This window comes from Veillonella sp. R32, assembly GCF_010093125.1.
GTDB lineage: Bacteria > Bacillota > Negativicutes > Veillonellales > Veillonellaceae > Veillonella_A.
In genome coordinates this window covers 57,672-115,342 of the sequence record NZ_NMZQ01000003.1, presented here as the reverse complement: position 1 = coordinate 115,342, position 57,671 = coordinate 57,672, and the positions used below count along the sequence as shown (strand labels likewise).

Annotated in this window: 61 protein-coding genes and 1 tRNA gene (1 of these 62 only partly in view); 46 read left to right on the top strand and 16 right to left on the bottom strand. The window is 40.9% G+C overall.

The window, feature by feature from the left end; translation table 11 throughout:
• Window positions 1-811 carry the 3' portion of a VWA-like domain-containing protein gene (locus VER_RS01240; RefSeq protein WP_162099074.1) on the top strand. 803 nt of this gene lie to the left of the window's left edge, so the window shows 811 of its 1,614 coding nt (coding positions 804-1,614); its start codon lies off the left edge, out of view; the stop codon is at window positions 809-811.
• Between the two features lie 64 nt (window positions 812-875).
• On the opposite strand, the gene VER_RS01235 is transcribed toward VER_RS01240, so the two are convergent.
• On the bottom strand, window positions 876-1,772 hold the full coding sequence (locus VER_RS01235) for a prenyltransferase (RefSeq protein ID WP_162099073.1): 897 nt from the start codon (window positions 1,770-1,772) through the stop codon (window positions 876-878).
• Window positions 1,773-1,778: 6 nt separating this feature from the next.
• Window positions 1,779-2,672 (bottom strand): DMT family transporter, encoded by an 894-nt coding sequence (locus tag VER_RS01230; protein ID WP_162099072.1) that lies wholly within the window; start codon window positions 2,670-2,672, stop codon window positions 1,779-1,781.
• A gap of 131 nt (window positions 2,673-2,803) precedes the next feature.
• On the opposite strand from VER_RS01230, the gene VER_RS01225 reads away from it, so the two are divergent.
• The 4 genes from VER_RS01225 (at window position 2,804) to VER_RS01210 (ending at window position 7,425) form a co-directional block, all read left to right on the top strand.
• Window positions 2,804-4,270, top strand: coding sequence for a nicotinate phosphoribosyltransferase (locus VER_RS01225; RefSeq protein ID WP_162099071.1), 1,467 nt, complete (start codon window positions 2,804-2,806; stop codon window positions 4,268-4,270).
• 129 nt (window positions 4,271-4,399) lie between these two features.
• Window positions 4,400-5,737 carry a hypothetical protein gene (locus VER_RS01220; protein WP_162099070.1) on the top strand — a complete coding sequence of 446 codons (1,338 nt, stop codon included), beginning with the start codon at window positions 4,400-4,402 and terminating at the stop codon, window positions 5,735-5,737.
• A gap of 13 nt (window positions 5,738-5,750) precedes the next feature.
• Window positions 5,751-6,632, top strand: a complete 882-nt coding sequence (locus tag VER_RS01215) for a hypothetical protein (RefSeq protein ID WP_162099069.1) — start codon at window positions 5,751-5,753, stop codon at window positions 6,630-6,632.
• Between the two features lie 13 nt (window positions 6,633-6,645).
• A complete protein-coding gene (locus tag VER_RS01210; RefSeq protein ID WP_162099068.1) occupies window positions 6,646-7,425 on the top strand; it encodes a hypothetical protein in 780 nt (259 codons plus the stop codon).
• 151 nt (window positions 7,426-7,576) lie between these two features.
• Here VER_RS01210 and VER_RS01205 read toward each other — a convergent pair.
• Both VER_RS01205 and tadA read right to left on the bottom strand, forming a co-directional pair.
• Window positions 7,577-7,668: transfer RNA gene (locus tag VER_RS01205), tRNA-Ser, on the bottom strand.
• Window positions 7,622-8,119 carry a tRNA adenosine(34) deaminase TadA gene (tadA, locus tag VER_RS01200; protein WP_162099098.1) on the bottom strand — a complete coding sequence of 166 codons (498 nt, stop codon included), beginning with the start codon at window positions 8,117-8,119 and terminating at the stop codon, window positions 7,622-7,624. Before tadA ends, VER_RS01205 begins: the two co-directional genes overlap by 47 nt.
• 406 nt (window positions 8,120-8,525) lie before the next feature.
• On the opposite strand from tadA, the gene VER_RS01195 reads away from it, so the two are divergent.
• Window positions 8,526-9,320, top strand: a complete 795-nt coding sequence (locus VER_RS01195) for a hypothetical protein (RefSeq protein ID WP_162099067.1) — start codon at window positions 8,526-8,528, stop codon at window positions 9,318-9,320.
• A 278-nt stretch (window positions 9,321-9,598) separates the two neighbouring features.
• Entirely contained in the window at window positions 9,599-10,774 is a 1,176-nt protein-coding gene (locus VER_RS01190; protein WP_162099066.1) for a protein tyrosine phosphatase, read from the top strand.
• A gap of 88 nt (window positions 10,775-10,862) precedes the next feature.
• On the opposite strand, the gene VER_RS01185 is transcribed toward VER_RS01190, so the two are convergent.
• Complete coding sequence (locus VER_RS01185; RefSeq protein WP_162099065.1) at window positions 10,863-11,237, bottom strand: RidA family protein; 375 nt, start codon at window positions 11,235-11,237, stop codon at window positions 10,863-10,865.
• Between the two features lie 145 nt (window positions 11,238-11,382).
• Between VER_RS01185 and VER_RS01180 the strand changes: the two genes are divergently transcribed.
• The 6 genes from VER_RS01180 (at window position 11,383) to VER_RS01155 (ending at window position 17,022) form a co-directional block, all read left to right on the top strand.
• Window positions 11,383-11,934, top strand: coding sequence for a methylated-DNA--[protein]-cysteine S-methyltransferase (locus VER_RS01180; protein ID WP_162099064.1), 552 nt, complete (start codon window positions 11,383-11,385; stop codon window positions 11,932-11,934).
• Between the two features lie 148 nt (window positions 11,935-12,082).
• Window positions 12,083-12,544: an NfeD family protein gene (locus VER_RS01175; RefSeq protein WP_162099063.1), complete on the top strand. Its 462-nt coding sequence runs from the start codon at window positions 12,083-12,085 to the stop codon at window positions 12,542-12,544.
• Window positions 12,545-12,556: 12 nt separating this feature from the next.
• Window positions 12,557-13,564 carry a flotillin-like protein FloA gene (gene floA, locus VER_RS01170; RefSeq protein ID WP_162099062.1) on the top strand — a complete coding sequence of 336 codons (1,008 nt, stop codon included), beginning with the start codon at window positions 12,557-12,559 and terminating at the stop codon, window positions 13,562-13,564.
• 17 nt (window positions 13,565-13,581) lie between these two features.
• Window positions 13,582-14,340 carry a hypothetical protein gene (locus VER_RS01165; RefSeq protein WP_162099061.1) on the top strand — a complete coding sequence of 253 codons (759 nt, stop codon included), beginning with the start codon at window positions 13,582-13,584 and terminating at the stop codon, window positions 14,338-14,340.
• A gap of 32 nt (window positions 14,341-14,372) precedes the next feature.
• Window positions 14,373-15,161 (top strand): hypothetical protein, encoded by a 789-nt coding sequence (locus VER_RS01160; protein ID WP_162099060.1) that lies wholly within the window; start codon window positions 14,373-14,375, stop codon window positions 15,159-15,161.
• A gap of 292 nt (window positions 15,162-15,453) precedes the next feature.
• A complete protein-coding gene (locus tag VER_RS01155) occupies window positions 15,454-17,022 on the top strand; it encodes a nitrite/sulfite reductase (RefSeq protein ID WP_162099059.1) in 1,569 nt (522 codons plus the stop codon).
• A 137-nt stretch (window positions 17,023-17,159) separates the two neighbouring features.
• On the opposite strand, the gene VER_RS01150 is transcribed toward VER_RS01155, so the two are convergent.
• The 7 genes from VER_RS01150 to rbsK form a co-directional block, all read right to left on the bottom strand.
• Window positions 17,160-18,338, bottom strand: a complete 1,179-nt coding sequence (locus VER_RS01150) for an aminotransferase class I/II-fold pyridoxal phosphate-dependent enzyme (protein ID WP_162099058.1) — start codon at window positions 18,336-18,338, stop codon at window positions 17,160-17,162.
• Complete coding sequence (locus VER_RS01145; RefSeq protein WP_162099057.1) at window positions 18,331-18,843, bottom strand: Lrp/AsnC family transcriptional regulator; 513 nt, start codon at window positions 18,841-18,843, stop codon at window positions 18,331-18,333. Before VER_RS01145 ends, VER_RS01150 begins: the two co-directional genes overlap by 8 nt.
• 341 nt (window positions 18,844-19,184) lie before the next feature.
• A complete protein-coding gene (rbsB, locus tag VER_RS01140; protein WP_162099056.1) occupies window positions 19,185-20,096 on the bottom strand; it encodes a ribose ABC transporter substrate-binding protein RbsB in 912 nt (303 codons plus the stop codon).
• Between the two features lie 9 nt (window positions 20,097-20,105).
• Window positions 20,106-21,041, bottom strand: coding sequence for a ribose ABC transporter permease (rbsC, locus tag VER_RS01135; RefSeq protein WP_162099055.1), 936 nt, complete (start codon window positions 21,039-21,041; stop codon window positions 20,106-20,108).
• A gap of 3 nt (window positions 21,042-21,044) precedes the next feature.
• Entirely contained in the window at window positions 21,045-22,526 is a 1,482-nt protein-coding gene (locus VER_RS01130; protein ID WP_162099054.1) for a sugar ABC transporter ATP-binding protein, read from the bottom strand.
• 74 nt (window positions 22,527-22,600) lie between these two features.
• Window positions 22,601-23,014 carry a D-ribose pyranase gene (gene rbsD, locus VER_RS01125; protein ID WP_162099053.1) on the bottom strand — a complete coding sequence of 138 codons (414 nt, stop codon included), beginning with the start codon at window positions 23,012-23,014 and terminating at the stop codon, window positions 22,601-22,603.
• 1 nt (window position 23,015) lies between these two features.
• Window positions 23,016-23,906 (bottom strand): ribokinase, encoded by an 891-nt coding sequence (gene rbsK, locus VER_RS01120; RefSeq protein WP_162099052.1) that lies wholly within the window; start codon window positions 23,904-23,906, stop codon window positions 23,016-23,018.
• Between the two features lie 243 nt (window positions 23,907-24,149).
• Here rbsK and VER_RS01115 point away from each other — a divergent pair, with 243 nt between their 5' ends.
• Window positions 24,150-24,485 (top strand): zinc ribbon domain-containing protein YjdM, encoded by a 336-nt coding sequence (locus tag VER_RS01115; protein ID WP_162099051.1) that lies wholly within the window; start codon window positions 24,150-24,152, stop codon window positions 24,483-24,485.
• Window positions 24,486-24,627: 142 nt separating this feature from the next.
• Here VER_RS01115 and VER_RS01110 read toward each other — a convergent pair whose 3' ends face one another.
• Window positions 24,628-25,866 (bottom strand): FprA family A-type flavoprotein, encoded by a 1,239-nt coding sequence (locus VER_RS01110; RefSeq protein WP_162099050.1) that lies wholly within the window; start codon window positions 25,864-25,866, stop codon window positions 24,628-24,630.
• 231 nt (window positions 25,867-26,097) lie between these two features.
• On the bottom strand, window positions 26,098-29,838 hold the full coding sequence (locus VER_RS01105; protein WP_162099049.1) for a phosphoribosylformylglycinamidine synthase: 3,741 nt from the start codon (window positions 29,836-29,838) through the stop codon (window positions 26,098-26,100).
• A 265-nt stretch (window positions 29,839-30,103) separates the two neighbouring features.
• Between VER_RS01105 and VER_RS01100 the strand changes: the two genes are divergently transcribed.
• The 12 genes from VER_RS01100 (at window position 30,104) to VER_RS01045 (ending at window position 40,693) form a co-directional block, all read left to right on the top strand.
• Window positions 30,104-30,985 (top strand): LysR family transcriptional regulator, encoded by an 882-nt coding sequence (locus tag VER_RS01100; RefSeq protein ID WP_162099048.1) that lies wholly within the window; start codon window positions 30,104-30,106, stop codon window positions 30,983-30,985.
• A gap of 82 nt (window positions 30,986-31,067) precedes the next feature.
• A complete protein-coding gene (locus VER_RS01095) occupies window positions 31,068-31,643 on the top strand; it encodes a xanthine phosphoribosyltransferase (protein ID WP_162099047.1) in 576 nt (191 codons plus the stop codon).
• Window positions 31,644-31,686: 43 nt separating this feature from the next.
• Window positions 31,687-32,181, top strand: coding sequence for a YbjN domain-containing protein (locus tag VER_RS01090; RefSeq protein ID WP_162099046.1), 495 nt, complete (start codon window positions 31,687-31,689; stop codon window positions 32,179-32,181).
• A 70-nt stretch (window positions 32,182-32,251) separates the two neighbouring features.
• Window positions 32,252-32,743 (top strand): hypothetical protein, encoded by a 492-nt coding sequence (locus VER_RS01085; RefSeq protein WP_162099045.1) that lies wholly within the window; start codon window positions 32,252-32,254, stop codon window positions 32,741-32,743.
• A gap of 193 nt (window positions 32,744-32,936) precedes the next feature.
• Window positions 32,937-33,428: a 5-(carboxyamino)imidazole ribonucleotide mutase gene (purE, locus tag VER_RS01080; RefSeq protein WP_162099044.1), complete on the top strand. Its 492-nt coding sequence runs from the start codon at window positions 32,937-32,939 to the stop codon at window positions 33,426-33,428.
• A gap of 102 nt (window positions 33,429-33,530) precedes the next feature.
• The gene (purC, locus tag VER_RS01075; RefSeq protein WP_162099043.1) at window positions 33,531-34,235 is read left to right on the top strand and encodes a phosphoribosylaminoimidazolesuccinocarboxamide synthase; all 705 of its coding nucleotides are present in this window, start codon (window positions 33,531-33,533) and stop codon (window positions 34,233-34,235) included.
• A 12-nt stretch (window positions 34,236-34,247) separates the two neighbouring features.
• The gene (purF, locus tag VER_RS01070) at window positions 34,248-35,672 is read left to right on the top strand and encodes an amidophosphoribosyltransferase (RefSeq protein ID WP_162099042.1); all 1,425 of its coding nucleotides are present in this window, start codon (window positions 34,248-34,250) and stop codon (window positions 35,670-35,672) included.
• Window positions 35,659-36,723 carry a phosphoribosylformylglycinamidine cyclo-ligase gene (gene purM, locus VER_RS01065; protein WP_162099041.1) on the top strand — a complete coding sequence of 355 codons (1,065 nt, stop codon included), beginning with the start codon at window positions 35,659-35,661 and terminating at the stop codon, window positions 36,721-36,723. Before purF ends, purM begins: the two co-directional genes overlap by 14 nt.
• Window positions 36,707-37,324, top strand: a complete 618-nt coding sequence (gene purN / locus VER_RS01060; RefSeq protein ID WP_162099040.1) for a phosphoribosylglycinamide formyltransferase — start codon at window positions 36,707-36,709, stop codon at window positions 37,322-37,324. Before purM ends, purN begins: the two co-directional genes overlap by 17 nt.
• 60 nt (window positions 37,325-37,384) lie before the next feature.
• Window positions 37,385-38,914 carry a bifunctional phosphoribosylaminoimidazolecarboxamide formyltransferase/IMP cyclohydrolase gene (gene purH / locus VER_RS01055; RefSeq protein ID WP_162099039.1) on the top strand — a complete coding sequence of 510 codons (1,530 nt, stop codon included), beginning with the start codon at window positions 37,385-37,387 and terminating at the stop codon, window positions 38,912-38,914.
• Between the two features lie 18 nt (window positions 38,915-38,932).
• On the top strand, window positions 38,933-40,204 hold the full coding sequence (gene purD, locus VER_RS01050) for a phosphoribosylamine--glycine ligase (protein ID WP_162099038.1): 1,272 nt from the start codon (window positions 38,933-38,935) through the stop codon (window positions 40,202-40,204).
• Window positions 40,205-40,330: 126 nt separating this feature from the next.
• A complete protein-coding gene (locus tag VER_RS01045) occupies window positions 40,331-40,693 on the top strand; it encodes a helix-turn-helix domain-containing protein (RefSeq protein WP_162099037.1) in 363 nt (120 codons plus the stop codon).
• 204 nt (window positions 40,694-40,897) lie between these two features.
• On the opposite strand, the gene VER_RS01040 is transcribed toward VER_RS01045, so the two are convergent.
• Window positions 40,898-41,569: a metal-dependent hydrolase gene (locus VER_RS01040; protein WP_162099036.1), complete on the bottom strand. Its 672-nt coding sequence runs from the start codon at window positions 41,567-41,569 to the stop codon at window positions 40,898-40,900.
• 99 nt (window positions 41,570-41,668) lie between these two features.
• On the opposite strand from VER_RS01040, the gene moaC reads away from it, so the two are divergent.
• From moaC to VER_RS00995, 9 genes are all read left to right on the top strand, one after another.
• Window positions 41,669-42,157: a cyclic pyranopterin monophosphate synthase MoaC gene (gene moaC / locus VER_RS01035; RefSeq protein WP_162099035.1), complete on the top strand. Its 489-nt coding sequence runs from the start codon at window positions 41,669-41,671 to the stop codon at window positions 42,155-42,157.
• Between the two features lie 184 nt (window positions 42,158-42,341).
• The gene (gene trmL, locus VER_RS01030) at window positions 42,342-42,833 is read left to right on the top strand and encodes a tRNA (uridine(34)/cytosine(34)/5-carboxymethylaminomethyluridine(34)-2'-O)-methyltransferase TrmL (protein WP_162099034.1); all 492 of its coding nucleotides are present in this window, start codon (window positions 42,342-42,344) and stop codon (window positions 42,831-42,833) included.
• A gap of 4 nt (window positions 42,834-42,837) precedes the next feature.
• A complete protein-coding gene (locus VER_RS01025; protein WP_162099033.1) occupies window positions 42,838-43,191 on the top strand; it encodes a YlbF family regulator in 354 nt (117 codons plus the stop codon).
• On the top strand, window positions 43,172-44,101 hold the full coding sequence (gene murB / locus VER_RS01020) for a UDP-N-acetylmuramate dehydrogenase (protein ID WP_162099032.1): 930 nt from the start codon (window positions 43,172-43,174) through the stop codon (window positions 44,099-44,101). Before VER_RS01025 ends, murB begins: the two co-directional genes overlap by 20 nt.
• Window positions 44,102-44,252: 151 nt before the next feature.
• Window positions 44,253-44,693, top strand: coding sequence for a 50S ribosomal protein L13 (rplM, locus tag VER_RS01015; protein ID WP_162099031.1), 441 nt, complete (start codon window positions 44,253-44,255; stop codon window positions 44,691-44,693).
• A gap of 23 nt (window positions 44,694-44,716) precedes the next feature.
• A complete protein-coding gene (gene rpsI / locus VER_RS01010; RefSeq protein ID WP_162099030.1) occupies window positions 44,717-45,109 on the top strand; it encodes a 30S ribosomal protein S9 in 393 nt (130 codons plus the stop codon).
• Window positions 45,110-45,314: 205 nt separating this feature from the next.
• The gene (locus VER_RS01005; protein ID WP_162099029.1) at window positions 45,315-45,623 is read left to right on the top strand and encodes a TM2 domain-containing protein; all 309 of its coding nucleotides are present in this window, start codon (window positions 45,315-45,317) and stop codon (window positions 45,621-45,623) included.
• Window positions 45,624-45,737: 114 nt separating this feature from the next.
• A complete protein-coding gene (locus VER_RS01000) occupies window positions 45,738-46,859 on the top strand; it encodes an outer membrane beta-barrel protein (RefSeq protein ID WP_202922097.1) in 1,122 nt (373 codons plus the stop codon).
• 220 nt (window positions 46,860-47,079) lie between these two features.
• The gene (locus VER_RS00995; RefSeq protein ID WP_162099028.1) at window positions 47,080-48,252 is read left to right on the top strand and encodes a multidrug effflux MFS transporter; all 1,173 of its coding nucleotides are present in this window, start codon (window positions 47,080-47,082) and stop codon (window positions 48,250-48,252) included.
• A gap of 791 nt (window positions 48,253-49,043) precedes the next feature.
• On the opposite strand, the gene VER_RS10495 is transcribed toward VER_RS00995, so the two are convergent.
• Entirely contained in the window at window positions 49,044-49,109 is a 66-nt protein-coding gene (locus VER_RS10495) for a hypothetical protein (protein WP_370456460.1), read from the bottom strand.
• Between the two features lie 85 nt (window positions 49,110-49,194).
• Here VER_RS10495 and VER_RS10490 point away from each other — a divergent pair, with 85 nt between their 5' ends.
• The 11 genes from VER_RS10490 (at window position 49,195) to VER_RS00945 (ending at window position 57,270) form a co-directional block, all read left to right on the top strand.
• Window positions 49,195-49,599: a glutathione S-transferase C-terminal domain-containing protein gene (locus VER_RS10490; protein WP_370456459.1), complete on the top strand. Its 405-nt coding sequence runs from the start codon at window positions 49,195-49,197 to the stop codon at window positions 49,597-49,599.
• 9 nt (window positions 49,600-49,608) lie between these two features.
• Window positions 49,609-50,076 carry an MmgE/PrpD family protein gene (locus VER_RS10285; protein ID WP_202922096.1) on the top strand — a complete coding sequence of 156 codons (468 nt, stop codon included), beginning with the start codon at window positions 49,609-49,611 and terminating at the stop codon, window positions 50,074-50,076.
• Entirely contained in the window at window positions 50,064-50,948 is an 885-nt protein-coding gene (locus VER_RS00985; RefSeq protein WP_202922095.1) for an MmgE/PrpD family protein, read from the top strand. The genes VER_RS10285 and VER_RS00985 overlap by 13 nt, the downstream gene beginning before the upstream one ends.
• A 44-nt stretch (window positions 50,949-50,992) precedes the next feature.
• A complete protein-coding gene (locus tag VER_RS00980) occupies window positions 50,993-51,838 on the top strand; it encodes a transporter substrate-binding domain-containing protein (RefSeq protein WP_162099027.1) in 846 nt (281 codons plus the stop codon).
• A gap of 20 nt (window positions 51,839-51,858) precedes the next feature.
• Window positions 51,859-52,587: an amino acid ABC transporter permease gene (locus VER_RS00975; protein WP_162099026.1), complete on the top strand. Its 729-nt coding sequence runs from the start codon at window positions 51,859-51,861 to the stop codon at window positions 52,585-52,587.
• 5 nt (window positions 52,588-52,592) lie between these two features.
• Window positions 52,593-53,315, top strand: a complete 723-nt coding sequence (locus VER_RS00970; RefSeq protein WP_162099025.1) for an amino acid ABC transporter permease — start codon at window positions 52,593-52,595, stop codon at window positions 53,313-53,315.
• Window positions 53,316-53,337: 22 nt separating this feature from the next.
• A complete protein-coding gene (locus VER_RS00965; RefSeq protein WP_162099024.1) occupies window positions 53,338-54,096 on the top strand; it encodes an amino acid ABC transporter ATP-binding protein in 759 nt (252 codons plus the stop codon).
• Window positions 54,093-54,689: a GNAT family N-acetyltransferase gene (locus VER_RS00960; RefSeq protein ID WP_162099023.1), complete on the top strand. Its 597-nt coding sequence runs from the start codon at window positions 54,093-54,095 to the stop codon at window positions 54,687-54,689. The genes VER_RS00965 and VER_RS00960 overlap by 4 nt, the downstream gene beginning before the upstream one ends.
• Before the next feature lie 265 nt (window positions 54,690-54,954).
• Window positions 54,955-55,347, top strand: a complete 393-nt coding sequence (panD, locus tag VER_RS00955) for an aspartate 1-decarboxylase (protein ID WP_162099022.1) — start codon at window positions 54,955-54,957, stop codon at window positions 55,345-55,347.
• 58 nt (window positions 55,348-55,405) lie between these two features.
• On the top strand, window positions 55,406-56,260 hold the full coding sequence (panC, locus tag VER_RS00950; protein WP_162099021.1) for a pantoate--beta-alanine ligase: 855 nt from the start codon (window positions 55,406-55,408) through the stop codon (window positions 56,258-56,260).
• A gap of 20 nt (window positions 56,261-56,280) precedes the next feature.
• Window positions 56,281-57,270: a bile acid:sodium symporter family protein gene (locus tag VER_RS00945; protein WP_162099020.1), complete on the top strand. Its 990-nt coding sequence runs from the start codon at window positions 56,281-56,283 to the stop codon at window positions 57,268-57,270.
• The last annotated feature ends 401 nt before the right edge of the window (window positions 57,271-57,671 follow it).

Here is a 57,671-nt window from a genome sequence, read left to right as displayed (position 1 = left end):
TACGGATGTGGCGGATTCCTTTGATGCGACGAAGAGTCATGATATTTGGGCGGAGTCGGATCAAGTGGATGGAGATTCACAACAGCAATTGACGGATAAGGTGGTGGATACGTCCTCAAAAGGAGAATTGCCAGGCTATTTGTCGGGGTTACTGAGTGAGATGAAGTCGCATCGTGCTAGTTTACCTTGGTCTGTGTATTTGAAACGGCTCATTGGATCCGTGGCGTATGGTCATCGTAAGACAACGACACGTCGTAGTCGTCGTCAACCAGAACGTTTGGAGTTACGTGGGACCTTGCGGAAACGGCGGGCTAAGATTGTAGTGGCGTTAGACTGTAGTGGCAGTATTACGGATGGAGCTTTCCGTCAAGCTATGTTAGAAGTGCTTGAAATTACAAAGAGTTATGATTTTGAAATTACCGTAGTAGAATGCGATAGTGTCATTCGGCGTACGTATACAGTGAAGAAAATTCAGGATGTAGAGCCTCGTGTTACGGCTCGAGGAAGTACCTTGTTTAGCCCTGTTGTGTCCTATGCCAATGATTTACAGGCCGATTTATTGATTTACTTCACTGATGGTAAAGGGGAAAAACATTTAAAAATAAATCCTAAACATTATAAAATCTTGTGGGTCCTCGTGGGGGAAGAGGCGAAATTGTCTGTTGAAACACCGTGGGGCTTAGTGAAACGGTTAGCTCAAACGGTTAAAGAATATGATATGACCGTTGATTATGAGCGCACTGACGGATACTCCATGAATAACCAAGAAGGTTTCTCTATGGCTAATCAAGAGAAGGATTGGGATGAATAAAATCTAAAAAGGCTGTAACAAAATGTGGAATTTATCCATCATTTTGTTACAGCCTTTTAAAATTTTAACCAATTAATAGTCCCACGCTGACTAGCACATGATACACGGTAACGCTTATGGAAGTGAATTTCATAGCTTCGTTCATTTTTACCACATCGGCGTAGCGTGCTAAAATGACAGAACTTTTAAACGCAGGAATTAAGGATAGAGCACCTAGCAAGGTCGCATAAGGAAGTTTGCCTAGCAAGGCCCACAGTAAGAGCCAAAGTACACAGCCTATAAAGAGGGCTCGTAATAGGCGAATGCCTTGGTCTTTGCCTAGTAGAATCACTAAGGTACGACGACCATGGGCTTTATCATTACTGAAGTCGCGTAAATTATTGGTCATCATAATGTTGCCAATTAAAATAGTAGACGGAATAGCAGGAATTAAAAAGTCCCAAAATAGGGTGCCTGTCCAGGTATAGGCGGTGATATATACAATGGCAAAGCCCATAGCTACGCCAGAGGCTAATTCGCCATAGGGAGTCCGTGAAATAGGTCTAGGCCCTCCGGAATAAAATAGACTGATTAAGATGCACACCGTACCGGCTGGAATGAGCCACCAAGACACTTGGGCAGCCAGTAAAATACCTAGTACAAGTGGTGTAATAGTAAATATATACCCAAGTCGTTTTACTTGAGTCGGTGAAATTCCTTCACGCACGATGGTACCACTATTGCCAGCGGCTTGATTAAGATCAAGGCCTGATTTGAAATCAAAATATTCATTCCAAATATTAGCGGCAATTTGTGCACTCATTACACAGATTAAAATCAATAAGGTATAAAACAAGCTTAAAGCGGTGCTTTGAGCTTGGGGATGTATCGTACTAGCAAAGGTAGCGCCTAAGATAACGGGGCTGAAGGCAGCCGTTAAGGTGCGAGGTCTAGCTAATCGATACAATTGTGAAAATGTCATCAATATTTACTCCTTTCGACGACAAAGGGGACCAATATATAATTGCGGAGGACAAGGTAGTTGGGCTAATAATACGCCAAGGCACATGGCAATGAGTCCATAAATTTCTTGCGAGTTAAGCCGTTCATCTAAAATTAAATAGCCCATAATGCCAGCGAATACAATTTCAAGGCTCATAATAAGGGACGCTTGGGTAGCTGGTAATTTTCGTTGCCCTAAGAGTTGCCCCGTGAAACCAAGTCCAGCAGATAGCACACCGCCCCAAGCGATAAATAGCCAAGAGTCTTTAATCATTTGCCAAGAGAAGGGTTCTGACCAAAGGGCGGCCAGTCCAGAGAAGAAGGCACAGCCTAAAAATTGCCCCAGAGCTAACTTAAAGGGATTATATTGTTTGGTTACGGTACTTAAGAGGACGATGTGAAGGGCCCAAAATAAAGTGGAAATTAAGATAATGCCATCGCCATAGGAGGGCACAAAACTTTCTTTTAAGCTTAATAAGGCAGCGCCAACAACAGAACAAAAGACCCCGGCTAAGGCAGCTAGACTAAGCTGTTGCCCTATGAATAAGCCTAAGATAGGTACAATTACGATATACAGGGCCGTAAGAAAGGCTGCTTTAGAAGCGGTAGTATAAGCAATGGCGTATTGTTGTAGACTAGCGCCTAAGAATAATAAAAAGCCTAATAATAAGGATATCCATAAAAGGGAGACGCGCGCTTTTTGTGGCGGTGCACTTTGTTTCATAAATAATAGCAAGGGACTTACGGTAAGAACACCTAATAAAAATCGAGTGGCATTGTACGTATGTGGTCCTACTAAATCAGAAGCTAAGCGTTGGGCTACAAAGGTAGAACCCCAAACAAAAGCAGTGAGTAATAAACATAAGCGAGCCTGTAACATAAAAAGAGGATTCCTTTCTATGAATATAGAATTATATAAAGATAGGCACTAACAATTGTAGCTTAAATAGTAGTGCTTGTAAATTGTTACTCGATGTATACATTAATTTATGGAGATATGAGGAATTTATTGTGATTAGTAAAGCCTTATTAACAGATTTGTATCAGTTTACTATGATGCAAGGCTTATTTAAAGAAAATTTACACCGTACGCCTTGCGTATTTGACCGTTTTTATCGTAAAAATCCATTTAATGGAGCTTATACGGTGGTAGCAGGATTAGAGCATGTGATTGACTATTTAAAAAATCTATCCTTCAACGAAGAAGATATTGCGTATTTACGCCATACTGGTTTGTTTGAGGATGATTTTTTAGAGTATTTAAAAGATTTTCGTTTTACCGGAACTGTGTATGCAGCACCTGAAGGGTCCATTGTATTTCCTGGTGAAGTATTAGTGCGCATTGAAGCTCCTAAGGACGAAGCGATGCTCATTGAAACACCTTTATCTATGTATTTAAATCATGAGTCTTTAATAGCCACTAAAGCGCGCCGTATTCGCAGTGTAGCTGGTACCGATAGTCTGGCCGAATTTGGCATGCGCCGTGCGCAGGGGACGAATGCAGCTGTATATGGTGCTAGGGCTTCTATTATTGGTGGCTTTAATGGCACCAGTAATGTGTATTCCGCGGCTCAATATGGTATTAAACCAGTGGGGACGATGGCTCATAGCTGGATTATGAGTTTCCCTGATGAATTGACGGCGTTTCGTTCTTATGCCGCGCAATATGAAAATATGCTAGTTCTCTTAGTCGATACGTATGATACCTTGCAACAAGGGGTGCCCAATGCGATTCAAGTATTTAAAGAAGTGAAAGAACGTCGTGGTGGTACAATGCCTAAAGGGTATGGTATCCGCTTAGATAGTGGTGATTTATCCTATCTATCTCAAGAAGCGTTTCAAATGTTAAAAGAAGCCGGCTTTGAAGATGCTACGATTTTTGCATCCAATGATTTAGATGAGCATCGAATTGCTGATTTAAAAAGTCAGCATAGTGCAATTACTTCGTGGGGGGTAGGGACTAAACTTATTACAGCGGATGGCACTTCGGCTTTAGGTGGCGTCTATAAATTGGCTGGTCAATGGAATGATCAGGGGCAGTTTATGCCAACAATGAAGTTTTCAGATAATGTTGAAAAAGTGACAAATCCAGGCTGTAAAAAGGTATTGCGACTCATTAATCGTCGTAATCGTAAGTTGATAGGCGATTTGATTTGTTTGGTAGATGAAACTATTGATACAACGAAGCCATATACCTTTGAAAATCCTATGTATCCTTGGAAATGTACGCATTTAGAAGCGGATAGCTTTGACGTAATTGATTTGTTAGTGCCTATTTTTGAGAAGGGCGAATTGGTATATGATTTACCAAGTTTACCTGACATTGTAAGCTATGCCAATGAACAAATTAAATTGCTATGGCCAGAATATTTGCGCTTGAATCGTCCGCCAGTAGTTAAGGTTAATATTAGTCAGAAACTACATGAATTAAAACAAGAATTATTGTTACAAAAAGTAAAACGTAATCACCATGAATAAATTACGTTTTGTGTGGGTATATACAATTAAAGTATACTGCGTACATTCTGAAAATTCATGAAAATTATACGTTTTAGTTATATATTAATTATATATTAAATTTTGATTATGGGCAAAGGAGTGAGTTAGATGCAACGAAAACAAATATATGGGTTAGTAATGGCAGCACTTTTAGGGAGCAGTTTGGGAAGTGCTGTGCAAGGCGCTGAAGTAAATAGTGCAGCCTTAGGTATGGTATATGCCGTAAGCGAAGCTTCGCAGTCTGCAGCTAAAGATAACAAAGCGGTAGGCGTGGTAGGGGAAGGCGTGAAAGAAGAGGCGGCCACTTCCACAGTAGCGATGACAACGGCAAAAGGAGTTCAACCAGTATTAGTTAGTTCCGTGCTTACAACAGTGGACAATAAAAAGTTGAATGTACCTCAGGGCGTAACGGTATTCGATCTAAAACGAATGATAACGCCACAAGGTATGATTGATGGTACGGCGTTTCTTTCCGCTAAACAATTTAATGAGGAATATGTAAATAATATTCGTCAGTTAGCAAAGGTTAAAGAAGTGAATGTACCTGAGTTGCAGCAGTTTCAAGGTGAAATTTTCAGAGATTGGAATGCCTATCAACTACGTGGGGAAGATGCAAAAGGTGTTCACACCGCCTATGTAGTGGATGTGGCGCTGGGCAAAGATTATATTCAAGGTGAGCGGGCTGAATTAAAGCTAACGAAAGCTTTATGGCAAGCGTTGGCTAAAGAAGTGGATGGTACAACGGCACCAAGCACTAATATACGCGGGGGTAGCTTGAACTTATTAGATTCGTTAGAAACAGCTCAGCAGGCTACGGGTATTGTGCGCAATGTACCAGATGCGACGGCGTTTGCTACCTCAGCTGATTCTGAAAAGATGTTTCATACCTGGCAGTTTATGAAAGACTTTAATACCACCGTGTTAGCAGAAAACGAAGCTTGGCTAGCACCATACCCAACTTCCTATAGCCCTGAAGCGTTCCGTCAAGCCACGATTGATGGTTATAAAGCGGTTAAAACTTCACAAGATGCGACTACATTTAATACCTTTGTGAACCTATATAAGGATAAATTCGTGAAAGCTATCGTGGCTGATTTAGTAAATCATGAAAAGCAATTGGCTAAGGATGCTACTACCAATGAGCGGGCTAAAGAGAAATTAGCGATGTCTGTGAAAGTTCGTGAAGGGTTACAGAAATTTTTTGATACCTCGAATTTAGAAGCGGATACGTTAGGCCAAATTAAACCGGTAAATTCTAAATTAGGCCCTGCTTTATATATGGACAGTCGCATGGCACTTACCTTTGATAGTTACGAAATCCCTGTAGGGAGTATTAATATAATCCGTTTTGAAAAAGAAGGCCCTGTATTTACCTTCTTAGCTACGAATGATGGGGATTTTAATTATTGGGAAAAACAATTAAAAGCAACCTATGGAATTCAATAAGGAGGAGAACGCTATGAAATTTTGGAAACGCAGTGCCTTAGTGGCGGCTTTAGTTGTGGCTAGTTTACCTTTTTATGGTCAAGGGGCCACGCCGATGGCTACTGATGGGACAGCTCAAGCTGTTACACCTTCAGTCGTTACAAGCCAAGCTGTAACTAATGAAACTATAGAAGTATTAGGTCATACAGGCCCTATTACAGTGCCTCGTGATGTGACAATTCGTCGTTTATCTAATACTGTGATTGTCCCTGCTTTTGCAGAATTAATCGAAAAAAATTTACAAGAAGATGTGGCAAAGGGGCCTCGTTTGCGGAGTTGGGAAGATAATAAATTGTTAACTGGTGACGAACGGCAAGCTAGCTTAAAAGCGTATGAACGGCAACAGAAACAATTGAAATATATGAATGACTATCGTCTTGGTGAAAAAATAGATGTGTATCAGTGGCAGTTAAAGGATGCAGACGGCCGTAAGACGGCTACCGTTTTTGGTCTAGTGTTAACACCAGAAACAACGAATGGTTTTTCTAATCTAGCTCATAAAGAGTTTATCGATAGTCAATTGCCAAGTATAAATGAGCAATGGCTCCAAAGTGATGGTAAATTATATAAAAAAGTACAAGCCCTAGCTATGAACAGCGGTGCGGCTGCATTTGCGTATACTGAAGCCGAATTGAAAGACCAAACACCTTGGGCTCGTTTACCTCATAGTACACATCCTGCTTACATGGCAAGCACACGCTTTTTTGCAGGAGCTAATGGTTTAGAATTACCATATTATTTACAAGGTGCCGTGGTATTAACTGAACCAAATCCAGTAGCTTATGTATTAGTTACTTCAGATGTAGAAAAAGACGTGTTTGCGCCTCGTTTTGTACAGTTTATTCAGGAGCTGTAAGAAGGATATATGTATGAAATTTAAAATAGGGGGCTTATTAATGAAACAATGGAAGAAATGGGCGTTGACAGCGACTTGCTTAGTCGGTCTAGTCACTACTGTGCCGGCTGTTAATGCGGCTAGTTTGTCAGCGAATACTAATGGCAAAGCAGTGGCCCAAAAAGTAATTGGTGGTACTGCTAATTTGCCAAGTAATGTAACGGTAAGTCGCCTATCAAATAGTATGTTGATTCCAGGCTATCTTGATTTAGTAGAAAAAACTGCCATTGAAGAAACGGGCAAAGCAATTCAAAATAAGGATTTTAAATTAGGTGAAGCCGTTGATGCTTATCAGTGGCAGCTAAAAGATAAAAAATCTTTGAAAACAGCTAATGTATTTACTATGGAGCTCACTCAAGAAAATACAAAGGGATTTTCCGCTCTATTAAATCCAACATTTGTAAAAGCACAGTTGCCTATGATTAATGCAATGTGGCTTCAGAGTGAACAGCAGATTAATACATTTTTACAAGGTGCGTTAACAAAGGGGACTACCAATTCACCAAGCCTGAATATGATAGTTGACATGGCAGATCAAACGCCTTGGACTGAATTAAAAGGTACCCAGTATCCTACCTATATAGCAGACACCCGCTTATTTATCAATGCGCAAGGTGTTGAGGTGCCATTCTATGTGCAGGGGGCGATGATTTTAAAACAGCCCAATCCAGTGGCCTATGTGATGATTACCTCTGATGTAGAACGAAAAGCGTTTGCGCCAGTGTTTGAAAATTATATCAAGAGCTTTAAGTAGGCTAGACGGAAATTAGACGGAAACAGTTGAAAACTATGGCTAATTTCTGATGAGTTGACAAAAAGAAAAACCTCTTATGATACTAGATATTACCTAGTATTGTAAGAGGTTTGATTATTATTGGAATTAATTGAAAAACAGGGCATATAGATGGCGGAGAAGGAGGGATTTGAACCCCCGCGCCGGTTTTGCCGACCTACCGCATTTCGAGTGCGGACCCTTCAGCCTCTTGGGTACTTCTCCGTTTTTTACGACGCTCTTTAAAAAAGTCTTTCATTATCTGACTACACTCATCAGCGAGGACACCACTTAAAATTTCTGGTTCGTGATTTAAGCCTGGATGGGTAAGTACGTTAAATAACGACTCTACAGCGCCTCCTTTGTAATCACTGCTACCATATACAACGCGGTCAATTCGACTGTTAATAATAGCACCAGCGCACATCGGACATGGCTCTATAGTAACATAAAGCGTGCAACCGGTCAACCGCCAACGGTCAAGTATTTCACAAGCTTCGCGAATGACTAAAATTTCAGCGTGTGCGGTGGCATCATGGTCTAGTTCGCGACGGTTATGATGACGTGAGATAATAGTGCCATCTTTTACAATAATGGCACCAATAGGAATTTCGCCTAAGGTATAAGCTTTACGTGCTTCAATAAGTGCTTCTTGCATATGTTCCTGATCTGTCATGATTACCTCCTTGCTATTACTATATATACTATATACTAAAAGCCTGTTGTTTGACTATAGGTGGATTACTCGTATGTTTAATATATAGTATGATACTTTTTATGATACTTCTGTTTAAAAAGAACTTATAATAGGAAAATCTAATAATAACTAAATTGTTTATAACACTAGGTATTTTCTAGTGTTAATAGGGATTATCAGTCTGTTCATGAAATCCGTGTGAATATTCATGAGAAAACTTCACTCAACTCTCACAGTTTTCACATGTGGAATTCATTTTGTAGGGGTATTCTATACACATAGCAAGAAACTCTTACAAAGAAATGAGTTTTCACCTCGTATTAAAACTCATTGTAAGAGATTGCTATAGTATCTCCCTTTTATGGTATAGCAAAGGAGTCTTAATATGAAAGAACCGTCTCAAAATTTACTGAGAAAGGTTGCTTTGCTAGGTGTACTCGGTGGCATGCTTTGGGGCACATCACTGGCAGCTGAGACGTCAGCGACACAACAGGCAACCACTTCTCCCAATACAGTAGGAACAAGTGTTTCTATGAAAGGGCCTCAACAAATGGCATTGGAAAGTGAAACGAATACTATGCCGACTGCTTATGATGATATGGTACGAGCCCGTTCAATGGCACATAATCAAGTAGAAGCTAATGCAGCTATTTTCTTGATGCCAAATACTTCATATGGTGCTTCTCGTACAAATGCAGGCCATATGCCAACTGATTATGATCGGAAAGCACATCATAGCCAAGAGCGTCAGTATCAGCCTGATAAAGCCAATGGAGACACACCTGAACGCGCTAATGCAGACACTAAAGTAAAGCACTCCCAGGAACGTCACGAGGGTAAGCATGTTAACTCTGAAAAGAGAATGTCCCCAATGGGACAGCCATCGATGAATGGTGATGAACGTCATCAAGGAATGTCCCCAATGGGACAGCCACCAATGAATGGTGATGAACGTCATCAAGGCATGCCACCAATGGGACAACCACCAATGAATGGTTTTGAAAATCATCAAGGAATGCCTCCTATGATGCAATCGCCTATGGCTGGTCCACAAGGTAGTGATTTCCGACCACCTATGCCACCACCACATCGTGGTGACCGGATGCAACAAGATAGCTCCTCACAAGAAGAACAATCTCAGAAGCATCCACAAGCTTCTATCCCTGAAGCAACCTTTTAAAGGCCTCATTGAGCTTTAAAAGATTCTCTCTAAAACACAACACACAGAACTAAACACACACACAAACACACAAAAACACACAAAAACACACAAAAACACACAAAAACACACACAACACAAACAAGGAAGCCTGTGAATTAAGGATTTACAGGCTTTTTTGTTTTAACAAAACCTATATCTTGATTAAATCGGGTTTTATTGATACAGTTAAAGTACTTTTTATAGTGACTATGAGTTTTATGTACCTAATCGAAAGTTAGTAAAGAAAGGAATTTGCCATGAAATCAAAATCTAGTGCCATATGGCAACGAGCTGCCTTAATGACAATAGTAGGCACTACTTTATATGGCACGGCTTTTGCCAATGAAGCAGTATTACCTAAAGCTGCTATTCCACGTTTACAATTACCAACGCAAGCGAGCCGGCTTGAAAGTGAAGTAGCTCACGAAAGTGTCGTTAATACAGTAGAAAAAGCGGCTCATAGGGCTATAAATCCGAATACCATGTATGCTGATACAAGGCTTGTTAATCCGTATAAACCATATATGTGGCGGGTAGATAGCGAAGCTAGTACTACCTTGCCTACTAATTTTAGAACGACCCAAGACCATTATAAGTTTAAAAAAGCCAATGAAGTTGAAGGGGATGAAACCTATCCCGTTGAAGCGGTGGGCGAGATTGGTTTTAGTAAATTGCCTACTCGCGAAGGCTTAGATAGCCTCCGTATGTCAGGCAGTGCCCAGCCAACCGAAGCACAATTTAAGCAATTGGCTAGTACATTACGGACTAAAACAGATGGGCCTATTTATATTGTTGATTTGCGTCAGGAAACACATATTTTTGTCAATGGCATGCCTATAAGCCAGTATGGTAAACGTAATTGGGGAAATGTAGGAGAAACACAACAAACTATAGTGTCTAAGGAAAAAGCGTTGATTCCGACAGTATTAAACACAGCGATTACAGTGGCGCCTTTAGATAAAGCGAAAGAAGCCGGTAAAGCGGAGACGATAGTGGCCCAGTCTGTGAAAACGGAAGAAATGGTGGCTAAAGAAGCCGGCTTAAAATATATGCGCCTTACGGCAACCGATCATATTTGGCCTAATGAAGCGAGCATTGACCGCTTTATTGCTTTTTATAAAACATTACCGAAAAACGCTTGGCTACACTTCCATTGCGAAGCTGGTAAAGGGCGAACCACTGCTTTTATGGTTATGTATGACATTATGAACAATCCGAATATACCTTTGGCTGATATTTTGAAACGACAACAGCTAATCGGGGGCAATAATGTAGCCTATACTACTTCAGAAGACACTTGGAAAGCACCTTACTATGACGAAAAAGCCATGATGATTCGGAAATTTTATCGATATGTGCAACAGAACTATCCTACTAATTTCCAATTGAGTTGGAGTGATTGGTTGCATCCTACGCCTACGACGGAGTTATAAGTAGTTTGGGTTTGCCTAAAAAAAGAAAAACACTTCTCTTAGTTAAGTAAGTTTATGGGCTTACTATAAGAGAAGTGCCTTTTTATTATTATTCAGCTACAGCAATCACTTCAACTTCCACAGAGAAGTTAGCAGGTAATTCTTTAACAGCTACACAGCTGCGAGCTGGTTTGCTAGTGAAGTATTCTGCATAAATTGCATTGAATTTTGCAAAATCATTAATATCAGCTAAGAAGCAAGTTGTTTTCACAACTTTGGAGAAATCAGTACCAGCTTCTTTTAGAATAGCTTCAATGTTTTTCATGGCTTGTAATGTTTCTGCTTCAACGCCACCATCTACTAATTTGCCGGTTTCAGGATTAATGCCACCTTGGCCAGAAATAAAAACAAAGCCATTTGCTTTGATGGCTTGGGAGTAAGGGCCAAGTGCTTTAGGGGCATTTTCTGTAAATACTGGTTTCATAATAAAACTCCTTTCATAGACAATTACGACTTTAAATTAGTATAATCTACGTATAAGACTATTATAAAATAACTTGTCTCAGATGTACACCTAGAAATGGACAAATTATCACAAAATGTACAATTCCACAGCAAAGGAGGTTTTTATGTCTGAAATTTTATATACCTATACTAAAACATTTTCACCAATAGGTGCCATTACTTTATATAGTGATGGAGAAAATTTGGTGGGGTTAGCAATGCCATCTCAGCAATATACCTTGCCGACCAGTACGGTTACGGTGATTGAAGAGAATTTACCGATTTTTGATGAGACCTTTGCTTGGCTAACAGACTATTTTAAAGGCAAGCCACCTAAAACATTACCGCAAATTCGGTTATTCGGCACTGATTTTCGACAATCAGTGTGGCAAGAATTATGTCGTATTCCTGCCGGTTTGCTAGTAACTTATGGTGAATTAGCTAAAAAGTTATACCCTAAGGATAGTAATACAGGAATTCGGGCCCGAGCCATTGGTGGTGCGGTGGGGCATAATCCAATTCCTATTATTATACCTTGTCACCGCGTGATTGGCGTACATAATAACTTAACTGGTTATACTGGTGGTTTGGCGGTTAAAGTCAAACTTCTTGAATTAGAAGGTATTGATGTAAGTCAATTAAAGTGGCCAAAGCGAACTACGAAGAATACGGTATAAACACGAAAAGTTCCCCTTTATTGTTTCCTGGCAATAAAGGGGATTTTTTTGACTTCATCAAAATTTTAGGTGCTGTAAAAAAGGTATTTTATGGGGGTGTATCGAATTATATAAATAAGGCTGTATGAATGGTGAAAGGAGGAGAGGCATGATTACATATTTAGTCATTGGTGGCGTAGTTTTACTAGGTATTGAATCGTTAGTACCTGGTATTGGCATATTTGGCTTATTAGGTATATTGGCTCTATTGGGGGCTCTTTATTTATACCTAGGTGCAGGCTTACTGGCGGCTCTGGTTGTGGCAGTAGTAGCCATTATTGCCCTAATAGTGGGTATTTGGCTGATTAAAAAGGCGCCCCATAGTCGTCTTGGCAAAGCTTTGACATTGACCTTAGAATCTACGAAAGAACGAGGTTATAGCGGTAGCGAAGAACGCAGGGATTTACTTGGCAAAACTGGTATAGCCCAATCTGTATTGCGTCCGGCTGGTCGGGTTTTGTTTGATAATAAACCAGTTGATGTAGTGACGGACGGTGAATTTTATGAACCTGGTACTGAGGTAATTGTTGTGGAAGTAACAGGTGGTCGTATTGTAGTTAGAAAAGTATAATGAGGAGGATGTATGGAAGAGTTATTGAGCGTTAGCTTTATTTTTGTAATTTTTGCTGCTATTGTGGTTATATCTTTATTTTTCCATTTTGTGCCTTTGGGGCTGTGGATTTCCGCATTAGCTGCAGGTGTAAATGTTGGTATTTTTACATTGATAGGGATGCGTTTACGTCGAGTATCACCTTCGAAGATTGTATTACCGCTAGTGAAGGCTAATAAAGCAGGCTTAACGGTTAATGTTAATCAGTTAGAAGCACATTATTTAGCTGGTGGCGATGTTGACCGCGTAGTGGATGCGTTAATTGCAGCCGAACGGGCCTCGATTCCTTTGACCTTTGAACGGGCGGCGGCTATTGATTTAGCAGGTCGTGATGTATTAGAAGCCGTACAGATGAGCGTAAATCCAAAAGTTATTGAAACGCCTACCATTTCTGCGGTGGCTAAAAATGGTATTGAACTAAAGGTGCGGGCTCGTGTAACGGTGCGTGCTAATATTGATCGTTTAGTAGGTGGTGCTGGTGAGGCTACTATTATAGCCCGTGTTGGTGAAGGGATTGTTACAACGGTAGGTTCTTCAGAAGAACATACGGATGTATTGGAAAATCCAGATCATATTTCACGCACTGTATTGAATAAAGGGCTTGATGCAGGGTCTGCTTTTGAAATCCTATCCATTGATATTGCGGATGTAGATGTGGGACGTAATATTGGGGCTCAGCTTATGACAGATCAAGCTGAAGCAGATAAAAATATTGCCCAAGCAAAAGCGGAAGAACGGCGAGCTATGGCGGTAGCGAAAGAACAAGAAATGAGAGCGTATACGCAAGAAATGCAGGCTAAGGTAGTAGAAGCACAGGCCGAAGTACCACAAGCCTTGTCACAAGCTTTGCGCGATGGTCATATGGGTGTGATGGATTACTATAATATGAATAATATTATGGCTGACACCAAGATGCGTGAAACCATTGCAGATGGTGAAATGACCGAATTAACAACACAGCAAGATGGGCGTAAGAAGTAAGTAGCGGAGGCTAATTTATGGATTTAGGCTTACTCGTGTTTTTATTAGTATTAGGCTCTGTTATTTTTGATAGTCGGAAGAAAAAGCGTTCTCGTAATGAAGAGCAACAAAATCCGTCAGATTCAATGGACAGTACTTCAACGGAGCGAGAACCTTATGATTGGTCGGAGCCAAGCAAACAGTCTCGACCAGGGCCAAAGGCGACAACCTCTCCTAAAAAATCAAAAGAGGCCATGTCTTGGGAAGCTATGGAAGAATACTATGGCATAAAGATGGAACGAAAGGAAAGGCCTAACGAAACATCGCAAGACAGAGCAAGTAATGAGCAAGCCAAGGCTAGTGAGGTCATTGCAGTTTTGACAACTGAGCGTAGTTCTGATGGCCGTCAAGCATCTGGGCACGTTGATGACAGTCAAGCATCTGGACGTTTTGATGAGAGTCAATCATCGGGAAGAGCTGATGGCAGGCAACGACAATCCGGTAGTACCTCAATACTAATAAAAACTCCAAAAGAAGATAGGAAAGTAGTAAATACAGGGCGTGAAACCAGTGTGCGCAACGTAAGCTTAGCTAGTGTTGCCACAGGAAAATCAAGCGTTTCACAAACTAAAACAGTACAATCGATGTCTTCCGGTGGTACGTGGGAGCCGGCACAAGTAGCGGCTAAAGGGAAACGTGCCCCTGCATTACCACCGGGAGGTTTAAAAGCAGGGATTGTGTGGTCTCTTATTTTACAGCCACCTAAGGCTAAGCAACAGGGGGCTTATCGACGATAAACACACTGCAATATAGAAAGGAGTTTTCTCCTATGGCAGTACGAATCGCAGAAATTTTAGAGTGTCGCCGCTTAGGGCGTTCTATGCGCACCTATACGTTAGCTATACCAGAAGGTATGACTTGGGCCGGTGGTGCTAATATGAAACTTGGCCTATTTGAAGGCTTAGACCCTACTATGGGGTCGCGGATTAAAGGCTGTGATTTAGCAACGCGACAAGCAGAGTCAACCCGATTGACAGCAGCATCCTTTGATCCTAAATATACAAGAATTGTATCCATATCGACACGCCCTCAAGACGGGGTAGTCGTATTCTCTACGAGGATTCCTGATAATCCGTCTATTTTTAAAGCTGATTTAGCGACGTATGAGGTGGGGGATAGTTTATTTATTCTTGAAGTTAACAATCACTTAGCAGTGCCTACTGAAGGGCCATTGGTATTGCTGACACAAGGGGTAGGGCTATCTAGTATGCATGCTTTTATACGTGATTTGTTAGAAAAAGGGAATGAAGGACCGATTATTTGCGTCAATGTGGTAGAGCCGGTAGAAGAGTTGCGTGACTTGATGGTGTCAGATGATCGAGTGCAATATATTTTTAAAAGCAATCGGTATGCCTTTGAACAGACTGTACAAACTTTGTTGAATGATAATGAAATAAAAACTCATTCTCGTTTTGTAGTTTTAGGCGGTCATGGCTTTATGAAACAATGGATTCATGAGTTACGTATAGCTGGCATCGAGGATGAACGAATTTTTATTGATCGCTTAGATGCACAGCGGAGTATCTACTTCCCTGAATTAAAGGACTCCAATGAGTAAATGATTTCAAATGAATAAAAGGTCTTAAATGAATAAAAGGACCTGTTCGTAGAGGTTTCTAGTAGTAGTTATAACATAGGGTGGTATTACAGTTTAACAAACTGAAAAACAATTTCAGTTATACAAAATGAAAAATAAAAAGCTCTTTGTGTATTCTCATTGTGGATATATTTAGAACGTCCCCTGCACTGCATTCAGTATTGACGCGGTTCAGGGGACGTGTTACGATTGGAATAGTTGTATATCATCTTGATATAGGTATGTCATTGCAAAAGATTGAGAGGGACAGATTATGACATTTTTGACCAACGAGGTGAAGGATCGCCTCATTAAAGATTTACCCACCTTCGCTAAGACTAGCGAACAATTTTTTAAGAAAGAAATTTCTGTCAACGATTATAAAGGACTATCCGGTCCTTTTGGGACGTATGCAGAACGTGGCGCTAATACGGCTATGTATCGTTTGCGTTTGCCAGGGGGGCGCATTACGCAACAGCAATTAGCCTTCTTAGCAGATATGTTTACTCGTTTTGAATTACCACATTTACATTTTACAACGGGCCAATCGATTCAAATCCATGGATTACAAGGGCCTCAAGTTATTGAAATGTTTAGAGAATGTCATGCGAATGGCATTTATTCCCGTGGTGGTGGCGGTGACCATCCTCGTAATATTGCAGCCAGCCCATTACGGGGCGTAGTGGCTGGTGAACCATTTGATATTACACCATATGTGCAGATTGCTAGTGAATACATCCTTACGTTAATTCCTGATTTTAAAATGCCTCGTAAGCTAAAAATAGCCTTTACTAATGGACTTGAAAATAGCACTCACGTTACGTTTAAAGATTTAGGTTTCTGGGCACAAGCTGATGGTACCTTTACTGTATATGCCGCTGGTGGTTTAGGTGGCAATCCTCGTAAAGGGATTTTATTGGCTGAAAAAGTAGATCCTGCAGATATTTTATATTACATCAAAGCGATAGTTCGTACTTTTATTGAAAATGCAGACTATAAAACACGGAGTAAGAACCGTACTCGTTATATGGTAGCGGATATGGGCGAAGATAAATTCCGCGAAGCTTTCAATAAGTTCTTAACTTTTGTTAAACGTACAGAAAACTTAAGTTTTGAATTGCCAGATACGACAATTACTAAAACAGGTAATGAACATTTAACTGCTGAAGAATTGGCTAATGCACAGGGCCTTATTGGCGAACAAGTACAGGATGGCTTGTATTATGTGTATTATCATCCAGTAGGTGGTCATGCGCAACCAGTAGTAGCTCGTGATGTGTTCCAGTATGTAGGGTCTATTGACGGAGCTGAAGCACGTATGACGGGTGAAGAAGGTACTTATTTCATTAATTTAACGGCTACGGAAGCTCGTAAAGTATATGAATTGATTAAAGATGATAGCTCTACCTCTGATTTCTCGGCGAGCGTATGCTGTGTAGGGGCGGCTAAATGTCAGGTTGGTTTCCAAAACTCTCAATCGGCTTATAAAGATATCTTAGCTCATTTAGCGGCAGAAGGTATTGATGATAGCTTATTGCCTAAGATTCACATTTCCGGTTGTCCATCCTCTTGTGGTACTCATCAAATTGGTACGCTTGGTCTTCATGGCTTTGTGAAACAGGTAGATGGCAAGCCACAGCCAGCGTTTAATCTCTTTAAAGGTGGTAGTGATGAATTAGGTTTTGTTACTTTTGGTGAACCTTTAGGGGCTATTACGACAGCTGATTTGCCTGCTTTCTTTGCAGATTTGGCAACCGTTCTTAACAAAGCGGGGCAACCATATGATACTTGGATTAAAGATCATAGCGATGAGTTTGAAGCACTAGCTAAAAAATATATTTAAAAATAAATCAAAAAATAAATCTAAATGTATACCTAAATATATTTAAAAAATATCTAAATATGTTTAAAGCCAGGTATATAGGAAAAGCCGTAGGCCCTAGCATTGCTAGGAAGCCTACGGCTTTTATAGTTGGTTATTTACGCTTGTTTTATTTCCACTAAAAACTCTTTAATTCGTTTTAATGCTTCTTTAATATTAGCTAAGGAGTTGGCGTAGGCTACGCGCACAAAACCTTCCCCACAATCGCCAAAGGCATTGCCTGGTACGATGGCTACATGTTTAGCGTAGAGTAGTTTTTCACAGAAGGTTTCAGAGTCCAAACCAGTAGACCGAATATCTGGGAACACATAGAAAGCACCTTCTGGCTCAAAACAGGTAAGACCTAGTTCATTGAATGTATTTACTAATAGGCGACGCCGAATATCGTATTGATCGCGCATGTATTCAATGTCTTTGTCACCATTTTTGAGCGCTTCAATAGCGGCATATTGGGCAATAGATGGGGCACTCATAATACCGTATTGATGAAGTTTGGTCATTTGGGCAATCACTTCTTTAGGCCCAACAGCAATTCCTAGACGCCAGCCAGTCATAGCAAAGGCTTTAGAAAAGCCATTAATAACGATAGACCGTTCTTTCATACCTGGAATCGAAGCGATGGTAACATGGGGCTCGGATCCATAGGTAAGCTCGCTATATAATTCGTCAGAAATAACAAATAAATTATGTTTTTGAATGACGGTGGCGATTTCTTCTAAGTGTTCATGACGCATTACCGCACCAGTTGGGTTATTAGGGAACGGTAATACTAAAATTTTAGTCCGTGGTGTAATATGGGCTTCGATGTCGGCCACTGTGAGTCGGAAATTATTTTCTGCTTTCGTTTCAACTTGGACAGCTACACCTTTAGCTACTTCCGTTAGTGGGGTGTAACATACGAAACTAGGTACGGGAATAAGGACTTCGTCGCCTGGATTGAGTAAACTGCGCAGAGCTAAATCAATAGCTTCTGAACCACCTACACTGACTAAAATATCCGTGTCAGGGGCATAGGTTACACCATATTTACGGTTAAACCAACGGCTAATTTCTTCGCGTAAATCAGCAAAGCCACGATTAGGGGAATACCAGGTTTTACCTTTTTCTAATGAATCGATACCAGCTTCGCGAATATGCCACGGAGTAGAGAAGTCAGGCTCACCAATACTGAGTGAGATTACATCATCAATTTCGCTAGCAATGTCAAAAAAACGGCGAATACCGGAGGGTTTTACATTAGCTAATTCTTGATTTAAAAATTGATCATAATTAATCATAGAACACATTGCTCCTTGTTTCTTTTTGTACCTCATCATGGTAGATTACGTTACGGTCTTTGTAACGGCTAAGAATGAAGTGTGTGCCAGTACCGCGCACCCCTTCTAGGGTTGATAAGCGACGGGCTACGAAAAGGGCAATGTCACGCATGCTTTTACCTTGGATAATGACGGTTAAGTCATAGCCGCCAGACATAAGGTAAACCCCTTCCACTTCTTCAAATTGCATAATTCGGTGAGCTAGTTTATCAAAGCCTTGTTCTGGTTCTGGCGTAACTTGTAATTGAATGAGTGCGGTTGCTTTATTAGCGTCAATGGCTTCCCAATCAATGACTGCTTGATAGCCTTTAATAATACCTTGTGCTTCTAAGGCGGCAATACGTTCAGATACCTCGGCTTCGGCTACACCTAGCATGGCGGCTAATTGGCCATGGGTTAAATTAGCATCCGCGGCCAAAAGGTCGAGTAGCTTTTTGTCAGTAGCAGTTACATTAGAATTACTCATAATCAATGTCTCCTTTCATCTATCGGAGGGGTGAAACCATCCGAGGTAGGTCGGTTAATCCGACAATTAATATACTGTCTATTTTACCACTCTTTAAAGCTGAATAAAATAGATTATTTAAAATAAAATGCAAAATAATTATACTTATTATACTCATTATGCATGAATAGTGAAGCATAGGGCGTATATAGCTTATAGAGTCGTATATAGCTTATATAGCGTATTATATATATGGTTTGTTTATATAAAGCAAAGGCCCTTATAACTAGCCGAGGTGGTTAGCTATAGGGGCCTTTGATAGTTTCTATAAGAGTTTCTATCAAACGTGAGGTAAATGGGTATTATTGTTTAGTTACAACTTTTAATTCTACAGGAATTTTGCTGTCTACTTGTTCACCTTTGATAACTTTAGCTGCTGTATCTACTGCAATTTTACCCATTAATTCAGGCTGTTGCGCTACAGTAGCTGCTAAAGTACCATCTTGTACAGCTTTTTGAGCATCTTCGGTGCCATCAAAGCCTACGATGAAAATTTGTTTGCCTGCCGATTTAGCAGCTTGAATAGCGCCAAGGGCCATTTCATCGTTATGAGCGAAGATAGCTTTTACATCAGGGTTAGCTTGAAGAATATTAGTGGATACGTTTAAGCCTTTTGTGCGGTCGAAATCAGCACTTTGTTTAGCTACTACGTCTAAGGATTTATCTGCTACATTGTGGAAACCTTGACCACGTTCACGAGTAGCGGAAGCACCAGGAATACCTTCGATTTCAGCAACTTTAGCACCATTGCCTAATTTATCGACGATAAGTTGGGCTGCCATTTCACCACCTTTTACATTATCGGAAGCGATATGAGCTACAACTTTACCTTTGTCAGTAGAGCGGTCAACGGTAATTACTGGAATATTTTTAGCATTTGCTGCTTCTACGGAAGTAGCAATGGCAGCGGAGTCCACTGGGTTAACGATTAAAATGGAAACGCCACTTTCTAATAAGTCAGCAACATCATTAGCTTGTTTAGCTGGGTCATTTTGAGCGTCCACGATTTTAACTTTAAGACCTAATTCTTTGGCTTGTTTTTCAACACCATCTTTTAAAGAGACGAAGAATGGGTTGTTTAAGGTAGAAACGGAGAAGCCGATAGTACCTTGTTTTTTGTCGCCATCGCCACCGTTAGAAGAGTTGGAGCCACAGCCAGCGATTAAGCCAATCACTAGTACCATAGCAGCGATGATTGTTAATAATTTTTTCATTCTAACCTCCTACGCTTTTTTGCGGTCCCCAAGGACAGCAAGTAAAATTACAATACCTTTTACAATTTGTTGATAGAAACTGGAAACGTCGAGAATATTTAAACCATTATTTAAGGTACCGATAATGAGGGCACCGATTAAAGTACCTACGATATGACCACGGCCACCAGCAAGACTTGTGCCGCCTAATACAACGGCCGCGATAGCATCAAGTTCATAGCCCATACCTGCAGTAGGTTGCGCCGAGTTAAGACGAGAGGTAATAATGGCCCCCGCAATAGCACTGAGCATACCTGTTAAGGCATAAGCAAAGATTTTAACACGGTTGATTTTAATCCCTGCAATATAACTTACTTTTTCACTGCCACCGATGGCATAGGTCTGACGACCTAAAGATGTTTTTTGTAACACAAACCATAGGATGAGGAAGGAAAGAAACATCGTAATAGCTGGGATTGGTAAACCTGCAATATCGCCTTGCCCAAAGGCATGGAATGTAGGATCCGTAGTAAGACCACTGATTGGATTACCATCGGTAAATACGAGGGTGGCCCCGCGATAGATGGTCATAGTGGCTAAGGTCGCGATAAATGGGGCTACTTTGCCATAGGCAATAACGATACCATTGATACCACCTAAGATGATACCTACGCCTGCAGCGGCTACAATCGCTACTTCTGGATTCATGCCACCAACAATAAAGTTAGCCATAATCGCACTGGATAATGCTAGAATAGATCCGACAGATAAGTCGATGCCGGCGGTTAAAATAACAAAGGTCATACCAAAAGCAATGATGGCATTGATAGATACTTGTCGTAATAAGTTGCGTAAGTTAGAAAAATCTAAGAAACTGTCGTTAAGACTTGCAATAATAATAAATAAGGCAATTAGACCAATGAGAGGGCCTAATTTTTTGATAGTGTCTGTTACATTTCGATTCATTATTTATTGTCCTCCTGTAGCTAGGTTCATGATGGCTTCTGGGGTGGCTTTAGAACGGTCTAAAATACCGGCTACGGCTCCTTCGTGAATGACCATGACCCGATCGCTCATTCCTAATACTTCTGGTAGCTCAGAGGAAACCATGATGATGGAAACCCCTTGGCTAGTTAATTCATTCATTAAGTCGTAAATATCTCGTTTGGCTCCAATATCAATGCCTCTTGTTGGTTCATCCATGATGATAATTGAAGGGGATAAGCCAATCCATTTGGCGATTACAACTTTTTGCTGATTCCCACCAGAGAGGGAGGACGCCGGCAAATGAACCGATTGTGTTTTTACACCTAACTTTTTAGATAAGCTGTCAGCAAAGTCAAAGAGTTTATTTTTATTTAAAACGTGGGTAGGGCAGACTTGTTTTAGATTTGGTAAGGTAATATTAGAGCCAATAGAAAAGTCTAATATTAAGCCTTCCCCTTTGCGGTCTTCTGTAATGAAAGCAATGCCCGCTTTAATAGCATCTTCTGGTTTTTTGAAATGAAGCGGTTTACCCTGTAAGGTAATTTCGCCCCCTTCATGGGAGTCTATGCCAAAGATAGCTCTCATAATTTCCGTACGACCAGCCCCCATAAGGCCGGCTACGCCGAGAATTTCACCTTTCCGTAAATCAAAAGAAATCGTATTTTTAAATTCTTTTGGTTTTAAGCCCTTTACTGTTAGAATTACGTCACCAGGCGTTGTGGTGCGATCAGGATAAAACTCATCAATGGAGCGACCTACCATATCACGAACTACTTCGTCAACGGTTGTTTCCTTAACGGGTTTAGTACTGATAGTGTGACCATCACGCATAACGGTAATGACATCACATTCACTAAATACTTCTTCCATGCGATGGGAAATATAGACAATGGCAACGCCGTGCTCTTTTAATTGACGCATCATACGGAACAGGGTGGCCGTTTCACGTTCCGTTAAAGCAGCGGATGGTTCGTCCATGATAACGACTTTGGCATTGAGCATTAGGACTCGTAGAATTTCAGCCATTTGCTGTTGGCCTACAGAGCAAAGTCCAGCTTCTTTAGTTAAAGGAAGGTCAATTTTCATTTCTTCGCATTTAGCCTTAGCTTCTTGTAGCATCGCTTGTCTATTGAGCATACCTAAACTATTAGTCTTTGGTTGCATTAAATAGAGATTTTCTAACAAGCTTAAATTAGGCCAAATGTTGAGTTCTTGATGGATAAAGGCAATGCCATGCTTTTCAGCCTCACGGGGACTACTATAGGTAGTGGTCACACCATCGATTGTGATGGTGCCAGCATCAGCTTTATGAAGGCCCGTAAGAATGTTCATAAGGGTGGATTTACCAGCCCCATTTTCGCCCATAAGGGCATGAACTTCGCCGGCTTTTAAAGTAATATTTACATCCTTAAGCACTTGATTAGTGCCGAAGGCTTTGGCAATGCCGGTCATTTTAATTTCCATTATATTCTCCTGCATAATTGTATTTGTCTGTGTGTATAGTAACCAGACGAGGTATGTCTAGTAGGTAGGATTACCTATTTTTCTTCGTTGAAGATACAATCGGCATGTAAAATTACATTGGCATAAGGGGTCGTTTCACCGGTGCGAATGATACATTTACACTGCTTGGTTGCTTCTTTGAAGGTGTCGTGACTCGTTAGAATCCATTGATAGCGTTCTTCGGGATATAATTCTTGAAGAACAGCATAGTTTTTAGGATTTTCCGTTTTAATTGGTTCGGCCACATGAATAGCTTCGCTTTGCATATGAGCTTTAAGTAGGCGTACGACGTCTTCAAAGCTAGGGGTGCCAAATTGAAGGGCTAAGTCAATTTTTAAAACGCCTGCTGGTACAGGAAGACCGCAATCGCCAATACAAATAGTATCGGTGTGACCGAGATCAGCTAATACTTTAGCTATATGACTATTTAAAATACCACCTTTTTGCATATTAGCTCCTTTCAGCGATAAAGGCTGCTACTTCTTCCGCCGTAGGCATGCCTTCTTGAGCACCTAATTTTAAAATGGAAAGGGCGGCCGCTGCATTACCATAATGAACGGCTTCTTCTATGGATTTATTATTGACAATAGCTGTAGCAAAAGCTCCATTAAAGGTATCGCCAGCGCCTGTTGTGTCTACTGGTGTTACTTTAAAGCTACGCATGCGACGGAGTTCTCCATCTTGAGCATAGGCTACGCCTTCACTACCTAGGGTTACAATGATTTTGCCTTCGTTAGCTAAAATTACATCGTCTGTATTATTAGCTGGATAGAGTGAAGCTAGCTCATGTTCGTTGGGGGTGATATAGGTGGCATCAGTGAGCCATTGTGCTTCTAAATCAGCGGCCGGTGCTGGATTTAAGAGCACTTTAATCCCGTTTTTGGCGCATTTTTCGGTAATATAGCCGATTGTAGGTAAAGGAATTTCATTTTGCACCATCACTAAATCAGCTTTTTTGATAGCGTCCCATGCTTGGTCAACGACCTCTTTTGAAACGCTAGCGTTCGCGCCAGATAGTACAATAATACTATTATCGCCTTCTGCTAAGGTAATATGAGCTGTACCGCTATTTTCATTATCTAAGGTTATTAGATAGTCTGTATTAATCTTATAATGTTGTAAATTGTCCTTAATCATTTGACCGTATGCATCGTTGCCAATGCAGCCAACCATAGTGACTTGAGCACCTAGTTTGGCAGCGGCCACCGCTTGGTTGGCGCCTTTGCCACCAGGTGAAATATTTAAGCCAGTACCTAAAATCGTTTCACCAGCAGCGGGACGCTTTGGAGCCAATACGGTAATATCTATGTTACAACTGCCGATAACCACAATGTTATTCATGGAAACCTCCCTAACGTTTAATGTGCATTTCTTTAGTATACACCAGATTTCTTTAATTTAATAGATACTTTAATTATTAATTTAGTATATACTAATTATTGGTGCTTGCCTACTGTCAAAATACAATTACTAACAATATGTATGAAATCAGGTAAAAGTAGGAATTTTATTTTAAAATATGTTGAAATTTTGGTAAAATATAATATATCTATTAGAAAAAACGTATTTTAAAGGAGGATTTGAATGGCAACGTTACCTAATTGTCCAAAATGTGGTGAAGCATATACATATGAGGATGGTCATATGTATGTATGCCCTATGTGTGCTCATGAATGGACGGCTGCTGAAGCGGAAAGTGAGGCAACTGGTCTAGTTGTGCGGGATGCGAATGGCAATATTCTGCAAGATGGCGATTCCGTGACTATTATTAAAGATTTAAAAGTAAAAGGTGCTTCTGTATTAAAACAGGGGACGCGGGTTAAAAATATTCGCCTCGTTGATGGGGAGCATAATATTGATTGTAAGATTGATGGTTTTGGCGCTATGGCGTTAAAATCAGAATTCGTAAAAAAATTATAATTTAAATAAAAAGCCCTCCATGATGACTCTATTCGTTCGAATTCGGTCACCGTGGAGGGTTTCTTATTGGTAAGATTCTATATTATAAGATTCTATATTTATTTTATAATAACCAGCTTATAGCTTATATTGAGCGTATATATTATAAACTAAAGGTTTGAATTTCAGTGGCTTCGATGGAAGCTACAATATCATCAGCCAATTTTTCAAAAAGTGGCAATTGTTGTGGATGTAAAGCGCCACGAATATCCAGTGGGGTGCCTACAATTTCCATATCCTTAAATTCATTGGTGAAGTATTCGACCATTCGTTTCATAGCAGCAGAAGCCCAAGAGTGGTTACCTACGATGGATACCTTATGGTTATGGAAGTTAAGAGCTTTCAATTCATAGAGCAAGTTTTCCATAGTAAGGTACAACGCTAAGTTGTAAGTTGGCGCCATGCATACGAGATGACTATATTTCCAAGCATCAGCAATGATGTAGGATGGATTGGTTTTGGATACGTCATAGATTTTAATATCTGTAATGCCACGGAGGGATAATAATTTAGCCAACTGCTGTGCCATTTCAGCGGTGTTGCCATACATGGAACCAAAGGCAATAACGACACCTTTCTTTTCTGCTGAATAGGTGCTCCAGTGCATATATTTTTCAATCATATATTTAATGCTTTCAGGGGTACGCCAGATTGGCCCGTGAAGAGGGGCAATCATTTTAATCCCTAAAGGCAACGCTTTCTTAATGGCATTTTGAACTTGTACACCATATTTACCAACGATATTGGTGTAGTAACGACGAGCTTCATCTTCATAAACACGTTCAAAATCAAGCTGGTCAGCGAAGATATTACCATTGATTGTACCAAAAGTACCAAACGCATCAGCGGAGAATAAAATGCCGTTAGTTGATTCAAAGGTGCAAGTCACTTCTGGCCAGTGAACCATTGGCATTGTATAAGAGTGTAGGGTATATTTACCTAATTCAATGGTATCCCCTTCTTTGACTTCATAGTAGTTATCTGGGCAAGGGCGACCATAAAATTGTTCAAATAAGCGGAAAGTGGTGCGGTTACCTACAAGTTTAACATTTGGGTAACGATCGACTAATTCGATTAAGGTAGAGCAATGGTCTGGTTCCATATGATTTACAACTACGAAATCTAATTCACGGCCATTGAGCAAGTGCTCCACATTGTCAAAGAATTCTTGACGAATACTATCATCGACAGAGTCTACGATACAAGTTTTTTCGTCATCAATAAAATAGGAATTGTAGCTAACACCCATAGGAATAGGGAATAGATTTTCAAAACGTTCTGTATCCCAATCATTGCTACCTATCCAATAAATATTATCTGTTAATTTTTGTGCGCAATGCATGTCCTTACATCCTTTCAACTTAAGAATAACAAGAGCTGGTTATGTCTCTAAACTTATTCACCAACTATTATGATACTAGTAATCATATAGATACGCAACCTATAGATATGAAAAAAACGACATTTGTCATGCCGTTTTTTTCTTTAAGTATGCATTTTTTGAAATAATACGCCTAGTTAGTGGTAGTATTTAAGGATACAATGACTGAAATGGACCTGCAACTAGGTAGATTTAGTCTTTAAAATAAGCTACCCCAGAGGCAAAGACTGGCATGCCCTGTTTGCCAGGAATGTTTTTAGCAATGCCATAACTGGTACGTTCAATATGTCCCATTTTACCAAAGACGCGACCATCAGGACTAAATAGGCCTTCGATAGCTGCTACGGATTGGTTTGGATTGAAGCGGGCATCATAGGAGGCAATTCCTTCTAAATCAACATATTGGGTGGCAATTTGGCCGCTGCGATTGAATTCAACCACTTGAGCTGGGGAGGCGATGAAACGACCTTCACCATGGGAAATTGGCACTGTATAAATTTCACCAGCCTTAGTGAGGCTCATCCATGGGGATTTGGTAGAAATAACTTTCGTCCGTACCATGCCAGATAAGTGGCGACCAATTGTGTTGTACGTTAAAGTAGGGCTATCAGCCGTCATAGGGGCAACGTCACCATATGGTAACAGGCCTAGTTTAATGAGGGCTTGGAAGCCATTACAAATACCTAGTGCTAAACCGTCACGGTTATGCAATAAATTATGTAATGATTCGCTAAGGTATGGATTACGGAAGAGGGTGGCCATGAATTTGCCAGAGCCATCTGGTTCATCACCAGCACTGAAACCACCAGGGAAGAAGAGAATTTGTGCTTCGTCTAGCTTTTGTTTCATTACTTGGATGGATTCTTCTAGTTCGGCTACTGTACGATTGCGAATAATAACGATGTCTGCTTTAGCACCGGCTTTTTCAAAAGCACGGGCTGAATCATATTCGCAGTTCGTGCCAGGGAAAACTGGAATGATAACCTTTGGTGTAGCAATGCTTGGGCTTTGGCGAGGTTTAGCCTGTTGGTCATGAATGTAAGCCACGGCTTCACCCTGACCGGATTTAGCGGTTAATGGGAAGATAGGCGCTAAGGTGCTTTCATAGGCTTTTTCTAATTCGCTTAACGCAAGGTCTTCGCCATCAATGGAAATCTCTGGCTCTTCAATGATGGTACCTAGTAAGGTTACATGCTCATGTTTGGCCCATTCGCTAGCCGTAGCCGCATCGGTTTCAATAATCCAGGAACCACTATAGGAAGCGAATAACATCGGTTCAACATCATCAATTAAGTCTACGCCTAAGCGGTTGCCCAGCGCCATTTTAGTGATGGCGGCGGCGATACCACCAGCTTCGACTACGTAAGCGGCTGCTACATGACCTGCTTGCGCTTGTTGTGTAATGCGATCTGCTTGGGCTTTGAAAATAGCCCAGTCTGGTGTAGCATCTGCTTTACGAGGTGTATTTACATGTAAGAGTACATGCCTTACTTCTTTTAGATGTGGGGTAATAATATCGTCTACATTAGCCGTTGTGACAGCGAAAGATACGAGGGTAGGTGGCACCGTTAGGTCCATAAAGGTGCCGGACATAGAGTCCTTACCACCAATGGCACCAATGCCTAATTGTTTCTGCGCTTCATAGGCCCCTAAGAGTGCCGCTACTGGTTTGCCCCAAGCTTTTGTATCTTGATTGAGTCGTTCAAAATATTCTTGTAAAGTTAAATAAACGGAGCTTCGTTTACCGCCTAAGGCTACGATTTTAGCAACAGAAAGTAAAATGGCTTGTTGCGCACCGTGGAAAGGGCTCCATTCAGAAATATAAGGATCAAAGCCATGCGTCATAAGACTGGCCGTAGTAGTTTCTCCATGTAATACTGGTAATTTGGCGGCCATCCCTTGTACGGGCGTTTTTTGATAGAGCCCACTAAATGGCATAAGTACGGTGCCAGCTCCAATAGTACTGTCAAAGCGTTCACCTAAACCTTGTTGAGAGGTTACGGCTAAATCTTTCATAGTGGCTAGCCAATGTTCTTTAATATCATCAACGATAGGGTCTTCATAGTAAGTTCCTATAGGTGCTACCACATGAGCGGCTTGGCTTTGTTTAGCTCCATTAGTATTTAAGAAATCTCTTGAAATATCGACAATATTAACGCCTTGCCAAGTCATGGTTAAGCGATTGGAATCCGTAACATCAGCTACGACAGTAGCTTCTAGATTTTCTTCATCACAGTATTGCCGGAAGGCATCCCAATCCTGAGCGGCAATAACGCAAGCCATTCGTTCTTGCGATTCTGAAATGGCGAGCTCCGTGCCGTCAAGGCCTTCATATTTTTTAGGAACTGTATCTAAGTTGATAAGTAAGCCATCCGTTAATTCCCCAATAGCTACGGATACGCCACCGGCACCAAAGTCGTTACAACGTTTGATGAGGGTAGTTACTTCAGGGTGACGGAATAAGCGTTGAATTTTACGTTCGGTTAAAGGATTCCCTTTTTGTACTTCGGCACCACAAGTCGCTAGGGAGGATAAGTCGTGTTCTTTGGAGGAACCAGTAGCGCCACCACAACCATCACGACCTGTTTTACCACCTAAGAGTACTACGATGTCGCCAGGTACTGGTGGTTCGCGACGTACGTTGGTGCGAGGCGCAGCGCCTACTACAGCCCCGATTTCCATACGCTTAGCTACATAGCCAGGATGGTAATATTCACGTACTTCACCAGTGGCTAGGCCGATTTGGTTGCCATAGGAACTGTAGCCACGAGCGGCCCCTGTAGTGATTTGAGATTGTGGCAATTTACCTTCTAAGGTTTCACTAAGTGGTGTTAACGGATTACCTGAACCAGTAACACGCATAGCTTGATATACATAGGCACGGCCACTCAATGGGTCACGAATACAACCACCTAAGCAGGTAGCGGCGCCACCATACGGCTCGATTTCGGTAGGATGATTGTGAGTTTCATTTTTGAAGAGTAAGAGCCATTCTTCAGTTTGGCCATTGACTTCGACAGGTACCACGATGGTACAAGCATTGATTTCATCAGACTCATCAATTTCTTGTAAGCCCCCTTGTTCCCGTAACTCTTTAACTGCTAAGGTGGCCATATCCATTAATGTACGGGCCTTTTCACGACTTGCATAGAGGTGACGACGACCATCCATATATTCGGCAAGCGCTGCCTGAATAGGCACTGTTTCAGGAGAATTATCGATGGTAATATCGGTTAACTCTGTCATAAACGTTGTATGACGGCAATGGTCAGACCAATAGGTATCTAATACGCGAATTTCCGTAATAGTTGGATTGCGTTTTTCTGTATGGGCAAAATAGTCTTGAATTAATTCGATGTCAGCAGCACTCATAGCGAGCCCTAATTCTTGGCGCCAGTTTTGTAATTCTTCAGGGCTAGCGGTGATGAAGTTTTCTAAGCTAGCAACTGGTTGCGCTGGTTGCACATTGAGTTGTAATGTAGTAGGTAATTCAAGTGATGCTTCTCTTGAGTCTACAGGATTGATATAATAATGTTTTATACGGGCAATGTCTTTAGCACTTAAATCACCTTCCAAGGCAAATACACGGGCTGTGCGCACCGTAGCGCCTGATTTAAGAGTTAACATAGCTAAGCATTGTTCCGCCGAATCAGCTCGTTGATCATATTGGCCAGGTACGTATTCTGTGGCAATAATATGAGTCTGTTCCGTTTGAGGGAGGGTGTCAAATAGTTCATCCACCGGTGGTTCGGAGAAGATGAGTTGCTTAGCTTGGGCTAAGTCGTCTGCAGATACGCCTTCAATGTCATAGCGTTCGTAAATCGTTACGGAGTCAACGGGAATACCTAGTTCCGTACGAATAGTGTGACACATAGATGTAGCTTCGTGCGCAAAGCTTTCACGTTTACGGACGAAAATGCGATGAATTGACATAGTAAGCCTCCTCTTAATGGTCGTCAATGAATGCACTAACTATTGTGCAGATGCTGAAATATAGATATAATATACCTATATTGACAATTCTAGTATATACGGTTTAGACTTATTAGTAAAGAAAAATTTAATTAGAGGAGGTTAATAATTTCTTTTTAGAGATTAGTTTTGCTAATCAATAAATAAGCTATATGCCTTGCTAGGTATTGGCAATATTTATGGGGTATTGAGTGGTAGTTGTTGTAAAGGAGATAAAAGATATAATATGAGCATTTCCACAGATTTGTATCGTACTTTTTTAGGGGTAGGCTTGCACTTATCCTTTTCTAAAGCAGCCAAGGAGATAGGGGTATCTCAGTCTGCTATTAGTCAAAGTATTAAGCAGCTAGAAAAGGAATTGGATATCGTTTTATTTGAACGAACTACCAAGTCTGTTTCATTTACACCTGAAGGAAAAGAACTTTTCGATACAGTGGCGAAAGCGTTCTCTATTTTAGATAATGGGGTAACACAATTACAAGATCGTCTTACACATGAACAAGAAAGTGTAAAACTAGCAGCCACCGACACTTTGTGTCGTCACTTCTTATTGCCTTATTTTAAAAAGTGGCAAGAACAAGAACAGGAAACAGGGCTACAGATTACGAACCGTCCGTCACCACTTTGCGTGCAGATGGTAGAAAACCGAGAAGCCCAAATGGCTATCGTTAATACCTATGAAGGCTTAGAAGCCAATCCACAATTAGAAGTCATCGAATTGCAGACTATGCAGGACATCTTTGTGGGTGGTCCATTTTATAAAGGGATGGGGAGCATTGATTTAAATCGTTTAATGCAAGAACCTTTATTGCTTTTAACGCAAGGGGCGGCTAGCCGTGAATTCTTTGATAATTTAACGGGCAAAGCGTGCAAAAAACCATCTTTTGAATTAGGAAGCCTTGATGTACTCATGGACTTAGTTGAGATTAATATGGGTATTTCCTTAGTACCAGATATTTTAGTGAAACAGAAATTAAAAGAAGGTCGTGTGGTAGAAATTAAAACGGATATTGTAGTACCACCGCGTAAAATCGCCTTAGTACGCTCGCGCTTATTGCCAGTGTCGCAAGGGGCTGCAAAATTTATTGACCTTCTTCTAAAGAAGTGATATTGTAGTATAATCAAGTGTAGTATTAGTACTCATAATGAGTACGTAAGTAATAAAAATAACGCAACAAGGAGACTCTCGTATGGAATTGTTAAAAAAACGCATTATGGAGGAAGGCATTGTTTTAAACAATCGCGTCTTAAAGGTGGACAGCTTTTTGAATCATCAAATTGATCCTAAATTGTTTGTTGCTATTGGTAAGGAAATTGCGGCGCGTTTTAAAGATAAGGGCATTCAACGTATTGTGACCATTGAGGCTTCTGGCATCGCGGTAGCTTTACAAGTAGCCATTGAAATGGATGTACCCCTTGTGTTTGCACGCAAGAAAAAATCCATTCTTATGACTGATGATGTATATCATTCGGTAGTATATTCCTATACTAAGGAAGAAAACTATGATGTAACTATTTCTAAGAAATTCTTACCAAAAGGCGAGAAAGTTCTCATTATTGACGACTTCTTAGCAAGTGGGGAAGCTGCTATGGGGCTTGTAAAATTAGTAGAAAGTGCTGGCGATACAGTAGAAGGGATTGCCATTGTCATTGAAAAATCCTTCCAACCTGGTCGTGAACGTTTAGAACGAGCTGGCTATGATGTGCAGTCATTAGTGCGTATTGCTAAGTTTGAAGATGACCATTGCGTTTTTATTGACGACTAAGTCGTTTCTGTATTAATAGATTATATAAAAGGGAGATGTAACAATGAACACAAAAGCAGAACAATTCGATCAATTTTTAAAAGACCGCGATGTTACCAACTGGTTCACTAAGGAAGAACATCAAGATGATGTGCATTCTGTAGTATATCGTGGTTACTTCGATGTGGCTGCTCAGCAGTTGCCATTGTTTATAGTGTTAGATGACACTGTTTTTAACTTAATTCGTTTAGTAGTGACTACCGGGGCTGTGCCTGCTGAAAAACAAGCTGACGTAGTGGCATATCTTAATGAATTAAATGGTAAATTTAAAATCTTTAAATATTACTTAGGCGAAGATGATAATGTAGTATATATGGATATTAGCTTACCAGCTGCTAAAGAAACGTTTGACCCTAATTTATTGGTAGGCCTTTTACTCGAAGTATTAGAACCACATATTAAAGAATACTATCCAAGCATTCTTGGTAAAGTATTAGATGGTGAAGAAGTGACTACTAAAGAAAAAGGTAAAAAAGATAAGAAGGACAAAGTTAACTAAGCCTTAGTTTCTTATTCATGAGTGCTAGGCCCTTCGCCTAGTAAGAGTCCACAAGTAGAAGAGGTGCAGTATGGCAAAGCCTAAGAATGAAAAAAGCGCTATTTTTGAGAAGTTCTTAGTTGAGGAAGACATAACTTGCTTTGATAAACGTGAGATTCAAGATGATGAAGATACCGTTGTATATCGCTCGTATATGCAGACAGATATTGGCGATATGCCTATTTTCGTGCTGCTTGATGCTACGATTTACAGCGTTGTACGCGTAGTGGTAGGTGGCAATGTAGTAACGGCTCATAACTACCAAGCGATTGTGGACTTTATCAATCGTGAAAACAGTATTTATAAAAACTTCAAATATTATGTAGAGCATGACGATAATAGCTTATATTTGGACTGTGTATATATGTGTTCAAACTCTTCCTTTGAGCCACAATTATTGTATGTGTTGATGAATCAAATCGTACAATATATGCCAAAGGCGGTACCAGCCCTTAAAGAAGCTATGGGGATTTCGCAATTGCCAGATCCCTTTCTTGCGCATGCCCATGAACATGGTGAATAATGTTACAAGACTCCCTAATTAATTTTGGGGAGTCTTTTTATTAATGTTCGGAATGCATCGAACATTAATAAAAATAAATAAATTAATATTCGAATATTATATTGACTAATAAGTTTGGGTTTGTTAGAATTTAGATAGAAATTGTTATCGTTACGGCAAGGTAGTTTTGTCAGTTAATTTAGGAGGGACTCACATGAAAGTTGGCATCGTAATGGGTAGTGACTCTGATTTAGGAGTTATGAAGAAAGCCGCAGACGTATTGAAGGAATTTGGCATTGACTATGAAATGGTTATTGCGTCGGCCCATCGTACGCCAGAAGAAGTGAAAAAATTTGTAACTCGTTTAGAAGCTGAAGGAGCCATTGCATTTATTGCAGGTGCTGGTGCGGCCGCTCATTTACCTGGGGTTATTGCTAGTTTCACCGTATTACCTGTTATTGGTGTACCGCTAAATGCTACGGCGCTAAAAGGGATTGACGCCTTGTTGGCGATTGTACAAATGCCATCAGGTATGCCTGTAGCGACTATGGCCGTTGACGGGGCTAAAAATGCAGCTTTATTTGCTGTACAGATTGGCGCCGCTCAAGATGCTGCTTTGAAAGCTCAATATAAAACATATCGGGAAGATATGGCTAAAGCTGTTATTGCTAAAAATGAAAAATTACAAGCCGAATTGAATAAATAATAAAAAGATATAAAAGAAGCGCTCATTCCGTTAGTTAATTAATAGGAGATAGGATATCTCCTTGTATAAAGGTATTAGAATATGTCAATAGGAGGCAATACCATGAAAATGTTATACGAAGGCAAAGCAAAACAAGTATTTGAAACAGAAAACGCTAATGAATATTTAGTTCACTATAAAGATGATGCCACTGCTTTTAATGGCGAGAAAAAAGGGACGATTCATGATAAAGGGGTTTTAAATAATAAAATTTCCTCTTTCTTCTTTGAATTATTGACTAAAGAAGGTGTACCTAATCATTTCATCAAACGTCTTAATGATCGTGACCAATTAGTTAAAAAATTAGAAATTTTACCATTGGAAGTTATCGTTCGTAACATTATTGCTGGTTCCTTGTCCAAACGTCTTGGTATTGAAGAAGGTACACCTTGCAAACGTCCTATCCTTGAATTTTGCTATAAAAATGATGATTTAGGTGACCCATTCATCAATGAAGATCAGATTTTAGCGTTAGGTTGGGCTACGGAAGAACAAGTAGCACTTGTTCGTAAATATGCTATGCAAGTTAATGAAATCCTTAAAAAATTCTTAGCGGAAAAGAAAGTAACCTTGGTTGACTTTAAATTGGAATTTGGTCTTCACAAAGGTGAAGTTTTGTTAGGTGATGAAATTTCCCCTGATACATGCCGTTTCTGGGATAGTGAAACTAACGAAAAACTTGACAAAGACCGTTTCCGTCGTGACCTTGGCAATGTAGAAGATGCCTATAAAGAAATGTTATTCCGCCTTACTGGCGAACGTGCGTAATAGGAGATAATCATGCATTACGACTCTATATTTGACAAGTGGCATGAAGAGTGTGGCGTATTTGGTATTTATGATTGTCAGTTAAACGTAGGTAATTTTACTTACTGGGGATTATTTGCTCTGCAACATCGCGGTCAAGAAAGTGCCGGTATTGCTATTAGTGATGGTACCAATATTGAAGTAACTAAAGGCATGGGTCTTATTACAGAGGCGATTAAACAATTGCCAGATGTGCCAGGTGGTTTTATTACCTCTGGTCATGTACGCTACTCCACAACGGGTTCTAATAATCCTAAAAATATTCAACCTTTGGTGATTCATTACCAAGGGGGCGATATGGCGGTAGCTCATAATGGTAATTTGACAAATGCTTTAGAATTACGGCGTGAATTAGAAGACAGTGGTTCTATTTTCCAGACTACCATGGATTCTGAAGTGATTGTAAACTTAATTGCCCGTTCTAAAGCAGCTAATACCGAAGAACGCATCATAGAAGCCGTGCGACGCATTGAAGGGGCCTTTTCGTTGGTTATTAGCACTAATGATAAATTGATTGGCGTCCGTGATGCCAATGGATTCCGTCCGCTTTGTTTAGGGAAGACGGAACATGGCTATGTGTTATCTTCAGAAACTTGTGCTCTTGATGCCATTAAGGCTGAATTTGTGCGCCATATTGATCCAGGTGAAATGGTTATCATTGATGATAGTGGTGTCAGAAGCCGTTTATTCGTAGAATCTAAAGCTGATATTAATAAAGCCCTTTGTGTATTTGAATACATTTACTTTGCTCGTTCCGATAGTGAAATTGACGGTCAAAGTGTATATCAAGCTCGTTTAAATATGGGCCGTGAATTAGCACGGGAAACGAAATATGAAGCGGATTTAGTTATGTCCATTCCAGACTCTGGTACAACGGCAGCGCTAGGCTATGCTCGCGAATCGGGGATTCCTTTCGGAGAAGGGCTAATTAAAAACCGCTACATGGGTCGTACCTTTATTAAGCCAGATCAAGCACAGCGTGAATTAGCGGTGCGTATGAAACTTAATGCGGTAGCCGATGTAGTGAAAGGGAAACGAATTGTTTTAATTGATGATTCCATCGTTCGCGGTACTACAAGTGGCATCATTGTGCGCATGCTTAAAGAAGCAGGAGCTAAAGAAGTTTATATGTGCGTTAGCTCTCCAGCCATTGAATATCCTTGCCATTACGGGATTGATACCTCGGTGCGTAAAGAATTAATTGCTGCAACCCATACGATTGAGCAAATTAGAGAATATATCCAAGCGGATAAACTTCACTATTTAAGCCGTGAAGGCTTATGCCGCGCTGTGAGCGGCGTACCAGAAGCAGAGCTTTGCTTTGCTTGTTTTGATGGCGATTATGCCGTAACAGTTCCGGAAGACCAAGACGAGGGAGGAAAATATGTGCTCGAATAAAGGTGGCGTAACATATCGTGATGCTGGTGTTGACATCGATGCCGGTAATAAAGCCGTTGATTTAATGAAAGCGGCGGTAAGACGCACGTATACATCTGGTGTAGTTGGCGATATTGGTGGCTTTGGTGGTTTATTCTCCTTAGCTGGTTTTGATATGAAAGAACCTATGCTAGTATCTGGCACCGACGGCGTAGGGACTAAATTGCGTTTGGCTATTATGATGGACAAACATGATACTATCGGTCAAGACTGCGTAGCAATGAGTGTGAATGATATTTTAGTACAAGGGGCAACACCTTTGTTTTTCCTTGATTATATTGCGGTTGGCAAATTAGTGCCAGAACAAGTGGCAACGATTGTTCGTGGTGTAGCGGAAGCTTGTGAAGAGTCTGGGTGTGCTTTGCTCGGTGGTGAAACAGCTGAAATGGCTGGCTTCTACGGCGATGGTGACTATGATGTGGCTGGTTTTGCGGTAGGGATTGTTGATCGTCCACGCTTATTAACTGGTGAAAATATTAAAGCGGGCGATATTTTACTAGGCTTACCATCGACAGGTGTTCACTCCAATGGCTTCTCCTTAGTGCGTAAAATTGTATTTGACGTGCAGAACATGAAACTTACTGATGAAGTACCTGAGTTTGGCAAAACGTTAGGGGAAGAATTATTAACGCCTACCCGTTTATATCCTAAGGCTGTATTGCCATTGACCCGTAAAGGTTTATTAAAAGGCATGGTTCATGTGACTGGTGGTGGTTTCTATGATAATATTCCACGTATTTTGCCAGAAGGAACGTCGGCCCGTGTCAATGCTGATGCATGGCCTAAATTACCTATTTTTGAAAAATTACAAGAATGGGGTAATGTAGCAACCAAAGAAATGTACCGTACCTTCAATATGGGGATTGGTATGATTTTAGTGGTTGCACCAGAAGATTTAGCGGCCGTGAAAGCCCAGTTGGCTAAAGTAAATGAAACGGTTTATGAAATTGGTCGTATTGAAGCGGCTAGTGACGAACGAGTAATCATGGAAGGGCGTGACTTCGTTGGCTAAGCGAATTGCTATTTTTGCTAGTGGACGTGGTTCTAACGCAGCCGCTTTGTATGAAGCGATTCAAGCCGGTGAAATTAAGGCTCACGTGGTGGTTGTGCTAAGCGACCATCACGATGCGCCTGTATTAGGGCGTGCTAAAGAGTGGGGTGTACCGTCTGTTGTAGTGGAACGGAAGGCGTATGCTAGCAAAGAAGCGTTTGAAGAAGCTATGTTAGCGGCTATTGCACCTTATGAGCCAGAAGCGATAGTTTTAGCTGGTTATATGCGCTTATTAGGGCCAACCTTTATTAAGCCCTATGAATATAAGATTTTGAACATTCATCCCGCTTTATTGCCATCTTTCCCAGGCCTACACGCGCAAGGGCAAGCCGTAGCAGCGGGGGTTAAAGTTAGCGGTTGTACCGTTCACTTTGTGGATACCGGTATGGATTCGGGGCCGATTATTATGCAAGCTGTCGTGCCAGTCTATGCGGATGATACAGAAGATACATTGGCAGCTCGTATTCTGCCAGAAGAACATAAAACATATAAAAAAGCATTGGCCCTCTTTTGTGAGGACAAATTAACGATTAAGAATCATATTGTGCACATTGAGGACTAGCCTTAGGGCGGTCCTTTTGTGCCCATTTGGGCAGTCCATGCCAGATGCAGGAGGTTTTCTATGATTAAAAATGCACTTATCAGTGTGTCCGATAAAACAGGTATTGTGGAATTTGCTAAATCTTTAGCTGCTTTAGGCGTAACTATTTACTCGACTGGTGGTACTTTCCGTACCTTAGCTGAAGCAGGCGTAGCAGTTCATCAAGTGGATGAATTGACGAAGTTCCCTGAAATGATGGATGGCCGTGTGAAAACATTGCATCCTATGGTGCATGGTGGTATTTTAGCGGTTCGTGATAATGCTGAGCATGTAAAGGCTATGACAGATTATGGTATTCAGCCTTTAGATTTACTGGTTGTCAACCTCTATCCCTTCCGTGAAACCATTGCAAAACCTAATGTAGCACTAGAAGAAGCGATTGAAAACATTGATATTGGTGGTCCTACGATGGTTCGTTCAGCGGCGAAGAATAATGCTTATGTAGGGATTGTAGTTAATCCTGAACGGTATGAGGAAGTTATTACTCGTTTGCAAGCTGATGGTGATTTAGGGCGTGAATTCCGTTTTGCTTTGGCGAAAGAAGCTTTTGCGCATACGGCGGCTTACGACACGGCTATTGCCAATTATTTTAGTGAACAATTAGGGCAGACGCCATTCCCACCAGAATATTTACAGGCCTATGAAAAAGTAGCAGACCTTCGCTATGGTGAAAATCCGCATCAAAAAGCTGCTTTTTATAAAGAAATTGGTGAAGCTACCGGTATGGGCGCTATGAAACAGCTTCATGGGAAAGAATTATCTTACAATAATATTGTTGATATGGAAGCCGCTTGGAATATGGTGTGGGAATTTGAAGAACCTGCTGCTTGTATTATTAAACATACGAACCCTTGTGGCGCAGCTATTGGTGCTAATTTAGCGGAAGCATATGTTAAGGCGTATGAAGCCGATTCTGTATCGGCCTTTGGTGGCATTGTAGCGCTGAATCGAGAAGTGGACGAAGCTACGGCTACTGAAATGAGTAAAATCTTCTTAGAAGTGATTATGGCCCCTAAATTTTCTGCTAAAGCCCTTACTATTTTAGAAGCTAAGAAAAATATTCGCCTCATTGAATTGGCAAAACCAGCCGCTGATCAAGTGGTTGTGAAAAAAGTATCGGGTGGTTTATTAGTACAGACGGAAGATGATTTGCGAGAAGATGAAACGTCTTATACAGTAGTGACGAAAGTACAACCTACCAAAGAACAATGGGATGCGCTTCGTTTTGCTTGGAAACTTGTGAAACATGTAAAATCTAATGCTATTTTAATTGCTAAAGATAACCAGACTTTAGGCGTTGGGGCTGGTCAGATGAACCGTGTAGGAGCCGCTAAAATTGCTCTTGAAGAAGCCGGTGAAAAGGCACAAGGTGCTGTCTTGGCTTCTGATGCTTTCTTCCCCTTTGGTGATACGGTAGCGACAGCCGCTGAACATGGCATTAAGGCCATTATTCAACCAGGTGGCTCTATCCGTGATGAAGAATCCATTGCCAAAGCAGATGAAGCGGGCATTGCCATGGTATTTACCCATGTACGTCATTTTAAACACTAATTGACCCAAGGAGGATATATGAAAGTTTGCGTAATTGGATCGGGTGGTCGTGAGCATACTTTAGTCTGGAAATTAGCTCAAAGTGCGTCAGTTGATAGCGTGTATGCTTTGCCTGGTAGTCAAGCTATGGCCGATGTGGCGACTTGTGTAGCCTTAGATTGGCAAAATTTTGATGAAGTAGTAGCGTTTTTACAAAAAGAACATATTGAATTAGTGGTTATCGGTCCAGAAGCACCGTTGGTAGCTGGACTTGCTGATGTGGTGCGTGCTGCTGGCATAGCTGTATTTGGTCCATCTAAAGCAGCAGCCCAATTGGAAGGGTCAAAAGTCTTTGCCAAAGACTTGATGAAAAAATATAATATTCCTACGGCAGCTTATGGTGTATTCTCCGATGTTAATAAGGCGAATGCTTTTATTGATGAAACAGGGGCGCCTATTGTGATTAAGGCAGATGGTCTAGCTGCTGGTAAGGGCGTAGTCGTAGCTATGACTGTGGCGGAAGCGAAAGCAGCGGTAGCTGATATGCTATCTGCGAATCGTTTTGGCGATGCAGGGCATACCGTAGTGATTGAGGAATTTATGGCTGGGGAAGAAGCATCTTTATTAGCCTTTGTCGATGGGACGACTGTGGTGCCGATGATTTCTTCGCAGGATCATAAGCGTATTTTTGATGGTGATAAGGGCCCTAATACGGGTGGCATGGGGACGTATGCGCCTGCACCGGTAATGACTAAGGATTTACTTGACGAAGCGTATCATACAATTTTAGTGCCTATGGTACAGGCTATGAAAGCGGAAGGCATGCCCTATGTAGGTTGTTTATATGCAGGTCTTATGATTACGCCAGAAGGGCCTAAAGTAGTGGAATTTAATGCCCGTTTTGGTGACCCAGAAACGCAGGTTGTTTTACCTTTATTAGCTAGTGATTTAGGCCAGATTATGCTCGCTTGTGCTACGGGCCAGTTGACAGCTGATATGGTGAGCTGGCAAGCCGGTAGTGCTGCTTGTGTTATTTTAGCCTCTAAAGGCTATCCTGAGACCTCTCATAAAGGTGATGTAATTGAGGGGGATTTACAGTTCACTGACAATACCTTAATATTCCATTCGGGGACTAGTTTTAATAATGGTCATTTTGAAACGGCTGGTGGTCGCGTATTAGGGATTGTTGGGCTTGGTAAGGACTTACAAAGTGCATTGGATGTAGCCTATGGTCGTGTGCGTAACGTTCGCTTTGAAGGTTGTCAGTATCGTAAAGATATTGGACAAAAGGCATTTGCTCATTTAGTTTAAAATTCAGCGATTTGTGAAGTATTAAATCAAAATATTTACGCTTATTGAAAAATAGGTGTATAATAGAGACAGAATTTGTCTATTTTGAGTAGTATATGATAGGCCAATGAAGCGGGGCGTGATAGTATGGCGTTATATAAAAATCTTAAACGAGTTCGTATGAGGACCGGTAAAAGTCAATTAGAAGTAGCTAATAGTGTGGGTATTAGTAATGCTGCTTTATCCAATTATGAAACTGGATACCGTGAGCCTGATTTGGAAACGTTAAAGCAATTAGCCGTATATTATGGTGTGTCCTTAGATGAATTGGCTGAGGTCAAACCTAGTTTGCCTCCAGTCTACGACTTATGGGCTGTTATCAAAAACAAGGAAGTTGCCTTTAATGGCAAACACTATGCCTTGAAGCCTTCACAGCGCCAGCAGTTGCGTAAACAGTTGGCCACATTTTTTGAGAAATACGACCCTGTAGTCGAAAAACCAAAGAAGTAAGGTAACCGTAAATAACAGAATAAGTAAACCGGTATGCTATTGCTTAGCAATGACGTGCCAACAGATTAGTAATGAATACATAAATGTAAGTAGTAAGTTGTGTAAATGTTATGTATGAATTAAAATAGGCGAAATACTAAAAAGGAGCTATACCCCTCGGCTTAGCCGTGAGGGATAGCTCCTTTTTGGTTGGTTACGATTACATCATAAAGTAATTGTTGTGCCTGGATCAACAACGAGGCCTTTTTGATTGTGCTTAGTTTCCAGCTGTTTTACATATTCATAAGGATCCTTGTCAATCACGGGCCACGTTTTATAGTGGATAGGAATAGTTACTTTGGCTTTAATTAAGGAAGCGGCTAGTAAGGCATCTTCGACGCCCATGGTGAAATTATCACCAATTGGTAAGAGGGCATAATCAATGTCACCAAAGCGATTTAAGTATTGCATATCGCTAAAGAAGGCTGTATCGCCAGCGAAATAAATGGTTTTACCATAAAAGTTGAAGATAACACCCGCTGCATGACCGCCAGGGATGCCTGCTCCGTGGAAGGCCGGGGTGAGGCGAACGGAACCAAATTCAAAATCAAATTTACCACCTAGATGCATAGCGTGAGCTCTTAAGCCTGCTTCTTCAGCTTTGTGAGCTACTTCAGCAGTAGAAATAAGCAAAGCATCATTAGCTTTACCAATGGTATCGGCATCGCCATAATGATCGCCATGGCCATGGCTAACAAAAATATATTGACAGTGAATGTCCTCTGGTTTAGCTATTTCCCAAGTATTGCCGTTAAAGAATGGATCACAGACGATGGATACATCGCCATTGCTGAGTAAAAACGTGGAATGACCATAATATGTTAATGTAACTGCCATAAGATGCCTCCTTGTGATTAAAATATTAGACTACTTATATATTTAATGATACCATAGAATGAGATTGAAATATATAGATTACATATGATGAGGATAACTATGGAATTAACCCATTTTGATGAAGCAGGCAATGCTCGTATGGTAGATGTGAGTGATAAAGCTGTGACAACTCGCGTGGCAGTAGCGGAAGGTTTTATTACCGTAAATGAAGAAATTTATAAACGTATAGAAGCGGGGACGTTGAAAAAAGGTGATGTATTGGCAGTGGCTCAATTAGCAGCGATTATGGGGGCTAAGCAGACGGCCAATCTCATTCCCCTATGTCATCCCTTAAGCTTAAGTAAGGTGGCTGTTATTTGTGAGCTAGACGTCGCTAAACAGGCGGTGCGCATTGAGGCGACTGTTAAAACAACGGGACAAACAGGTGTAGAAATGGAAGCGTTGACAGCCGTGCAAGTAGGGTTGCTAACAGTTTATGATATGTGCAAAGCTATTGATAAGACAATGGTTATAGGACCGGTGTATTTAGTGGAAAAATCAGGCGGTAAGAGTGGTCACTTTGTTAATGATACGCTAGCGTCCCGCTAAATTGAGTAGCCCTTTAGGAGTAAATGGAGTATCTCCTTAAAAGTATCTCCTTAGGGGGAATTTGTGTAGGGTCTTAGGACTTAATTGAGTAGAGCCTTAGGGCTTTTTGAGAAAAGACTTGAAGCCCTCTCCAGAATTAGGTAAAATAAGATGTTAGACTAAATAGTAAAAAGAAGGATGACTTATGGAAATAGTATTAGTAGAACCAGAAATTCCTGGTAATACAGGAAATATTGCGCGCCTTTGTGCAGCCAATCATATGACACTTCATCTAGTAAAACCTTTGGGGTTTAAACTAGAAGATAAATATTTGAAACGGGCTGGTCTAGATTATTGGCACTTAGTAGATGTTCAGGTCCATGAAAATTTACAAGAAGTGTATGCTAAATATCCTGATCGTCGATATTTCTATGCCACTACTAAGGCAAAACATACCTATGCCGAAGTGCAGTATGAAATTGGCGATATGTTAGTGTTTGGTAAGGAAACCAAAGGATTACCGGAAGATTTGTTGGCTGCTAATTATGAGCAAACCATTCGCATTCCTATGATTGAAGAAGCACGTTCTTTGAACTTATCCAATTCAGTAGCTATTATTGCTTATGAAGCAATGCGGCAATTGAATTTTCCAGATTTAAAAAATTTAGGTCATTTAACGATGAAAGGTGGTAATTAAATCCATGAATTACGACAAAGCGTATGAATTACAAAAAGCAATGCGTGAAAGCGAAGAGTACAAAGCTTTAATGGAAGCACAGGCAGCTGTTGAAAGTGATGCAACGGCTAAAGGCTTAATTGAACAATTCTTAATGCAACAGATGCAGTGGGAATACGCTAAAATGGCCGAAGCGCCTGAAGCGGAAGAAATTGGTAAAAAATTAGAAGAATTAATGCCTATGATTCAAGCAAACTCTGGAGCGCAAACTTATTTGCAAGCCCATGTACGTTGGACACAAGTATCCAATGATGTATATCGTATCATTAGTGAACCTATTACAGAAGGAATGAAAATTCTTGAAAAAGCTAAACAGTAATTTACAAGCGTTATATGCTGATTTACAGCATATTGTACCGGCTACGGCCCTGCGTTGTGAAGAACCACTAGCTGCTCATACGACTTTTAAAATTGGTGGCCCAGCCGATATTTTTGTAACACCTCAGACGATGCATGAATTGAGCCAAGTGTTAGCAGCCATTCATAAAGCACAGGTGCCGCTTACTATTTTAGGCAGTGGCTCTAATGTGCTAGTATTAGACGGCGGAATTCGTGGCGTAGTATTATCTCTTAGTGAGATGAAAGAAACTATGGCTGCTATCGATAGTATTATGACAGTTAGCGCAGGGTATATGTTAAAAGATGCGTCTGAATTTGCTTATGCTGCTGGTTTAACAGGCCTAGAATTTGCTATTGGCATTCCTGGTACCCTAGGGGGCGCTGTCTTTATGAACGCTGGTGCTTATGGCGGTGAAATGTGTCAAATCGTCACTAAGGTGCGGGCCGTAGATATGACGGGACATATTAATGAATATACCGCCGAAGAATTGGCCTTTGCCTATCGTCATAGTCGTTTCCATGAAAGTCATGAAATTATTGGCGAAGTGGATATTACCTTACAGGCTGGTGATAAAGATACGATTCTAGCTACTATGGAAGATTTGACGCAGCGCCGTGAAAGTAAACAGCCATTAGAATACGCTAGTGCCGGTTCGACGTTCAAGCGGCCACCTGGCTATTTTGCAGGCACCTTGATTGAACAGACGGGCTTAAAGGGCTTGGCCGTAGGAGATGCAGAAGTGTCGCAAAAGCATGCAGGCTTTGTAATCAATAAGGGCCGCGCATCAGCCAAAGATGTACTGGATTTAATTCATAATGTACAAGCCCGTGTAGCCGAAGCGCATGGTGTTAATTTAGAAACGGAAGTGCGCATTATTGGGGAAGAGTAAATCCAACTAAATTATTAGAAATAGTGGTTGACAGGCTACTGTTAAATCACGTATAATATTTCGGTAAGCATTTGTATCTTATTCCATTAGCCCCGGAAAGAGAGCAGGATGCTTTTTGGTAAAGTAGTCGTTATGAGGAGGAATTAGCAGCATGAAAACTACATATATGGCCAATCCGAACACTGTTGAACGGAAATGGTATGTTGTTGACGCTGAAGGTAAAACTTTAGGACGCCTTGCTGCCGAAGTAGCTAAAGTTCTTCGGGGCAAAAATAAACCGACTTTCACACCACACGTTGACACTGGTGACCACGTTATCGTAATCAACGCTGAGAAAGTTCGTTTCACAGGTAAAAAATTAACTCAGAAAATATATTTCCGCCATTCTGGTTACCCAGGTGGTTCCCGTTTCGTTACTCTTGGTAACATGTTGGAAAAACATCCAGAACGCGTTGTGGAAATGGCAGTTCGTGGGATGCTTCCTAAGAACAAACTAGGCGCTCAAATTTATCGCAAATTGAACGTTTACGCTGGTTCTGAACATCCACATGCAGCTCAGAAACCTGAAGTTTTGGAATTTGATATTCGGTAATTACCGGGAGGAGGAACATTTACATGGCAGTAGCTCAGTACTACGGTACAGGTCGTAGAAAATCTTCCGTTGCCAGAGTTCGTCTGGTACCGGGCACAGGTAAAATTGTAATCAATAAACGTGATCTTAGCGATTACTTTGGTCGTAAGACTTTGGAATTAATCGTAAAACAACCGCTTAACCTTACTGGTACGGTTGAACAATATGATGTTATCGCTGACGTTGCTGGTGGTGGCCCATCTGGTCAAGCTGGTGCAATTCGTCACGGTATCTCCCGTGCTTTATTAGGTGTTGACGGTGAACTTCGTCAATCTCTTAAAAAAGCTGGTTTCTTAACTCGTGACCCACGTATGAAAGAACGTAAAAAATACGGTCTTAAAAAAGCTCGTAAAGCGTCTCAGTTCTCGAAACGTTAATATTACAAATGGCAACCCTACAAACCTCTGGTTTGTGGGGTTTTTTTTACCTATCTGCTTTAAATTGGGGGAGTTAGCAAAGCGTAGCCTACAGGTAGTCTACAAAAAGGTTACAAGTAGGTTACAAATTACTAGAAAAAAGACATTATGATATAATAGAAAATAATTACACTTAACAAAGGATACACATAGGGGAGGTTTTACTATGCAGGCCAACGAATTAGTAGCTTTACAAAATTTAACACAGGCACAACGTGACTATGTATTATTAAAAATGACCAGTCAAAAAGACACAGGCATGGCATATTTATGGTGGTTTATTTTTGGAGTGCATTATTTTTATCTTAGAAAACCAATTATTAACTTGTTGTATTGGGTAACGGCTAGTGGCTTTGGTATTTGGGGGATTATTGACTTGTTCCGTATTCCTGGCATGGTACGCCGTTTTAATGAAAAAATGCTAAAAGAAGCCATTTTGGAAGCTCAAAACTTATATCCTGATGACAGCGAATAAATTGACATATAGCTCCTTAAAATCCTATTGATTTTATATCGATATAATTCTATAATAATGTTACAAGTGTAATATTTTATTATATTACTAAAGTTTCAGAAAAGAGGAGATATTATGAAAAAACGTGCGTTATTATTAGCAGCTGTAGCAGCTTGCGTAACATCCGCAGCTTTTGCTACACCACAAACTCAATGGCAAGAAGGCCAATGGCAAGTTGATTTAGGGGCTTGGAATGTAGAAGCTAGTGCTGATTCTGACAAATTACTTGGTGAAGGTGGCAATGTAACAACGGATGACAAATGGAACTTCCAAGGTGGTCTTACATATGGTTTAACTGATCGTTGGGCTTTACAGTATAACTACTATGGCTTAAAATCTGATGGTAACAATGAAACTGGAGATATTGGTACAGATGGTAATAGCCAAGAAGTAAATGCGATTTATTCCTTAAATAAAAACTTTGCTGTTTATGGTGGTTGGAACCGCATTGACAACAAACTTAAATTTGAAGGAGAAACTGTTTCTCAGAAAAACAATGTAGCTCAAATTGGTATTATTGCTAAAGCACCTTTAACTGACAAATTGGATGTATATGGTAAAGCAGCTATTGGTACTAAAAATACAACAATTTGGGAAGCTGGTCTAGGTTATAGCATTACCCCTGATTTAGATGTAAATGCAGGCTATCGCTATGTTAATACTAAGTTAGCTGATAAAGGTGATTATGATATTGTAGCTGATGATGCTAATATTAGCTACAAAGGCTTCATTGCTGGTCTTTCTTATCGTTTTGGTGGCGGTCATGAAGAAGCTCCAGAATCTACGCCAGCTCCAGTATATACACCACAGCCACAACCTCAAGCAGTGCCTGTAGTACAGCAAGCGGCAGTACCTCGTAATGACTACTATTTAGAAAGCGTTCACTTCGGCTCTGACGAAGATCAACCTCTTAATACCGAACAATCTAAATTAGATCATTTTGTACAGGTAGCTAAAGCTAACCCAACACATACTTTCAAATTAGTAGGTAATACAGATGCTAGAGGTACTGATAGCTATAATAACGCTCTTTCCCAACGCCGCGTTGACAATGTAGCTGCGTATGCACAAAGTCAAGGTGTACCAGCTTCTCAGTTAGTGCTTAACTATAAAGGTGAAAACAATCCAGTATCCACTAATGATACTGACCAAGGCCGTGCTGACAACCGTCGTGTAGATATTTGGGAAAATAAATAATTTATTTATCGGTAAAATATTTTACATTTTGTGTAATATGTGTTACACTAATTACCTCGGTAGGCAACATGTATCTTGGATACATGCGCAGGGGATTCCTCACAAAGGAATCCCTTTTTTGTTTATACATATATAACAAATTTGTTATATATAATGGGAGAAACTGGTATTATACGCTTTTCCAGCTATCTGCTATACTACGTAAGAGAGGTGATTGTTAATGAATATATTTGTAATTGTATTAGTTGCTTTTATGGCTGCTATTGGGCCATTAAGTACTGATATTTATTTACCGGGGTTACCGGAAATTGCAAGAGATTTAGGAACGACAGCATCAGGTGGCCAACTTAGTTTGACTGCCTGTTTTATTGGTTTAGCCCTAGGGCAGGTTTTGATTGGTCCTTGGAGTGATGGTATAGGTCGGCGTAGGCCCGTTATGGTGTCTTTTATGGGGTTTGCCTTGGCGTCTTTTTTATGTAGTACCGCTACGTCATTGCCCCTATTTTTATTGTGGCGATTCGTACAAGGTTTAGCTGGGGCTGGTTGTATTGTGCTGAGTCGTTCGATTGCTTGTGATACTCATAAGGGCAATGAATTGACACGTTTTATTTCTTTGTTAGTCTTGATTACATCCATTGTGCCAATTGCTGGGCCAGTTGTGGGTGGATTAATTCTGGAATACTGGAATTGGGGTGCTATTTTCTTATTATTAACCCTTTGTGGTTTTATAGGTGCGGTATGGGTTATGGCTAGCTTACCGGAAACGTTGCCCGTAGAAAAACGCTTACAAGGTGGGTTAAAAGAGTCCCTTCAAAATATGGGCGCTTTGTGGCGAAACAAAAACTATCGTGGTTATTTTTTAGTGCAGGGCTTTGCTTCCATGGGACTTTTTGGTTATATTGGAGCATCTCCTTTTATTATGGAAGGCCTATATGGCTTTACACCTACTCAATTTAGTATTTTCTTCGGTATTGGCTCTGGTTGTTTAGCTATAGGGGCCCAAGTATTTGGTCGCCTTAGTAAGAGCCTTGGTGAACATACTGTATTATGGTGGGGAAATGTAGGGGGGGCTATGTTAGGTATCGTTTTATTAGTCTTAGCCGCTATAGAGCCACATAGTCCTTGGTTTATTATGATAGCGTTAGCGCTCGTTATCTTTAGTTGTGGGTGTACCTTACCGCTTAGTTTCTCCTGTGCTATGAATGCGCATAAGGGGGTGGCTGGTAGTGCATCAGGTTGGTTAGGGGTTATTTCGTTCTTAGCCGGAGCCATAGCTTCACCACTCGTAGGGATTGGCGGGGGTCATACCATGTGGCCGTTAGCTATATTGGTGGTTGCTGAGCATGTGGCTTCTTTAGTCAGTATGAAAGCGCTGACGAGCAAAGTGGTGTAGCAAAATAGTATAGCAAAATAGACTATCTATTCTATGTACTGACGTTCTGTTATTAGAGCTAATTACATCTAATAATAGGGGGCTATGATAGGGAGAGGGATAGTCTATTTTTAATCATACTTTATTGACAGGAATTGCTTTACAGTGTAAAATGTAACACACATACATACATCTTTTGTGTGTTATATTTTTTTGTCAATTAATCCTATTTAAAAAGAAGGATTTAAAATTTATAGTTAAAAGAGGAGAGAGACTATGATTAAAGATAAATCAATTGAAGAAGCTAGAGCGGAGATTCATTTTACCCGTAAAATGAACGCTTGCCCTATTGACTTTTCACCATTTCAGTCCAGTAATCCACGGGCTATGGGGGAACAAAAAGAATATGAAGGACGGGATGCTTCTAATTTTAATCGCCGTCAAAAATATGCAGATCCAGAAGAACCTCAATTCACAACACCTTTTGGTGATGGGGAAGGGGAACTACCAGTAGAAGCAGGACGTTACCGTTTAATTTGGTCCCGTCACTGCCCTTGGGCAAACCGCGTGTCAATTGCCATTGACTATTTAGGTTTAGATAAAGTAATTTCTAAAGGTGTGGTAGATCCACTTCGTCCAGCTGGCGTTATTGGGGATTGGTTTTTTACCCTTGATGAAGGGGATGTAGATCCTGTTCTTAAAATTCATTCCCTAGGAGAAGCTTATCGCAAGGGTGATCCTAATTATGACCAACGTTCTACCGTACCTGCTATTGTAGACGTGCAAACAGGGGCTGTAGTTAATAATGACTATCATGTATTGACTACTGATATTGCTATGGCCTTCAAGGACTTGGCGGATCCTTCTGTACCAGATATTTATCCAGAAGATTTACGTGAAGACATTGATGCACTTAATGAAGTTATTTATGCTGACGTTAACTTGGCCGTTAATTTGGCTGCTATGGTTAATAATCAGAAAGATTACGAATTCTACTTTGACCGTATTTTCAATCGGTTAGATTGGTTAGAAGAACGTCTTGGTCGTATGCGTTACCTCATGGGGGATACGATTACCGATCCAGATATTCGTTTATTTGTAACGTTACAGCGTTTTGACCTTGTATTCTACCAAAAATACTTCGTAAATAAAAAACGCTTAGTCGATTATCCAAATCTTTGGAATTATGCGAAAGATTTATATTCCATTCCTGCCTTTGGCAACAATACGGACTTTGATTCTATGCGCAAACGTTTCTACTATGTAGACCATACGCCAATTGAAGATTTACCACGTTTGGTACCAAAAGGACCTGAGGATGCTATTTGGGCAGAACCAAATGACCGTGCTGAAAAATTTGCTAAATAAGAGGCTCGTATGAAAGGGATGGATGAAAATACGGCCACCATTGTGGAGTTAATTCGTACTACGGATATAACGGATCGTCCTGACTTGCTGAATTTAGCCAAAGTAGCCTTTATTGACTATATGGCCTCTACTTTAGCGGCTCGTAAGGAACCTAAAGTGGTAGCGTTAGCAGCACAAGTGGCCACGCGACGGCTGGCTACAGGCAATCAGAAATTAATTGGTCAACCTTATGAAACGGCGCCTGAGTATACAGCGTTTTTCAATGGCTTTTGCTCGCATTATTTAGACTACGATGATGCGCAGGCTAATATTGCTGGTCATTTCAGTACCGTATTATTTTCGGTTTTATTGGCTGTGGCAAAGCCTACTAATACAGTTCTAGATATTCTGACTGCTTACGTAGTAGGGGCCGAATTAGAAGGTTTATTAGGTGCTTATTTAAATCCGAATCATAAGGTAGCTGGTTGGGCCCCTTAGGTGGGGCCGCAGCGCTAGCTAAATTGGCGAAATTAGAGGCTAGTGAAACGGCACAATTATTATCCTTAGCGGGCACACAGTCGGCGGGGATGGGCTTTGAAACTGGTTCCGATACGAAACCGCTTCATGCAGGCTTAGCCGCTCGCAATGCAGTATTTGCTTTTTGGTTATTGCAAAATACGAAGCTTACGGCGAATCAAAATGTATTTAATAATGAAACTGGCTGGCTCAATACCTTTGGTCAAGTAGCGCTTACGCCTGCTGAATGGCGATCTCAGTGGCTACAGCCGGGGCAGATTAAAGAGCCTGGTTTGTGGATGAAATTACATCCTTATTGTTCAGCAGCGATTTGTGGCGTTTCAGCTTGTAAGACGATTCGTGAAGAACAATTAGTGCCACAAGGCTATGGTTGGGCTGATATTAAAGAGGTTATTTTCCATTTTCCGCCTAAGGCCGATACGGCTCTTCGCTATAAGGCCCCTCAAAGTGGGCAAGAAGGACGTTTTTCTATGGAGTTTGTAGGTTGGCAAATGTTAGCTTTAGGCTATATTGATGATGAACTATTTAAAGCGCCAACAGTGCCAGAAGCCTTTACTAAAGCTATTTCAGAAGGTCGTTTCAGACGGAGCCCGGATTTGCCAGCCGTGGCCAAAGATGTACGCATCATACAAGTGACGGTTCGCTTGCAAGATGGCACTGAATTTAGTTACACCGAAGCGGCACCATTAGGTTCACCGCATAATCCTTTTACGGCGGATTTGCTAGCGACTAAACTGGCTAACGCAACTTCGGCGGAATTTAGTCAGACTGTATTGGCTGCTATTAAAGAGTGGCCTAAGGGAACGATGGCAGCTGTGTTAGAACAGCTGTAATTGTAAAATATAATATATATTGTGAAAAGAGATGAGGAAATACAATGAATTTTAAAAAATATTGGAAACGCGCTGCCTTATTAGGCACTTTAGTTCTTGCTTTAGGTGTTGTAGCTGGTTGTGGCGGTGATGATAGCGCCGACAAAGCGACGGCATCCAACCCTGATGCTAAAGTGGTGAATGTAGCCACTCGTGGTACCTCTAAGCCATTTTCTTATACGAACGATGATGGCACGTTAACTGGTTATGATGTAGAAATTTTGAAAGAAGTGGAACGTCGTGACCCTAGTTTGAAATTTAACTTTAAACCAATGGCTGTAGATGCTGCTTTCGTAGCTATGGATGCAGGTCAAGTGGATATGATTGCGAACCAAATGCGTAATAACCCACAGCGAGCGGCTAAATATATTTATACAAAAGAAATTAACAACTATACAGTTCGTAAATTAGTTGTTAAAAAAGGTCGTACTGATATTCACTCCTTAAAAGATTTAGAAGGGAAAACCGTAGCTGCTACGACTAACTCTGAGTTTGTAGATTTATTAAAACAATATAACGAAACGGCGACCACACCAATTAACATTATCTATACTGATAAAGGTACTGTAGAAACTTTGAATTTAGTAGCCACTGGTCGTGCTGATGCGGCTGGCGAATATGAATACATGGTAACAACAGCACAAAAAGATCGTAACTTACCAGTTGAAGCGGTAGGTGACACATTAACAGATGTGCCAACCTATTTCTTACTTCGTAAAGACCCTGAAATGCAAAAAGTAGCCGATAAAATTGATGCACAAGTGAAAGCAATGCGTGAAGATGGTACACTTAAAAAATTATCTGAGCAGTATTTAGGTGGCGATTACACCGTAGAGCCAGCCAAGAAATAATCGTTAATGGAGGCAGTAATATGGGACAGTATTTTGACGTAGCCTATATGGTGAAGTCCTTTCCAATCCTATTAACATCGCTCAATATAACCTTAACAATTACGATTGTGGCAACTATTTTAGGCATCCTCTTAGGATGCCTAATCGCCATTGCCCGTGTTAATCGAGTGCCTGTTTTAAGACAGGCACTTACTGTTTATGTCTCTTTTATGCGGGGTACACCTTTTTTAGTACAACTCTTTTTGATTTATTTTGGAGTACCAGAAATTTTGAGTCATATGGGCATTAGTACCAAAAATGTGCCTGGTTTGTTATTTGTTATCGTTGTATTTACGTTACATATAGGGGCGTATAGTTCTGAAATTCTGCGTAGTAGCATTCAAGCAGTAGCACAAGGTGAAAAAGAAGCGGCTATGAGCTTGGGAATGACGAGCTTTCAAAGCTATCGTCGGGTCATTTTACCACAGGCCTTTACTATGGCCATTCCGCCCCTCATTAATGGTGTGATTGGCATGATGAAAGGAACTTCGTTAATTTTCATCGTAGGCGTAGTAGACATTATGCGCCGTGCTGATTTGATGGGTGCTAACTCACAGCGAAGTTTAGAACTCTTTGTGGATGTAGCCATTATTTATGGTATGTTAGTATTGATTATTTCGTTAATTGGGCGGTTCTTAGAGCGTCGTTACTCCATTAGTGAACGAGTAGGACGGCATACAGTAGCACGCACCGTAGCAAGTAAGGGGTGAGGCACATGGAATCAACCAGTATAATTAGTTTTCAATATATAAGCGGGACTTTTTGGTATGTCCTAGGCTATGTAAAAGTAACCTTGTGGCTTACCTTTGCTAGCGTTGGGTTTGGTATTTTGCTAGGTCTTATTAGTTCGGTGGCACAACTTAATCGCATTCCCGTGCTTAGCCAGTTGGCTGATGTGTTTGTCATCGTTTGTCGTAGCCTGCCAAACATGGTGCTTTTGTATTTAGTCTATTACGGCCTGCCTATTTTGTTCTTAGCCTTAGAAGATCAAACTGGCGTGCATGTACCCTATGAAAAAGTACCGGCTTCGCTAGTTGCTGTTGTGGGCTTAACCTTACATACAGGGGCTTATTTGAGTGAAATTTTCCGCGCGGCCATTCAATCTGTGTCTAAGGGACAGGTGGAAGCAGCGTTAGCTATTGGCATGACTTGGGCACAAGCTTTTCGCCGGGTTGTATTACCACAGGCAGCTGTATTTGCCTTGCCTTTGTTTGCCAATCAGTTTTTAAATACTATGAAAAGTACTAGTATCGTTTTTGTTATTACGGTAGTGGAATTATTAGGGGCCGCCAAGCTGTATGTAGAAGATAATTCGGCGTATTTTGAAGCGTATATCGTGGTAGCGCTCATTTATTGGGGCCTAGGTATAGTTTTTGAATTTATCTTTGAACGACTAGAACATATGATGAGTAAATATAAGCGCGGCAATGCTGTGTAGTTAATTGAGATTAGAGGATTCTATGATAGAGATACAAAATGTAAGAAAATCCTTTGGGGACCGTGAAATTTTAAAAGGTATTGATATGACGGTGCCGACCGGTTCGGTGACCGTTATTTTAGGCCCGTCGGGGAGCGGTAAAACAACGTTTTTACGGACGCTTAACTTTTTAGAAAAAGCTGATGCTGGTCAGATGACCTTAAATGACATAACGGTAGATTTGCACAAGGCCTCAAAGAAGGAAATATTAAATATTCGTCGTCATACATCCATGGTATTTCAGATGTATAATCTGTTTTCTAATATGACAGCCCTTGAAAATGTTATGGAAGGGCTTGTGACGGTTAAGCATATGAAGCAATCAGAAGCTCGTGCCAAAGCGGAACAGTGCTTAGAAGCGGTAGGTATGAAAGGTTTTGAAGCGTATTATCCCGTGCAACTATCGGGGGGCCAACAACAGCGCGTGGGGATTGCTCGTGCCATTGCTATGGATCCAGCGGTCATTTTATTTGACGAACCGACGAGTGCCTTAGACCCTGAATTAGTGGGCGAAGTATTAGGGGCTATTAAGAATATTGCCCGTGAAATGCATGTTACCATGATTGTAGTGACTCATGAAATTGCCTTTGCTAAAGAAGTAGCCGACCAAGTTATTTTTATGGAGCAAGGCGTTATTGTGGAACAAGGCACTGCTAAAGAAGTGATTAGCAATCCACGAGAAGATCGGACACGACAATTCTTAAATCGCTATTTAGGGCAGTGGGAGGATTATGTAATATGAGTCAATTGCAAAATGCTCTAAATGTTCAAAAGGCTCAAAAGGCTCAAAATGCTCAAAATGCTCAAAATGCCCAAAATGCCCAAAATGCCCAAAAGGACCAAAAGGAGATTACCTATCGGCAACTTACTAAAGCGGATGGGCCGACCTATTATGAAGTCCTTCACGAAGGCTATGCTAGTAATTTAGATTATGGTGTGGATTTTTCGGCCAGTCATATGACGGAAGGGGACGTAACAGCTTGGGTAGAGATCCATCCTACATATGGTCTCTTTGTGGATGGCCAGTTGGCTAGTTCTATTACGTTGCGCATGCCTTGGGGGCCAAAGCCAGGACCGCGTGAATTTCCTCACATTGGCCACTTTGTAACGTCCCCTCGTTTTAAAAAGCAAGGCTATGCCAAACAGATGCTTCAATGGATAGAAACGGTGATTTTACGGGATCAACTGAAAGCACCCTTCGTTACCTTGGGCACCGCTGATACGCATCCTTGGCTAAAAGATATGTATTTGAGCCTTGGTTTCACTATTACGAAGGTGACTCAATTGCCTGGGCTAAGCCATCAAACAATTTATTTTGAAAAGAAAATATGTTAAGGAAGACTAGGTGTTAGCTAAAATTTATGGTATACTGCAGTGGGAGATAGTATTCTGTGGAAACTATACTCTATCTGACACACAATGCTTCATGTACATAGACAACAATTGGTCTCACCGTGTAGGGGCAATCTTTAGGATGTCCAATACAAGACGGGGAGGCTTAGTTTGACTATTTTCGGTGTTCGATGGATACATCTCCACGAACACCTTTTTTTTATGGCCTTAACGACTAGAATAAGGCGTAACAGTAAAGGAGATTAGAATGATACGTGAAGTGTTAGCCGGCAAAATTCATCGTGCTACGGTGACGCAAGCTGAGCTTGATTATGTAGGAAGTATTACCGTTGATTCAGAATTATTGAAAGCCGCTGGTATCTATGAATACCAGAAAGTAGATATTGTTAATATTAACAATGGGGAACGCTTTCAGACCTATACTATTAGTGGGGAAGCCAATAGTGGTGTAATTTGTTTGAATGGCGCGGCCGCTCGTTGTGCTTGTACGGGAGATATGATTATTATCATGGCCTATGGTCAATTAGCTGACGACGAAATTGAAAGTCATAAACCGTCCGTTGTGTTTGTGGATGAGAAGAACGCTATCGTAAGAGTGACGAACTATGAAAAACATGGTTTGTTAGCGGATATGAAGTAATTGTGCTGTCAGAGCAGAGCTATCTTCGCAAACGTGAACAACGAAAGGACGAAATACTATGAAAATCGTAACAACAATTGCAGATGTACGCGCCACCGTTAAGGCTTGGCGTCAGGCTGGTGAAACGGTAGGCTTCGTGCCTACCATGGGGTTCTTGCACGAAGGCCATGCCTCTTTGATTAGTCGCGCTGTAGCGGAAAATGATCATGTGGTGGTATCTACCTTTGTCAATCCTACTCAATTTGGCCCTACGGAGGATTTAGACGCGTATCCTCGTGATGAAGCTCGTGATGCGGCCCTTTGTGAAAGTATCGGTGCCGATATTATGTTCCGTCCCGATCCAGCAGAAATGTATGACAATCCTAAAGTATCGGTTGTTGTTAAAGATATGAATGAACATCTTTGTGGTCTCAGTCGCCCTATTCATTTCCATGGGGTTTGTACGGTGGTTACTAAATTATTTAACATTGTAACGCCAGATACCGCTTATTTTGGCGAAAAAGATGCGCAACAATTGGCGATTATTCGTAAGATGGTGGCTGATTTGAATATGCCACTTAAAATTGTAGGTTGCCCTATTGTGCGGGAAGCCGATGGTCTTGCCAAATCTTCGCGCAATACCTATTTGTCACCGGCTGAACGGGAAGCAGCGCTTTGCTTATCCCGTAGCATTTTCTATGGCCGTGACCATATTGCCGTGGGCATGGCAGCCAAAGAGTTAGAAACAGCGATGGAAGATATTATCGTCAAAGAGCCTTTGGCAAAAATAGAATATGTCAAAGTTGTAGACGCTTTGACTATGGATGATGTGACAATTATTGACCGACCAGTGTTGGTGGCTATGGCTGTGTATATTGGTAAAACACGTCTAATTGATAACTTTAGTTTTGATCCGAACGTAAGTAAGCAGTAGGCGCGCGCCAAGGAGGAACTATGAACGGACTGGTAAGCGTATTACAACGGATTACAGGGGTGATTACCAAGTACATTGGTGCTATCATCATCGCGTTTACGATTTGGGCTTGTTGGACACCGGACCTATTTAGCTGGACTGTTAGCTATACCTCCGTATTTTTAGGTATTGCTATGTTTGGCATGGGTTTATCTATCAAAGCGCAAGATTTTAAAATTGTATGGGCCCATCCTAAAGAAATTTTGTTAGGTGGGGTACTATTGCAATACACGATTATGCCCATTACCGCTTATGTTTTGTGTCAAGCCTTGCAGTTGCCTACGGATATTGCGATTGGTGTCATTTTAGTGGGCTGTTGCCCAGGCGGTACAGCTAGTAATGTAATTACCTACATTGCCAAAGGCGATGTAGCTCTATCAGTAGGGATGACGATTGCTTCTACCTTATTAGCCCCTTTGATTACGCCGTTTTTGATTTTCTCCCTCGGTGGTACTTGGGTAGAAGTATCCTTTTTAGCTATGGTTATATCCGTAGTTAAAGTCGTACTCTTACCGGTATTAATCGGTATCGCGATTCACCATTTCTTTGGTAAAAAACTAGAAGCCTTACTGGCTTGCATGCCATTAGTATCGTCAGTAGTTATTGTAATGATTATCGCTGGCATTATCTCCGTTAATGTAACTAAGATTTTTACGGCAGGCCTGTTAGTATTAGCAGTCGTTATGCTCCATAATATAATTGGCATGTGCTTAGGTTTGTTGGCGGCTAAAGTATTGCGCACGACCTATCCTAAAGCGACAGCCATTGCCATTGAAGTGGGTATGCAAAATAGTGGCCTTGCTGTATCGTTAGCTACCTTGCATTTTGCCATGAATCCATTGGCGACCTTGCCAGGCGCAATCTTTAGCGTATGGCACAATATTTCAGGGGCGATTTTTGCGTCTATACGTCAAAGGCATAGATTGTCAAAAACTATGATGCCTACTGAATTTGTAGGAGAAGCCGAATAGTCGATTTTTTGACGATTGTATACTAAAATGTAATATTATTAATTTATTATTCGTAAATGATAATTGACAGCTAAATGAAACGATGTTAAAATAGGTATATGAAAGATTGCATTTTGGCATAAGCGTGTAAAAATGATTAAAGACTTTTAAGGGAACGTTGTGGGAGTCTGTTGAAAATTTTCCGACGAGTGTCATCGGGAGGATGTGATCACAGCTAGACATAGGTCTATACAATGTCAGCTTGTGAACGGTAGTGGTTGTTGTTTATGAGCGGAGATATAGACTATATGCCTTGAAGAATATACTCTCCCTTAATAACAACATTGCTTGTGGGGACACATCGTTTATTATTTTGCTATTATTTATTTTGAATGTGAGCCATCACCTTCAGTGTTGTTATA

Coding starts and splice junctions, on each gene's coding strand:
- VER_RS01195 (WP_162099067.1), top strand. CDS start 8,526: ATGAAAGAACCGTCTCAAAATTTACTGAGAAAGGTTGCTTTGCTAGGT.
- floA (WP_162099062.1), top strand. CDS start 12,557: ATGGAAGAGTTATTGAGCGTTAGCTTTATTTTTGTAATTTTTGCTGCT.
- VER_RS01215 (WP_162099069.1), top strand. CDS start 5,751: ATGAAATTTTGGAAACGCAGTGCCTTAGTGGCGGCTTTAGTTGTGGCT.
- VER_RS01045 (WP_162099037.1), top strand. CDS start 40,331: ATGGCGTTATATAAAAATCTTAAACGAGTTCGTATGAGGACCGGTAAA.
- VER_RS01220 (WP_162099070.1), top strand. CDS start 4,400: ATGCAACGAAAACAAATATATGGGTTAGTAATGGCAGCACTTTTAGGG.
- VER_RS00970 (WP_162099025.1), top strand. CDS start 52,593: ATGGAATCAACCAGTATAATTAGTTTTCAATATATAAGCGGGACTTTT.
- rbsB (WP_162099056.1), bottom strand. CDS start 20,096: ATGAAAAAATTATTAACAATCATCGCTGCTATGGTACTAGTGATTGGC.
- VER_RS01150 (WP_162099058.1), bottom strand. CDS start 18,338: ATGATTAATTATGATCAATTTTTAAATCAAGAATTAGCTAATGTAAAA.
- purF (WP_162099042.1), top strand. CDS start 34,248: ATGCATTACGACTCTATATTTGACAAGTGGCATGAAGAGTGTGGCGTA.
- VER_RS01190 (WP_162099066.1), top strand. CDS start 9,599: ATGAAATCAAAATCTAGTGCCATATGGCAACGAGCTGCCTTAATGACA.
- panD (WP_162099022.1), top strand. CDS start 54,955: ATGATACGTGAAGTGTTAGCCGGCAAAATTCATCGTGCTACGGTGACG.
- rplM (WP_162099031.1), top strand. CDS start 44,253: ATGAAAACTACATATATGGCCAATCCGAACACTGTTGAACGGAAATGG.
- rpsI (WP_162099030.1), top strand. CDS start 44,717: ATGGCAGTAGCTCAGTACTACGGTACAGGTCGTAGAAAATCTTCCGTT.
- VER_RS00960 (WP_162099023.1), top strand. CDS start 54,093: ATGAGTCAATTGCAAAATGCTCTAAATGTTCAAAAGGCTCAAAAGGCT.
- VER_RS01175 (WP_162099063.1), top strand. CDS start 12,083: ATGATTACATATTTAGTCATTGGTGGCGTAGTTTTACTAGGTATTGAA.
- VER_RS01115 (WP_162099051.1), top strand. CDS start 24,150: ATGGCAACGTTACCTAATTGTCCAAAATGTGGTGAAGCATATACATAT.
- VER_RS00965 (WP_162099024.1), top strand. CDS start 53,338: ATGATAGAGATACAAAATGTAAGAAAATCCTTTGGGGACCGTGAAATT.
- VER_RS01040 (WP_162099036.1), bottom strand. CDS start 41,569: ATGGCAGTTACATTAACATATTATGGTCATTCCACGTTTTTACTCAGC.
- VER_RS01155 (WP_162099059.1), top strand. CDS start 15,454: ATGACATTTTTGACCAACGAGGTGAAGGATCGCCTCATTAAAGATTTA.
- VER_RS10285 (WP_202922096.1), top strand. CDS start 49,609: ATGAAAGGGATGGATGAAAATACGGCCACCATTGTGGAGTTAATTCGT.
- panC (WP_162099021.1), top strand. CDS start 55,406: ATGAAAATCGTAACAACAATTGCAGATGTACGCGCCACCGTTAAGGCT.
- trmL (WP_162099034.1), top strand. CDS start 42,342: ATGGAAATAGTATTAGTAGAACCAGAAATTCCTGGTAATACAGGAAAT.
- VER_RS01130 (WP_162099054.1), bottom strand. CDS start 22,526: ATGGAAATTAAAATGACCGGCATTGCCAAAGCCTTCGGCACTAATCAA.
- purC (WP_162099043.1), top strand. CDS start 33,531: ATGAAAATGTTATACGAAGGCAAAGCAAAACAAGTATTTGAAACAGAA.
- rbsD (WP_162099053.1), bottom strand. CDS start 23,014: ATGCAAAAAGGTGGTATTTTAAATAGTCATATAGCTAAAGTATTAGCT.
- VER_RS01105 (WP_162099049.1), bottom strand. CDS start 29,838: ATGTCAATTCATCGCATTTTCGTCCGTAAACGTGAAAGCTTTGCGCAC.
- VER_RS01090 (WP_162099046.1), top strand. CDS start 31,687: ATGAACACAAAAGCAGAACAATTCGATCAATTTTTAAAAGACCGCGAT.
- VER_RS00975 (WP_162099026.1), top strand. CDS start 51,859: ATGGGACAGTATTTTGACGTAGCCTATATGGTGAAGTCCTTTCCAATC.
- VER_RS00945 (WP_162099020.1), top strand. CDS start 56,281: ATGAACGGACTGGTAAGCGTATTACAACGGATTACAGGGGTGATTACC.
- purD (WP_162099038.1), top strand. CDS start 38,933: ATGAAAGTTTGCGTAATTGGATCGGGTGGTCGTGAGCATACTTTAGTC.
- VER_RS01005 (WP_162099029.1), top strand. CDS start 45,315: ATGCAGGCCAACGAATTAGTAGCTTTACAAAATTTAACACAGGCACAA.
- VER_RS01180 (WP_162099064.1), top strand. CDS start 11,383: ATGTCTGAAATTTTATATACCTATACTAAAACATTTTCACCAATAGGT.
- moaC (WP_162099035.1), top strand. CDS start 41,669: ATGGAATTAACCCATTTTGATGAAGCAGGCAATGCTCGTATGGTAGAT.
- VER_RS01095 (WP_162099047.1), top strand. CDS start 31,068: ATGGAATTGTTAAAAAAACGCATTATGGAGGAAGGCATTGTTTTAAAC.
- VER_RS10490 (WP_370456459.1), top strand. CDS start 49,195: ATGGTTAATAATCAGAAAGATTACGAATTCTACTTTGACCGTATTTTC.
- VER_RS01085 (WP_162099045.1), top strand. CDS start 32,252: ATGGCAAAGCCTAAGAATGAAAAAAGCGCTATTTTTGAGAAGTTCTTA.
- VER_RS01165 (WP_162099061.1), top strand. CDS start 13,582: ATGGATTTAGGCTTACTCGTGTTTTTATTAGTATTAGGCTCTGTTATT.
- VER_RS00980 (WP_162099027.1), top strand. CDS start 50,993: ATGAATTTTAAAAAATATTGGAAACGCGCTGCCTTATTAGGCACTTTA.
- VER_RS01160 (WP_162099060.1), top strand. CDS start 14,373: ATGGCAGTACGAATCGCAGAAATTTTAGAGTGTCGCCGCTTAGGGCGT.
- VER_RS01230 (WP_162099072.1), bottom strand. CDS start 2,672: ATGTTACAGGCTCGCTTATGTTTATTACTCACTGCTTTTGTTTGGGGT.
- VER_RS01185 (WP_162099065.1), bottom strand. CDS start 11,237: ATGAAACCAGTATTTACAGAAAATGCCCCTAAAGCACTTGGCCCTTAC.
- VER_RS01145 (WP_162099057.1), bottom strand. CDS start 18,843: ATGAGTAATTCTAATGTAACTGCTACTGACAAAAAGCTACTCGACCTT.
- rbsK (WP_162099052.1), bottom strand. CDS start 23,906: ATGAATAACATTGTGGTTATCGGCAGTTGTAACATAGATATTACCGTA.
- VER_RS01100 (WP_162099048.1), top strand. CDS start 30,104: ATGAGCATTTCCACAGATTTGTATCGTACTTTTTTAGGGGTAGGCTTG.
- purE (WP_162099044.1), top strand. CDS start 32,937: ATGAAAGTTGGCATCGTAATGGGTAGTGACTCTGATTTAGGAGTTATG.
- VER_RS01235 (WP_162099073.1), bottom strand. CDS start 1,772: ATGACATTTTCACAATTGTATCGATTAGCTAGACCTCGCACCTTAACG.
- purH (WP_162099039.1), top strand. CDS start 37,385: ATGATTAAAAATGCACTTATCAGTGTGTCCGATAAAACAGGTATTGTG.
- purM (WP_162099041.1), top strand. CDS start 35,659: ATGTGCTCGAATAAAGGTGGCGTAACATATCGTGATGCTGGTGTTGAC.
- rbsC (WP_162099055.1), bottom strand. CDS start 21,041: ATGAATCGAAATGTAACAGACACTATCAAAAAATTAGGCCCTCTCATT.
- VER_RS01000 (WP_202922097.1), top strand. CDS start 45,738: ATGAAAAAACGTGCGTTATTATTAGCAGCTGTAGCAGCTTGCGTAACA.
- VER_RS01110 (WP_162099050.1), bottom strand. CDS start 25,866: ATGCATTGCGCACAAAAATTAACAGATAATATTTATTGGATAGGTAGC.
- VER_RS01210 (WP_162099068.1), top strand. CDS start 6,646: ATGAAATTTAAAATAGGGGGCTTATTAATGAAACAATGGAAGAAATGG.
- tadA (WP_162099098.1), bottom strand. CDS start 8,119: ATGACAGATCAGGAACATATGCAAGAAGCACTTATTGAAGCACGTAAA.
- VER_RS00995 (WP_162099028.1), top strand. CDS start 47,080: ATGAATATATTTGTAATTGTATTAGTTGCTTTTATGGCTGCTATTGGG.
- VER_RS01025 (WP_162099033.1), top strand. CDS start 42,838: ATGAATTACGACAAAGCGTATGAATTACAAAAAGCAATGCGTGAAAGC.